The organism is Streptomyces sp. NPDC048606 (assembly GCF_040650855.1).
In the GTDB taxonomy this organism is placed as follows: Bacteria; Actinomycetota; Actinomycetes; order Streptomycetales; family Streptomycetaceae; genus Streptomyces.
On sequence record NZ_JBEZIB010000042.1, the window covers coordinates 1 to 56203 of the forward strand.

Sequence of the window (56203 nt, forward strand, 5' to 3'; positions counted from 1 at the left end):
CTTTGGCGTTCCGGGACGGGGCGGTCGGTCAAGGGTGGCCGAAGGCCATCGCGAAGCGACGCGAACGAAGTGAGCGCCCTTGAGGGACCGACCCGGCACGGAAGGACAGTGGACTGGCGGGAAACCCCCGACACCGTCTCGGTCCCGCCCCACGGCACACCGGCCCTACCCCCGCCGCACCGCACCCCGCCCGACTCGCCCCCGCCCCCGCCCCCGCCCCCGCGTGATCCGGAGCAGGGCCAGGGTCTGGAACAGGAGCAGGATCGCCGTCGCGGCCTGGGCGGGCCAGGCGTCCGGGGCGGCGCGGTCCTGCCAGGACGCCGCGCCGGCGAGACTCGCGCCCACCGCCACCGCCGCGATGAGGAAGCGGCCCCCGAGTTCGGCCGGGGTGCCGTGCGGGATGGCCGAGCCGAGGACGAACACCGCCAGCAGGACGGGGATCCAGGGCGCTTCGGCCTCGCCGAGCAGCAGGGCGGCCGCGCCCTCCACCGCGAGCAGCAGGCAGAGGCGCAGCAGGAATCCGGGCATGCACACATCATGCCGGGAAGGGGCCCCGGTGATCTAGGATCCCTCTCAAGGGGCGGGGTCGTGGTACAGAGGTCGTTGCACCCCTTGCTCAGGGGATGACGCCGGTTCGAATCCGGCCGCCCCGCCCCCCTCCCGCCTCAGACACCCCCGCCTCAGACACCCCGCCTCACGCACCCCGCCTCACGCACCCCTTCCCCCGGGCGTCGGCCGTACCGTCGTCAGCCAGGCCGCCGCCGCCGCGCGGGCCGCCCGGGCCGCCGGCAGGGGCAGGCCGAGGAAGCCGTGGAAGACCCCCGGGTGGAGCCGGACCTCGCAGTCCACGCCCGCCGCCGCCAGCCGGCGCCCGTAGGCCAGGCCCTCGTCGCGCAGCAGGTCGCAGTCCGCGAGGAGCATCAGGGTGCGCGGCAGGCCCGACAGGTCCGGGGCGCGGGCCGGCGATACGTGCGGGTGGGCGGGGTCGCCTCCGTACTGGTCCCAGTACCAGGCCATGTGCGCGGCGGTGTGGAAGTGGTCCCGCCCGTACGTGGTCACGGACTCGGAGCCCATCGACGCGTCCAGTGCCGGGTACGCCAGGAGCTGGGCGGCGATCAGGCCGGGGGCGCGCAGCGCCGTCACGGCGGCCAGGTTGCCTCCGCTGGAGTCCCCCGCCACCACGAGCCGGTCGGGGTCGCAGCCCAGCGCCTCCGCTTCGGCGCGGGCCCAGAGCAGGACGGCCAGGGCGTCGTCGGTCGCGGCGGGCCAGGGGTGTTCGGGGGCCAGGCGGTAGTCGACGGAGACGACCACCGCGCCCGAGCCGGCGGCGAGTTCGCGGCACAGGGCGTCGTGCGTGTCGAGCCCGCACATGACCCATCCGCCGCCGTGGAGGTAGACGACGAGGGGGCGCCCGCCGCCGGCTCCCGGGGCGGGGGCGGGGTCGTAGATCCGTACCGGTACGCCGTCCGCGCGGGCGTCGTGGACGCGGGCCACCTCGGGGCCCGGTGGACGGGGTCCGGCCGCGGCCGCGGCGCGCAGGGCGGCCACGTCTCCGGGGCCGGGGAAGCCGGCCGTCATCGCCTCGCACAGCGCGCGGGCGTCGGGCGAGAGCGCCCCGCCGTCGAGCGCCCGCCGGGTCCGACCCCCGCCCATCGGGTCACCACCCGCCGCGCCACCGTCCGCCACGTCGTCGCCCCTCATCCGATGTCCCCTCATCCGGCCGTCAGACCTCCGTCCACGGCGAATTCCGCGCCCGTCACGTACGAGGAGGCGTCCGAGCACAGGAACAGCACGAGGTTCCCGACCTCCCCGGGCCTGCCGATCCGCCCCAGGGGCACGTGGGACCAGTCGCGGCCCTCCACCGCCCCGGCGACCATCGGGGTGTCGATGGCTCCCGGGTGCACCGAGTTGACGCGGATCCCGTCTCCGGCCAGGTCCAACGCCGCCGACCGGGTCAGCCCGCGCAGGGCGAACTTGGTGGAGCCGTAGGCCGCGTGGCCCGGTATGCCGACCAGTCCGGCCGTGGAGGAGACGTTGACGACGGAGCCCCCGCCCGCGGCGCGCAGCACCGGGCTCACGGCCTGGATCCCGAGGAACGGTCCGAGGAGGTTGACGCGCAGCAGTTCCTCGAAGCCCTCCGCGCTCTGCCGCTCGACGTGGGCGGTGCGCCACAGGGCGGCGTTGTTGACGAGCGCGGAGACGGTGCCGAAGGCGGCGACGGCCTCGCGCACGACGCCGGCCCAGTCGGCCGCCTCCGTCACGTCGTGGCGTACGAAGAGGCCCTGGGCGCCCAGGGACGCGGCGACCGCGCGGCCCTCCTCCTCGCGGACGTCGGTGACGACGACCCGGGCGCCGGCCTCCGCGCACAGCCGGGCCTCGGCGGCGCCCTGGCCGCGTCCGGCGCCGGTGATGACGACGACCTTTCCGTCGAGGGAGATCACGTCCGCCTCCGTCCCACCCCTCCGGCACTACGCCGAACGGGAATATGTCTAGCAGTCATATCCGGGAGGGGGAAGGGCCCGACGGGGGCGGTCGTAGACTGCGCTGCGTGGCGGAACAGACTGGGCAAGAGACCGGGCAAGAGACCGGGCGGACCGCGGAAGCGACGGCGGGGGCGACGGCGGACGGGGTCGTGGAGGGGACGGACCGGCGCACGCTCCCGGCGACCAGCTGGGCCGTCCTCGGGCTGCTCTCCTTCGGGGAGGAACTCTCGGGCTACGACCTGAAGAAGTGGTCGGACCGGTCGTTGGGCTTCTTCTACTGGAGCCCTTCCTTCAGTCAGATCTACAGCGAGCTCAAGCGCCTGGAGAAGGCCGGCTACGCCACCTCGCGGATGATCGCCCAGGAGACCGGCACCCGCGACAAGCGCGTCTACCGCGTCACCGACGAGGGCATGGCCGCCGTGCGGGAGTGGGCGCGGAGCACGCCCGTCGACCCGCCGGTCCTCAAGCACGGGCCCATGCTGCGGCTGTGGCTGGGGCACCTGCTGGAGCCGGAGCAGATGCGGGAGATCGTCGACGGGCACCGCGAGTTCGCCGAGCGGATGCGCCGGTGCGCCGTCGCCGACGCGGAGGCCGCCGAGGAGCGGCCGGCCTGGGCGTATCCCGCGCTCACCCTCAAGTGGGCGGAGCGGTACTACGCCTCCGAGCGCGACCTCGCCACCGCCATGCTGGCCGACCTCGCGCGGCTGGAGTCCCGTACGGCCTCCGGGAACCCCGCCGCGCCCGCGCCGGGCACCGGGGCGCAGCCCGGCTGAGCGGTCGTGCGCGCCGGATCGGCCGCGGGGCGGCGGGCCGCGCTTTGATGGACGTATGACGACGAACAACTGGGCAGCGTTCGAGAAGGCGGAACCGGAGTTCGCCGGGGCCGTCCGGGCCCGCTTCGCGCGGTACCCGCACCACGTCCTGGCCACGCTCCGCAAGGACGGGTCCCCGCGGATCACCGGCCTCACCGTGGACATCCGGGGCGGGGAGCTGTGGCTCGGCATGATGCCGGGGTCGATGAAGGCCCGCGACCTCCAGCGCGACCCTCGTTTCGCCCTGCACGCCAACCCCGGCGCGGACGATTCCATGCCGGACGGGGACGTGCGGATCTCCGGGCGGGCGGTCGAGATCGTGGACCCGCCCGAGCTGCACCGGTACGCGGAGGAGACGGACTCCCCGCACCCCTTCCACCTCTTCCACGCCGAGGTGACGGAGGTGGTGCGGGTCGACGTGGACGGCGACGAGCTGGTCATCCGGTCGTGGACCCCGGCGCGGGGGCTGCACACCCTGCGCCGGGGCAACGACGACGAGCCGCCGCGCGAGGTCGTGCCGGACGCGGACCCGGCCCCTGACGCGGACGCGCCGGGCGACGGGCGGGCGTAGGGCCCGCGCCGGGCCGGGACCGCGTCGCCTAAGGGCGCGGAGCCGTGCCCGGGGCCTTGACCGGGGCCTTCCCCGGGGCCTTCCCTGGGGCCTTGCCAGGCGCCGCACCCGGGGCCTTGCCCGGGCCCGCACCCGGCGCCAAGAGCGGGGGCAGGGCCGTCGGGTCGACGTCGAGCCAGCTGCGGTCGATGTTGAGCGTGACGCCGCCGTACGTGGCGTCGTGGTCCCCCCGGAACTGGTGGGCGCGGCGCGGTCCGGCCCACAGGGCGCGGCGGGCGGGCAGGCCCATGTCGGTGTCGGTGACGGACGCCGCCCCGTTCCACTGGGCCACCCACAGCACCTCGGGCATCGCGTACGGGGCCTGGTGGTGGTGGGCGCTCAGGGCCTTGGCGCCGGAGCTCGACGAGACGTAGGCCGCCGATCGGTAGCCCAGCTCGTGGAGGCGTACCGTCCAGGCCGTGAGGTAGGCGACGACGGGCGCGTCCCAGGTGGCGCGGTCGCTGTAGCTCTCCAGGTCGTTGTAGAGCAGGGTGCCCGGGGCCAGGCCGAGGGAGCGGGCCGCGGCGGCGGCGCCGTCCGCGGCGACCCTGCCCTGGTAGTTGGCCCGGGAGGGGTCGGTGGACAGGCCGGTGACGGGGTGGCTCCAAGGTTGCGGGCCGACCCAGATCGGCATCAGGTGCCAGCCCGCCTCGGCCTGCCTGCGCACCCACGCGGCGGTGAGCCGGGATTGGGCGCAGGCGCGCGCGGGGCCGCCGATGTAGACGCCGACGGCGCCGAAGGGGGAGGCGGCCCGCCAGGTGTCCATGGTGCGCTGCGCGGGGGCGGTGCAGGCGTCGAAGCCCTCGCCCCTGAAGGGCTGTTGGGTGCTCCGCGGCTTGGGCGGCGCCTCGGGGAGCATCGGGGGCGCGGCCCGGTCCGGGGGCGCCGTGTCCGTGCCGGCGGCCCGGGCGAGGAGGGTGCGTACGGTGTCGGGCGCGGTCCCGTACGAGAGCGTGGCCATCACCCCGGGGCCGTGCAGGGCGTACCGCAGCTCGTTGCTGTCCGCCCCGGCGCGCGGCAGCGGGTCCCCGGCCCCGACGGGGAGGGTCGGGACGTCGGCGCGCGGTGGGGAGCCGGCGAGGGGTTCGAGGTGCAGGGTGTCGGCGCGGAGGGCGACGGCCCGGCGGCCGGAGCAGCGCTCCTGGGTGCCGGCGCGGCCGAGGTACAGGGTGGGCAGGTCCAGGCGGACGCAGGCGTCGGCGTCCTGGTCGAGGTCGACGACGCGCCAGTCCGCGGGGAGTTCCAGTCGCAGGCCCCGGTATTCGACGGTGTGCCCGGTGGACGCGGCCACGGGGGTGGGGCCGGCGGCCGCGACGGGGAGCAGCAGGGCGGCGGCGCCCCACAGGCACCGCAGGAGGGTTCGGGAGGGCATGGGGCCCATGGGTACCACCCGGGGCGGTCCGCGCCGGTGCTCCCGGGCGGCGCGGGTGGCCCGTACGGCCCAACCGGGGGCGGCGCGTCGTCCGTACGGCGGCGGCGGGTCCTCCGTACGGCGGCGGGCGGGGCGTGGTGGCGGGCCGGGGCGGTGCGCACCCCCACGGTGCACCGTCCCGGTCGCCCCTGCGCCCCGGTCCCGCTCGCCCGGCCCGCCCCCCGGCCCGGCGCCCCGGCCCTTCTCCCCAGGTCAGCAGCTGCGCGCGTCGGCCGGCGGTTTGAAGACGGCGTCCAGGGCCCCCTCGCGCTTCACCTCGACCAGCGTCCAGTCGAGGGTGGAGTCCTTGGCCGGCAGCCGCAGGTTCTCCGGCAGGTCGTCCTGGTCGAGGTCCTGCCCCTCGTAGATGACCGACAGGACGCCCGCGCAGTGTTCGGTGGCCGGGGGCGTGCTGTCGTCGACCTTGCCGTCCCGCGGGCCGACGGCGAGGGTCAGGGTGCGCAGGGCCTTGTACGTGAACGTGTAGCCGGACGAGTCCTTCGAGTGGGCCATGTCCACCCGGAAGTGGCTCAGTTTGACCGGGACGGACTCGCAGGGCGGGCGGGTGTCCTTCAGCCGGAAGAACACCCCGTCGTCGACCATGAACAGGGCCGGGGAGTCCTTGGTGTCGCTGCTCTTGAGGTTCTTGAAGTAGGAGGTCAGGCCCTGTGCGTCCAGGCCGCTGGTGGGCGTGCAGTCGGTGGCGGGCGTGCGCGCGCCGACCGGCCACGAGGGAAGGGGCGTGGGCGGCAGGACGAGCTGGGACTGCGTGGCGGAAGGCGACGGCGACGGCGACGGCGACGGCGACTGCGTCGGTGAGGGCGTGGCGGAGGGGAACGGGCCCGCCCCGATGTCGGCACCGGTCACTGCGTCCGAGCAGCCCGTGAGGAGGAGCACCGGCAGCGCCACCAGCGGGGCTGCGAGCAGGGGTAATCGACGCATCGGGCCTCCAGGGCGGGCGATGGCGGGCGGGGCGGGGTCTGCTTCGATGCTGGCAGCGCCTCGGCGCCGGCGGCATCCGTAGAACCGCCTACGTATCCGCCGCGCCGAATCCGGGTACCGCTCCTGCGGGGAGGCGCCATGGTGGACAGGACTCCGCTGGTCGGCCGGGGGGCCGAACTCGACCGGCTGGACGCGGTGATCGAAGCGGTGATCGAGGAGGCGGCCGGCGGGGGCGGGGGTGGGCCGGCGGTCGTGGACCTCACGGGGCCCGCGGGCATGGGCAAGAGCCGGCTGCTGACCGAAGCGTGCCGGCGGGCGCGTGCCCGGGGGGTGACGGTGCTGCGCGGCCGGGCCACCGAGTACGAACGGCACATCCCCTTCCGGTTGTTCACCGACGCCTTCGCCGACCTGGACCCGGACCTGCTGCGCGGCCCGCTCCCCGACCCGGCGGTGGCGCCGGTGCTGTACGGGACGGCGGCGGGTGCGGAGCCGGCCCCGTACGCCGGCGCGACCCCGCACCCCGGCGCGGCCCCGTACGCCGGGCAGGACGCGGCGGCGGACCGGTTCGCCGTCCACCGTGCGACCGCGCGCCTGCTCACGGCCCTCGCGGCGCCTCCCCCCGACCCCGGCCCCGGCCCCGGCTCCACCCCCGGCGGGGCCCGCCGTCGGCCCCGGGGCCTGCTCATCGCCCTCGACGACCTGCACTGGGCCGACCCGGCCTCCCTGGAGCTCCTCGACCACCTGGTCCGCCACCCCCCGCGCGGGGCCGTGGCGCTCGTCGTGGCCCGCCGGGACCGGCAGACCGCGCCGCGTCCGGCCGCCGCGCTCGCCCGGGGCGTGGACACCGGCGCCGTGCTGCGCCTGGACCTCGGCCCCCTGGACCGGCGCTCGTGCGTGGAGCACCTGGCCCCGGGGGAACCCCCCGAGCGGGCCGCGCGGCTGTACGCGTCCAGCGGGGGCAATCCGCTCTACTTCCTGGCCCTGCTCCAGGGTGCGGACACGGGCGCGGGTCCCGCCGCGCCCCCGACGGGCGGCCTGAGCGCGCTGCTGCTGGACGAGCTGACGCCGCTGACCGGCGGGCAGCGGCGTACGGCCGAGGCCGTCGCCGTCCTCGGGGACCAGGCCACCGCGCCGCTGCTGGCCCTCACCGCGCAGGCGCCCGACCCGCTCCTCCTGGACGCGGACCTCGGCGTCCTCGCGGACCGCGACCTGCTGCGGCCGGGGCCGGGCGGCAGTTGGCGGTTGCGCCACCCGGTGCTGCGGACGGTGATCTACGAGAACACCGAGCACCGGCGGCGTAGGGACATGCACCGGCGGGCCGCCGCCGCGCCGGCCGGCGCCGGGGTGTCCGCCGCCGTCCGCGCCCACCACGTGGAGCGGGCCCTGACCGGCTGGGACCCGACGGCCGCCGCGGCACTGCTGGAGGCGGCCGGCGAGGCGCGCACCACCGCCCCGGCGAGCTGCGCCCACTGGCTGGGCGTGGTCCTGGCCATCCTCCCCGGGACGGGCGAGTACACGGCCCGGCGGCGCGAGTTGACGCTGTGGCGGGCGAGGGCGTTGAGCGTCTGCGGCGAGCTGCGCGCGAGCCGCGACCTGCTCCTGGAGCTCCTCGCGCAGGTGGACGGGGCCGACGAGGACGGCGGGCTGCGAGCGAGCGCCGTCACCCTGTGCGCCTCGCTGGAGCGCCACCTCGGCCGGTACGGGGCGGCCGTCGCACTGCTGCGCCGCGAGCTGGCCCGGCGGCCCGCGCCGCGCCCGGCCGACGCCCTGTCCCTGGGGTTGGAGCTCGGCTCGTCCGCGCCGCACGCGCTGTCGTACGGGGAGGTGCGCGAGGACGTCCTGCGGACCTACGGGCTGGCGCTGCGGCTGCGCAACGGCCCGGCGGCGGCGGGCGCGGTGACCACGGCCGCCCTCGGGGAGACGTACGACGGCGATCCGGTGAAGGCGCGCGGGCTGGCCGACCGGGCCTCGGCCCGGCTCGACGCCCTGACGGACGCGGAACTTGCCGACCTGTGCGAGCCGTTGGCGCGGCTGGCGTGGACGGAGTTCTACCTGGACCGCTACCCGGAGGCGGAGCGGCACGCCGATCGCGGGCTGGCGCTGGTCCGCCGGGTCGGCCCGCTGCACCTGCTGCCGCACCTGCTGCTGTGCAAGGCAGTCGTCCACATGAACTCCTGCCGGCTGGGGTCGGCGCTGGAGCTGTGCGAGGAGGCGGAGGGCATCGCCCGGGGCATCGGCAGCGACGAACTGCTCGGGCTCGTCACGGGGAACAAGGCGCAGATCCTGATCGCGGCCATGCCGCCGGGTGACCCGTTGCCGCTGTCGGTCGCCGAGGAGGCGGTGGCGCTGGGCGGTTCGCGCAGCAGCTGGTGGACGTCGCTGGCGTGGTGCGTGCTGGGCTTCGCCGCCCTGTACTCCGGCGACCACCGGCGGGCCAGGGCGGCGATGCTGCGGGCGGGGCGCGGGCCGGAGCTGTCGGGGCTCCAGCCGACGCTGCGCCCGTTGTTCCTGGAGGCGTTGGTGGGCGCGGCGGTCGCGGCGGGCGATCACGTGGAGGCGGCGGCCTGGGTGGCGAGGGCCGAGGCGGACGCCGTCCGGCTGGGGCTGCCGTCCCAGCGGGCGTCGGCGCTGCGCAGCGCGGGCGCGTTGCTGGCGGCGCGGGGTGAGGCGGGGCCGGCGGCGGAGCGGTACGCGCGGGCCGCGCGGGAGGCGGCCCGCGCGGGCGCCACGCTGTGGGAGGCGCAGGCGCTGGTGATCGGTTCGACCCTGGCGGGGCGGGCGGGTGACCCGCGCGGGGCGGCGGACCGCTGGCGGCGCGGGCGCGCGCTGGCGCAGGCGGGCGGTTCCCTTCTCCTGACGGGGTTGGCGGACCTGTTCCCGCCGGGCCCGGCCCCCGTGCTGGCCCCCGGCTGACGCCGCGCGAGGCGCAGATCGCGGCCCTGGTCACGGAGGGTCTGACGACCCCGGCCATCGCGGCCCGCCTGTACCTGAGCCCGCGTACGGTCGACACCCACCTGTCGCACATCTTCCGCAAGACGGGCGTCACCACCCGGGCGGCCCTGGCGGCCCTGACGGCACGAGGAGACCTGTGAGCCCCGGGGCCCCTGCCGGTGGCGGCCGCCGTACGGCCCGCCGCCGGTTCGGCCGGATCCGGACGATGCGCCCGCCGCCGAGGCGGATAGCGTGGACGCACGTCGAGCGCTTCGGAGGCGGTCATGGGCGCCAGTGGGTGGACCAGTACGTCGATGCCCTATCTCACCCCCCGCGCCGGCGGCTCGGCGGACGCGTGGACGCAGGAGACCCGGGATGCGGGCAGGCGGGGTGGGCAGCGCGTCGTGTACGCCGGTGAGGCGGCGGCTCCGGCTGCCGTCGCCCTGATGCTCGACCTGGCGGAGGGTGACCTCGTGATCGTCCGGCGCAGGGTCATCGAGCTCGACGGGGAGCCGACCGAACTGACGGACACCTACTACCCGGTGGACGTCGCGGCGGGCACTGCACTGGCCCGTGCGGGGAAGATCCGGGGAGGCGCCGTGACCCTGCTCGCCGCGCTCGGGCACGTCGGCGCCCGGGTGGTCGAGGAGGTGACGGCCCGCGCGCCCTCGGAGGAGGAGCGCGGGCTGCTGCGCATGGACGCGGGCGAGCCGGTCCTGCGACTCGCCCGTGCCACGCGCGACGCCGCGGGCCGCGCGATCCAGGCGGAGGTGATGGTCATGCCCGCCGGGCGGGGGCGGCTGCGGTACGAGATCGAGGTCGGCTGAGTCCGGCCCCGGACGCCGACCCGGACACGCCCCGGGCTTCGCCGCCGGCGGGTGAGCCGCCGCGGACACCACCGCGCCCGCCATCCCTGGTCGGGGACATGGCGGGCGCGGTGTCGGGTGTTCCGCACGTCGTTGTGCGGGCCGTATGAGGGGTCCCGCCCTTCGCGTGGCGGGGGTGTCGCGCGGCGTGCCCCCGCCCGGGTGGGCGGGGGCCGCGAGCCGGTGGTGGTTACACCATCAGGGAGCGGTCCGTCGGCTTGACGGGGTACGGCAGGGCGCTGGTGCCGGTCAGGTAGCGGTCCACGCCGCGGGCGGCCGAGCGGCCCTCCGCGATGGCCCACACGATGAGCGACTGGCCGCGGCCCGCGTCGCCGGCGACGAAGACCCCGTCGACGTCGGTGGCGTACGAGGCGTCGCGGGCGATGTTGCCCCGCTCGTCCAGGCCGACGCCGAACTGCTCGACGAGGCCGTTGGCCTGGTCAGTGCCGGTGAAGCCCATGGCCAGGGTGACCAGCTGCGCGGGGAGGACGCGCTCGGTGCCGGGCTTCTGGGTGAGCTTGCCGTCGACGAACTCGACCTCGATCAGGTGCAGGGCCTGGACGTTGCCGTCCTCGTCGCCCTCGAAGTGGGTGGTGGAGACGGAGTAGATCCGCTCGCCGCCCTCCTCGTGGGCCGAGGTGACCTTGTAAAGCATGGGGAACGTCGGCCACGGCTGGCCGGCGGGCCGGTCCTCCGAGGGCTTCGGCATGATCTCCAGCTGGGTGACGGAGAGGGCGCCCTGGCGGTGGGCGGTGCCCACGCAGTCCGCGCCGGTGTCGCCGCCGCCGATGACGACGACGTGCTTGCCCTCGGCGGTGATGGGGGGAGCGACGTAGTCGCCCTCCTGCACCTTGTTGGCGAGCGGCAGGTACTCCATCGCGAAGTGGATGCCGTTCAGGTCGCGGCCCGGGACGGGCAGGTCGCGGGAGACGGTGGCGCCCGCCGCGACGACGACCGCGTCGAACCGCTTGCGCAGGTCGCCGGCGGTGATGTCGCGACCGACCTCGATGCCCGTGCGGAACTTGGTGCCCTCCGCGCGCATCTGCTCGATGCGGCGGTTGATGTGCACCTTCTCCATCTTGAACTCGGGGATGCCGTAGCGCAGGAGCCCGCCGATGCGGTCGGCGCGCTCGTAGACGACCACGGTGTGGCCGGCCCGGGTCAGCTGCTGGGCGGCGGCGAGGCCGGCGGGGCCGGAGCCGATGACGGCCACGGTCTTGCCGGACAGCCGGTCGGGGGCCTGCGGGGTGACGTCGCCGTTGTCCCAGGCCTTGTCGATGATCGAGACTTCGACGTTCTTGATGGTGACGGCAGGCTGGTTGATGCCGAGGACGCACGCCGACTCGCACGGAGCGGGGCACAGGCGGCCCGTGAACTCCGGGAAGTTGTTGGTGGCGTGCAGGCGCTCGCTGGCCGCCGTCCAGTCCTCGCGGTACGCGAAGTCGTTCCACTCGGGGATCAGGTTCCCGAGCGGGCAGCCGTTGTGGCAGAACGGGATGCCGCAGTCCATGCAGCGACCGGCCTGCTTGCTGATGATCGGGAGCAGGGAGCCCGGAACGTAGACCTCGTTCCAGTCCTTGAGGCGGTCGGCCACCGGACGGGAGCAGGCGGTCTCGCGGGGGGTGGTGAGGAAGCCCTTCGGGTCAGCCATGGGTCGCCGCCTCCATCATCTTCTCCGTGGTCTCGGATTCCGAGAGTCCGGCCAGCTCAGCGGCGTCCTTGGCGGCGAGCACTGCCTTGTACGTGGTCGGGATGATCTTGCTGAAGCGGGCCGCCGCGGCGTCCCAGTCAGCCAGGAGCTTCGCGGCCACGGTCGAGCCGGTCTCCTCCTCGTGGCGGCGCACCACATCGTGCAGCCACTGCTTGTCGGCGTCGGAGAGGGCGGTCTCGACCGCCTCGGCGTTGCCGGTGTTGACGTTGCGCGGGTCGAGGTCGATGACGTACGCGACGCCGCCCGACATGCCGGCCGCGAAGTTGCGGCCCGTCTCGCCGAGGACGACGGCCGTGCCGCCGGTCATGTACTCGCAGCCGTGGTCGCCCACGCCCTCCGAGACGACCAGGGCGCCGGAGTTGCGGACGCAGAAGCGTTCGCCGGTGCGGCCGCGCAGGAACATCTCGCCGCCGGTGGCTCCGTAGCCGATGGTGTTGCCGGCGATGGTGGAGTACTCGGCGAGGTGGTCGGCGGCGCGGTCCGGGCGGACCACGACGCGACCGCCGGACAGGCCCTTGCCGACGTAGTCGTTGGCGTCGCCCTCCAGGCGCAGGGTGATGCCCTTGGGGAGGAAGGCGCCGAAGGACTGGCCCGCGCTGCCGTTGAAGGTCAGGTCGATGGTGTCGTCGGGCAGGCCCGCGCCGCCGAACCTCTTGGTGACCTCGTGGCCGAGCATGGTGCCGACGGTGCGGTTGATGTTGCGGATCGCGACGCTCGCGCGGACCGGCAGGGCGGTCTCGGCGGAGTCGGCCTTCAGGGCCTCGGAGGCGAGCTCGATGAGCTCGTTGTCGAGGGCCTTCTCCAGGCCGTGGTCCTGGGCGACGAGGGCGTGGCGGACCGCGCCCTCGGGCAGGTCCGGCACGTGGAAGAGGGGCTCCAGGTCGAGGCCCTGCGCCTTCCAGTGCGTGACGGCCTTGCTGGTGTCGAGGAGTTCGGCGTGACCGACGGCCTCCTCGATGGTGCGGAAGCCCAGCTCGGCGAGGATCTCGCGCACCTCCTCCGCGATGAACTCGAAGAAGTTGACGACGAACTCGGGCTTGCCGGAGAAGCGGTCGCGCAGGACCGGGTTCTGGGTGGCGATGCCAACCGGGCAGGTGTCCAGGTGGCAGACGCGCATCATGACGCAGCCGGAGACGACGAGCGGCGCGGTCGCGAAACCGAACTCCTCGGCGCCGAGCAGCGCGGCGATGACGACGTCACGGCCGGTCTTGAGCTGGCCGTCGGTCTGGACGACGATGCGGTCGCGCAGCCCGTTGAGCAGCAGGGTCTGCTGGGTCTCGGCGAGGCCGAGCTCCCAGGGACCGCCCGCGTGCTTGAGCGAGGTGAGCGGGGAGGCGCCCGTTCCGCCGTCGTGGCCGGAGATGAGGACGACGTCCGCGTGGGCCTTGGAGACACCGGCGGCGACCGTGCCCACGCCGACCTCGGAGACCAGCTTCACGTGGATGCGGGCGACCGGGTTGGCGTTCTTGAGGTCGTGGATCAGCTGGGCGAGGTCTTCGATGGAGTAGATGTCGTGGTGCGGCGGCGGGGAGATCAGGCCGACGCCGGGCGTCGAGTGACGCGTCTTGGCGACCCACGGGTAGACCTTGTGGCCGGGCAGCTGGCCGCCCTCGCCGGGCTTGGCGCCCTGCGCCATCTTGATCTGGATGTCGTCGGCGTTGACCAGGTACTCGGAGGTGACGCCGAAGCGGCCGGAGGCGACCTGCTTGATCGACGAACGCCGCGCCGGGTCGTAGAGGCGCTCCGGGTCCTCGCCGCCCTCACCGGTGTTGGACTTGGCGCCCAACTGGTTCATGGCGATGGCGAGGGTCTCGTGCGCCTCCTTGGAGATGGAGCCGTACGACATGGCTCCGGTGGAGAAGCGCTTGACGATCTCGGAGATCGGCTCGACCTCGTCGACGGGGATCGACGGGCGGTCGCTGTTGAAGCCGAACAGGCCGCGGAGCGTCATGAGGCGCTCGGACTGCTCGTTGACCCGGTCCGTGTACTTCTTGAAGATGTCGTACCGGCGGTTGCGGGTGGCGTGCTGGAGGCGGAAGACCGTCTCGGGGTCGAACAGGTGCGGTTCGCCCTCGCGGCGCCACTGGTACTCGCCGCCGATCTCCAGCGCGCGGTGCGTGGCCGCGATGCCGGAGACGGGGTACGCCTTGGCGTGGCGGGCGGCCACCTCCTTGGCGATGACGTCGAGGCCGGCGCCGCCGATCTTGGTGGCGGTGCCGCTGAAGTAGGTGCCGACGAACTCCTCGTTCAGGCCGACGGCTTCGAAGACCTGGGCGCCGCGGTAGGAGGCGACGGTGGAGATGCCCATCTTCGACATGACCTTCAGGACGCCCTTGCCGAGCGCGTAGATCAGGTTCTTGATGGCCTGCTCCGGCTCCAGGCCGGACAGGAAGGTGCCGGCGCGCAGCAGGTCCTCGACGGACTCCATGGCCAGGTACGGGTTGACGGCGGCCGCGCCGTAGCCGATGAGCAGGGCGACGTGGTGGACCTCGCGGACGTCACCGGCCTCGACGAGCAGGCCCACCTGGGTGCGCTGCTTGGTGGCGATGAGGTGGTGGTGGACGGCGGAGGTGAGCAGCAGCGACGGGATCGGCGCGTGCTCGGCGTCCGAGTGGCGGTCCGACAGGACGATCAGGCGGGCGCCGGCCTCGATGGCCGCGTCGGCCTCGGCGCGGATCTCCTCGATGCGGGCGGCGAGGGCGTCGCCGCCGCCGGAGACCCGGTACAGGCCCGAGAGGGTGGCGGCCTTCATGCCGGCCATGTCGCCGTCGGCGTTGATGTGGATGAGCTTGGCGAGCTCGTCGTTGTCGATCACCGGGAAGGGCAGGGTGACGCTACGACAGGACGCGGCGGTCGGCTCCAGCAGGTTGGACTGGGGGCCGATCGAGGACAGCAGCGAGGTGACGAGCTCCTCGCGGATGGCGTCCAGCGGCGGGTTGGTGACCTGCGCGAAGAGCTGCGTGAAGTAGTCGAAGAGCAGCCGGGGGCGCTCGGAGAGGGCCGCGATCGGGGAGTCGGTGCCCATGGAGCCGAGGGGCTCGCCGGCCGTGCGGGCCATGGGCGCGAGGATGACGCGCAGCTCTTCCTCGGTGTAGCCGAAGGTCTGCTGGCGGCGGGTGACCGAGGCGTGGGTGTGCACGATGTGCTCGCGCTCGGGCAGGTCCGTCAGCTCGATCTCGCCGGTCTCCAGCCAGTCCGCGTACGGGGCGGCGGCGGCCAGCTCGTTCTTGATCTCGTCGTCCTCGATGATCCGCTTCTGGGCGGTGTCGACGAGGAACATGCGGCCCGGCTGGAGGCGGCCCTTGCGGACGACCTTGGCGGGGTCGATGTCGAGGACGCCGACCTCGGAGCCGAGGACGACGAGGCCGTCGTCGGTGACCCAGTAGCGGCCGGGGCGCAGGCCGTTGCGGTCGAGGACCGCGCCGACCTGGGTGCCGTCGGTGAAGGTGACGCAGGCGGGGCCGTCCCAGGGCTCCATCATCGTGGAGTGGTACTGGTAGAACGCGCGGCGGGCCGGCTCCATCGAGGCGTGGTTCTCCCAGGCCTCGGGGATCATCATCAGCACGCTGTGCGGCAGCGACCGGCCGCCGAGGTGGAGCAGCTCCAGGACCTCGTCGAAGGAGGCCGAGTCGGAGGCGTCCGGGGTGCAGATCGGGAAGATCCGGTCCAGCGCGCCGTCGCCGAAGGCGTCGGAGGCGAGCTGGGACTCGCGGGCCTTCATCCAGTTCCGGTTGCCCTTGACCGTGTTGATCTCGCCGTTGTGCGCGACGAAGCGGTACGGGTGGGCGAGCGGCCAGGACGGGAAGGTGTTCGTCGAGAACCGGGAGTGGACCAGGGCGAGCGCCGAGGCGAAGCGGCGGTCGGAGAGGTCCGGGAAGAAGGGCTCCAGCTGGCCGGTGGTCAGCATGCCCTTGTAGACGATGGTGCGGGCGGAGAGCGACGGGAAGTAGACGCCGGCCTCGCGCTCGGCGCGCTTGCGCAGCACGAAGGCCTTGCGGTCCAGCTCGATGCCCGTGCTGCCGTTGGAAACGAACAGCTGCGAGAAGGCGGGCATCGTGGTGCGGGCGCCGTTGCCGAGCAGGTCCGGGGTGACCGGGACCTCGCGCCAGCCGAGGACCGTGAGGTTCTCCTCGGCGGCGATGGCCTCGATGCGCTCCACGGCGACGGCCTGTGCGGTGCCGTCGGCGGGGAGGAAGGCGATGCCGACGGCGTACGCGCCGGCCTCGGGGAGCTCGAATCCCGCGACGTCGCGCAGGAAGGCGTCCGGAACCTGGGACAGGATGCCCGCGCCGTCGCCGGAGTCCGGTTCGGATCCGGTGGCGCCACGGTGCTCGAGGTTCCGCAGTACGGTCAGGGCCTGCTCGACGAGGGTGTGGGTGGCCTCGCCGGTGAGGTTCGCCACGAATCCGACGCCACAGGCGTCCTTCTCGTTGCGCGGGTCGTACATGCCCTGCTGGGCGGGGCGACCGTCCATGGGCGACCAGGCGGTGTTCAGGCCGGTCGCGGAGTGCGTGGATGCGGAACGCATCGGCTCTCCCGTCGTCGTCGTGGCATATGTGCATAGCCGAGGGACGACGTTGGCCCTCTGCGAAATTTCGTGCAGGTTACATGATGACGGCAATCCCGAGAAGCGGATATTGCGTTCCACCATGCGGACACCGCACGAAGCAGAAAGAAAAGGACCTTCAGCGGGCCGCAGGGGGATCCATGAGGTCTTCTGCGGGCACGACGCGGGGCGAAGGTCCCGGCGCGGAGCGGGCATCATTGCCCGGCGCCCTGGTCTGATGCCCCGCGGACACGGAATCGAAACCGCCGGGTAACGGACTACTTATGTTGCGTACTGCATAGTGTCTCACTCCCGCGCCGGTTAGCCTACGGCGCCACCGATCCAGGTTCCCAGGATGTACGTCACACCGGCGGCCGCGCCACCCAGGACGAGCTGGCGCAGCCCGCTGAACCACCACGAGCGCGCCGTGACCCGCGAGACGACCGCGCCGCACGCGAACAGTCCGACCAGCGCCAGCAGGACCGCCGGCCACAGAGCGGTCGCGCCGAGCAGGTACGGCAGCACCGGCAGCAGGGCGCCCAGCGCGAAGGAGCCGAACGAGGACACGGCCGCGACCAGCGGCGACGGCAGGTCGTCGGGGTCTATGCCCAGCTCCTCGCGGGCGTGGATCTCCAGCGCCCGCTCCGGGTCCCGGGACATCTGCATCGCGACCTCGCGGGCCAGCGCCGGCTCCACCCCGCGCGAGACGTAGAGGGCGGCGAGCTCCTCCATCTCGTCGACGGGGTGCTTGCTCAGCTGCCGGCGCTCCACGTCCAGCTCGGCGAGGACCAGCTCGCGCTGGGAGGCGACGGAGGTGTACTCGCCGGCGGCCATCGAGAAGGCACCGGCGGCCAGACCGGCCAGGCCGGTGATCGCGACGGTCTGCGGGGACACCGCGCCGCCCGCCACACCGGTCATCAGGGCGAGGTTCGAGACGAGGCCGTCCATGGCGCCGAAGACCGCCGGTCGCAGCCATCCGCCGTTGACGTCCCGGTGCGTGTGGTTGTCACGGTGGGCGGTGTGCAGCGGCGCTTCGATGTCGATGATGGACATGCCGTGGAATCTCCCCTTTTGTGCGAGTGGGTACGCGAAAGCAACGCGCAGCCTTGCCCGACGCGAGGCGCTCCCCCTGAACACCTCGAAACTACGCACGATTTCTGCCGCCCGCCAGCAAGGAAGGCCGTACTTACCTGGGCTTTCGTCGCTCGGCGACCGGGTGACGAGCTGCTCCGCGCCGCGTTTCGCAGCGGGCGACAAACCACATGCCGTGGCACAAATCCCCCAAGGGCTCATGATGGGTCCCCTTGACGTGGAGAGGCGCCCGATGGAGCTGATTGCATGCGATCCGCAGGTCCTCCTCGAACGGGCCAGGGGCGCGCTTCTCGGCCTCGCGGTGGGTGACGCGCTGGGCGCCCCCGCGGAGAACATGAAGCCCTCGGAGATCCGCGCCAAGTGGGGCCGGATCGAGGGCTTCGTCACCGAGGACCCGGCCGGCACCGACGACACCGAATACGCCATCTTCTCGGGCCTGTTGCTCGCCCGGCACGGCTCGGCGCTCACCGTCGCGCACGTCGAACGGGCCTGGCACCACTGGATCGCCGACCTGGACGAGGGCCCGTTCCGGGGCGCCGGGTTCTCCGAGCGCGGCACCCTGGAGAACCTGCGCCGGGGCCTGGCCGCGCCCATCTCCGCGCAGCACCGTCACGCCTGGTCCGACGGCCTGGCCATGCGGGCGGCCCCCTTCGGGGTGTTCGCGGCGGGCCGCCCGGCGGAGGCCGCCCGGCTCGTGGCCATCGACGGCACGGTCAGCCACGACGGGGAGGGCATCTACGGGGGCCAGGCGGTGGCCGCCGGGGTCGCCGCCGCGATGGCCGGGGGCTCCCCCGCCTCGGTGGTCTCGGCCGCCCTGTCCGTCATCCCCTGCGACTCCTGGACGGCGCGCTCGCTGCGGCGCGCGGTGACCGCGGCCCCGCGCGGGGAGCGGGCCGTGCGGTCGGCCGTGGTGATCGGCGGCTACCCCTGGACGGACCTGGCGCCGGAGGCCGTGGGCCTGGCGTTCGGGGCGTTCGCGGCCTGCCGGGGGGAGTTCGTCGACTCCGTCCTGACCGCCGTGAACATGGGCCGCGACGCCGACACCACCGCCGCCGTCGCGGGCGCCCTGTCCGGCGCGCTGTCCGGGGTCGACGCGATCCCGCGGCCCTGGGCCGAGGCCGTCGGGCCGGTCCGGGGCAGCTGCCTCCCCTCGATGCGGGGCTACCACGTCCTGGACATCGCGGACCTCCTCACCCCGGAAACCGAGCCCCGCCCATGACCCCGATCCCGTACCGGCCGGAACCCACGACGCTCACCCTCGGCGCCCCCGCCCCCGCCCCCTCCCCCTCCACCGCGCCCCCGGCCACCACCGCCGAACCGGTCGCCCCCGCCCCGTTGCCGGCCGCCCCGCCCGACCGGGAGGCGGCGCGCACGGGCGCCCGTACGCCCGAACCGGAACCCGCACCCGCACCCGCACCCGCACCCGCGGGACCCCGGCGCATCGAGGGGCTGCTGCTCGGGCTCGCCGCGGGCGACGCGGCCGGGTGGCCCGCCGCGCGGCACCGGGCCAGCCGGATGCCCGAATGGACCCGCCGCCTGACGCGCGAGCTCGACACCTTCGCGGAGCAGAACGCCACCACCACCCTGCCCGTGCCCATCGCCCTCAACCAGCCCCCCGAGCCGCTGCGCCTGGGCCCCTCCGACGACGCCGAGTGGGCCGCCTTCGCCGCCGAGTCGGTCCTCACCGCCGCCGGCGTCCTGCTCAGCGACCTCTCCCGGTCCCGCCGCATGCGCGCCGCCATCGACCTCGCCTGGAACGCCCTGGCCAGCGAGGTCGCCGCCGCCGCCGAGCGGGCCCCGGAGGTGGAGTCGGCCGTCCTGCCCCTGCGCGCCCGCATCTCCGTGCGCGCGGGCCTCGGCAACCTCGCCGCCGGTCTGCGCCCGCCCGCCACCGGCCACGACAACCCGCACTACTTCGACGACGCCGCCTGCGTACGCGCCTGCGTCTTGGCCGTCGTCCACCCCGGCGACCCGCACGCGGCGGCCGAACTCGCCGAGTTCGACGCCCGCTACACCCAGGACGGCGACGGGGTCCACGGCGCCCGCGCCATGGCCGCCGCCGTCGCCACCGCCCTCGGCGGCGGCGACACCGACGGCGCCGTCGACGCCGCCCTGGCCCAACTGCCCGCCGGCACCGAGATCGGCCGCAACGCCCGGCACGCCGTCGCCCTGGCCCGATCCGCCGCCGGCACCCCCGACGGCGGCGCCTTCGCCCTCGTCCCGCTCCTGGAACACCAGATCGTGGACCACGTCTACAGCTACGGGATCGCCGCCGCCGAGACCGTCCCCGTCGCCCTGGCCCTCGCCACCGCCGCCCGGGGCGCCGCGGCCGAGGCCGTACCGGCCGCCGCCTGCCTGTCGCGCGTCGCGGACTCCGCCCCCGCCCTCGCCGGCGCCCTGACCGGCGCGCTCGGCGGCGGCGACTGCCTTCCCACCGCCTGGCGGGAGGCCTGCCGCACCCTGTCCGGCTGCGCGCTCCCCCGCCTCGCCGGCACCGACCTCGTCGAACTCGCCGCACTGCTCAGCCGTACGGAACTCACCTCACCCAAGGGATGATTCGGACATGACGACGACGCTCACGCTGGAGGACCGGATCACCGGGTCGCTCGTCGGGGCCGCCGTGGGCGACGCCCTCGGCGGCCCCGTCGAGGGCTGGTCCCCGGACCGGATCGTCGAACGGCACGGCGGCCGGATCCGCGGGGTCGTCGGCCCCTGGTACACCGACTGGCGCACCGCCCGGCCCATCGCGCCGTACCACAAGGGCGACGGGCACATCACGGACGACACCCTCATGACGCACGCCCTGATCCGCGTGTACGACACCGTGCGCGACCACCTCGACGCCTACGCCGTCGCCGACCACCTCGTACCGGACCTCATGAACACTCCGCGCTGGATCCCCGAGTTGGAGGCCGAGGCGCTGCCCCTCCAGCGGGTGTTCCTCGCCGAGAAGTGGATCGTGACCCGGCTGCACTACGCGCACGTCGACCCCCGCGAGGCGGGCGCCGGCAACATCGTCAACTGCGGTGCCGCGATGTACATGGCGCCGGTCGGGCTGGTCAACGCCGGTCACCCCCGGGCCGCGTACGCCGAGGCGCTGGACGTCACCGGAGCGCACCAGTCCTCGTACGGACGGGAGGCGGCGGGGGTGTTCGCGGCGGCGGTCGCGGCCGCGTGCCTGCCGGGCGCGACGGCCGCCTCGGTCGTGGAGGCCGCCCTCGACCTGGCCAAGGACGGCACCCGCGCGGCCATCGCCGCCGTCGCCGAAGAGGCCCGCCGCCACCGGGACTTCGAATCGGCGCTGGGCCCGCTGCGCGCGGCGGTCGCCCCCTACGACTCGGTCGGGCCGGACTACCGCGCCCCCTCGCTGGGCGCCCGCAGGCCCTCGCGCCTGCACTCCATCGAGGAACTGCCCGTCGCGCTCGGCATGCTGCTGGTCGCCGACGGGGCCTACGAGCCCGCCGTGCTCGGCTCCGTCAACTACGGCCGCGACTGCGACTCCATCGCGGGCATGGCGGGCGCGCTCGCCGGCGCCCTCGGCGGCGCGGACGTCGTCCCGGACGCCTGGGCGAAGCAGGTCGCCGAGGCCAGCCGGACGGACCTGCACGCCCCGGCCGCGACCCTGGCCGCCGTGGCCCGGGAGGTCTTCGCCCTCGACGCGCGACGCCGCCGGGCCCACGAGCGGGCCTTCGCCGCCCTCGCCCCCGCCCCCGCCCGGTGAACGCGACCGCCGCCGGGGACCTCGTACGGCTGACCTGGGCCCAGCCGGAGGACCTGATCGGCCACGAGCTGCGCCAGGCGGCGGAGGACGGCCGCGACGCCGGGCCCCTGGCCCGGATCTGGCACGCGGCGGGCGGCCGACCGGCGCCCGAACGGGCCGGCACCTCCCCCGAGCCGGCCCCGCCGGCCCTGCGCGACCTGGCCACCCGACTGCTGGGCGAGCTCGCCGCCCTGCCGACGCCGACCCGGGCGACGGAACCCGCCGGCTGGCCGGCGATCCGCGCCTGCCTGACCGCCCCGCCGGCGCCGCCCGAGCCCCCCGCGGACGGCCTGCGGGCCCGGCTGGAGGCGGCGTGGCTGGGGCGGGCCGTGGGCTGCGTCCTCGGCAAACCGGTCGAGAAGCTCCCCCTCGACGGCATCCGGGCACTGGCCCGCGCCACCGGCAACTGGCCGCTGGACGACTGGTTCACCGCGCGCGGAGTACCGCCGGAGCTACTGGCCGCGTACCCGTGGAACCGCCGCTCCGCCCCGACCTGCCTCGCCGAGAACATCGACGGCGCCCCCGAGGACGACGACCTGAACTACCCCCTCCTCGGCCTGCTGCTGCTCCAGCGGCACGGCAAGGGCTTCACCACCGCCGACGTGGCCCGCCTGTGGCTGGACGAGCTCCCCGCCGGCCGGACCTTCACCGCCGAACGGATCGCCTACCGCAACCTGCTGCACGGCCTGGAGCCCCCCGACACGGCCACCCACCACAACCCGTTCCGCGAATGGATCGGCGCCCTCATCCGCGCCGACGTGCACGGCTGGACCCACCCCGGCGACCCGGAGGCGGCCGCCGCCCAGGCCCACCGGGACGCCGTCCTCACCCACACCGCCAACGGGGTCTACGCCGCCCTGTTCACCGCCGCCGCCCTCGCCTCGGCCGCCGGCGGCCGGGCCGACGTCCACGAGGCGCTCCGCGCCGGCCTGGCCGTCGTACCGCCCGGCTCCCGCCTCGCGGACGCCGTCCGCTTCGGGATCCGCGGCGCCCGGCGGGAGGCCGACTTCGACCGGGTCGTGGACCGGCTGCACGCCCGCTACGGGCACTACCACTGGGTGCACGCCCTGCCCAACACGGCACTGATCGCGGCGGCCCTCACCCACGCGGACGGCGACTTCACCCGCTCCGTGTGCCGTGTGGTCTCCGGCGGCTGGGACACCGATTCCAACGGGGCCACCGTCGGCTCCCTCGCCGGGCTCCTCGCCGGCTCCCCCGACCGGATCCCGCGCCGCTGGAGCGCCCCGCTGCGCAACCGCCTCTCCACCACCGTCGCCGGCTTCGACGGCATCGGCTTCGACACCCTCGCCCACCTCACCGCCCAGGAGGCAGCCCGCTCATGACGGCCATCGCCGTGCTCGGCAGTACCAACATGGACCTCGTCGCCTACGTGCCCAAGGCGCCCCGCCTCGGGGAGACCGTCACCGGACGGGAGTTCCGTACCCTCCCGGGCGGCAAGGGCGCCAACCAGGCCGTGGCCGCCGCCCGGCTCGGCGGGGAGGTGGTGATGATCGGCGCGGTCGGCGCCGACGCCTTCGGGTCCCGGCTGCGGGCGGCGCTCGGCGAGGCCGGGGTCGAGACGGCCGCCCTGCGCACCGTCGAGGGAGCCAGCGGCACCGCCCACATCACCGTCGACGACGAGGGCGCCAACAGCATCGTCGTCATCCCCGGCGCGAACGCCCGCGTCACCGGACTGGAGCCGGGCGACGACTCCCGGATCGGGGCCGCCGACAGCCTCCTCCTCCAGCTCGAACTGCCGCTGGAGGCCGTCGTCGCCGGAGCCCGCGCGGCCCGCGCGCACGGGGTCCGTACGATCCTGACCCCCGCCCCCGCGCGGCCGTTGCCCGCCGAACTGCTCGACCTCGTCGACCTCCTGGTGCCGAACGAGCACGAGGCCGCCGCCCTCACCGGACTCACCGAACCGGACCGGGCCGCCGAGGCGCTGCTGCACCGGGTCCCGGAGGTGGTGGTCACCCTGGGCGCGGCCGGGGTGCTGTACGCCGCCCGGGGCGCGGAGCCCGTCCGCGTTCCGGCGCACCGGGTGCGGGCGGTGGACACCACCGCCGCCGGGGACACCTTCGTCGGGGCGCTCGCGGTGGCGCTCGGCGAGGGCCGGTCGATGGAGGGGGCCCTCGCGTGGGCCTCGCGCGCCGCCGCGCTGTCGGTGCAGCGCCCGGGCGCCCAGGACTCGATGCCGACCCGCGCCGAGGTGGAGCGGGCCCTCGCGGCGGACGTAAGGGCCGGCGGGCCCGGGGCCGCCTCGTGACGCCGACGGCCGCGCGGTCGGACGCCCCCGCCGCCGGGAGCGCGCCGGGCCCGCTGGCGGGGCTGCGGGTGCTGGACCTGGCCACGCTGTTCGCGGGCCCCCTCGCCGCCACCCTGCTCGGGGACTTCGGCGCCGAGGTGGTCAAGGTCGAGCACCCCGAACGGCCCGACCCCTCGCGCGGTCACGGGCCCGCCAAGGACGGCGTCGGGCTGTGGTGGAAGCTGCTCGGCCGCAACAAGCGGACGATGACCCTCGACCTGTCCACCCCCGGGGGGCGGGATGTGCTGCTGCGTCTGGCGGCCGGCGCCGACGTGATCGTGGAGAACTTCCGCCCCGGCACCCTGGAGCGGTGGGGGCTGGGCTGGCCCGAGCTGTCCGCCGCCAACCCCCGGCTGGTCCTGGCCCGGGTCACCGCCTTCGGCCAGCACGGCCCGTACGCCCGCCGGCCGGGCTTCGGCACCCTGGCCGAGGCGATGAGCGGCTTCGCGGCGATCACCGGGGAGCCGGACGGCCCGCCGACCCTGCCGCCGTTCGGGTTGGCGGACTCGATCGCCGCGCTGACGACCGCGTACGCGGTGATGACGGCGCTCGCCGGCCGGGAGCGGACCGGGCGCGGGCAGGTCGTGGACCTGGCGATCGTCGAGCCGATCCTCACGGTGCTCGGCCCGCACCCCCTCTGGTACGACCAGCTGGGTTACGTCCAGCCCCGCACCGGCAACCGTTCCACGAACAACGCGCCCCGCAACACCTACCGCAGCGCGGACGGCCGCTGGCTGGCGGTCTCCACCTCGGCGCAGTCGGTCGCCGAACGCGTGCTGCGGCTGGTCGGCCGCCCGGAGCTGATCGAGGAGCCGTGGTTCGCGACCGGGGCGGGGCGCGCCGCCCACGCCCCCGTCCTGGACGAGGCGGTCGGCGGCTGGATCGCCCGGCACAAGGCGGAGGAGGTCACGGCCGCCTTCGAGGAGGCCGAGGCGGCCGTCGCCCCCGTCTACGACGTCCGGGACGTGATGGCGGACCCGCAGTTCGCGGCCCTGGACACCGTCACGGAGGTCGATGACCCGCAGCTGGGCCCGCTGCGGATGCAGAACGTCCTCTTCCGGCTGTCCGAGACCCCCGGCGGGATCCGCTGGGCGGGCCGCCCGCACGGCGCCGACACGGACGCCGTCCTGACCGAACTCGGCATGGGCGGGGCCGAGATCGCCGCGCTCCGCACGGAGGGAGCCCTGTGATCCTGACCTGGCTGTACGCGCCCGGGGACCGCCCGGAGGTGGTGGCGAAGGCCCTGCGACTGGGGGCCGACGCCGTCATCGTCGACCTGGAGGACTCGGTGTCGGCCTCGCGCAAGGAGTACGCCCGCGCGGCCACCGCCGAACTCCTCACCGAACGCCCGCCGGTCCCCGTCCACGTCCGCGTCAACGCCCTCGGCACGCCCTGGGCGGGCGCCGACCTGCGGGCCCTGTCCGGGCTGCACGGGCTCGGCGGGCTGCGGCTGCCCAAGGTGGACGCCCCGGAGCAGATCGCGCGGGTCGCCGACCGCACCGGCGGGGTGGCGCTGTACGCGCTGCTGGAGTCGGCGCTGGGCGTGGAGCGGGCCTTCGACATCGCCCGCGCCCATCCCGCCCTGCGGGGGTTGACCCTCGGGGAGGCCGACCTGCGGGCCGACCTCGGCGTCAGCGCGGAGGCCGGGCTGGACTGGCCGCGCTCGCGGGTGGTGGTGGCCGCGCGGGCCGCCGGTCTGGCGCCCCCGGCGCAGTCGGTGTTCCCGGACATCCGGGACCTGGAGGCGTTGGCGGCCTCCTGTGCCCGGGGGCGCGCGCTGGGCTTCCTGGGCCGGGCCGCGATCCATCCGCGGCAGCTCCCGGTGATCGAGCGGGCCTACCTGCCGGGGCCGCAGGAGGTCACCGCCGCCCAGGAGGTGGTCTCGGCGGCCCGGGCCACCCCGGGGGCGCTGGCCCTGCCCGACGGGCGGTTCGTCGACCCGGCCGTGGTGGCGGCGGCCCACCGCACGCTGGCCCTGTCCCGGCGCGGGATCGCGACCTGACCGGCCGCCGCCCGGGCCGGCCTCCGGCGGGCCCGGACGCGCCGGAGGCGCGCCGCGCGGTGCGCGGCACGCCTCCGGTGAAGCGGTTTCGACCTGCCCTGCGGGCTCCGGTCGCGGGGCGTCGTCCCTAGGCCTGGGCCGGGCCCTTGTCCGCCGGGGCCGCCTTGCGGAGGTCCGCCTTGGCGGGAGCCCGCTCGGCGTCGGGCTCGGCGTCGGGCTTGGCGTCCTCGACCTTCGCGGTCACGGGCGCGGCGCCCGCCGCGGCGACGGCCTTCGCGTCCGCGCCGCCCTTGCCGTCCTTCGGGTCCTTGCCGTCCTGCGCGCCCTTCGCGTCCTTGCCGTCCTTCGCGTCCGCGCCGCCCTTGGCGTCCTTCGCGGAAGCGTCGGCGGTCACGGCGGTCACGGCCGCGTCCTTCGGCTTCGCGCCGTCCTTGCCGGCGCCGTCACCGCGCTCCGGCTCCACGACCGCCTCGCGGCCCGGGCGCAGCTTCGCCGACAGGACGAAGTAGACCACCGCGAGCACGAAGACCACGATCGCGGTCCACACGTTCAGGCGCAGGCCCAGGATGTGGTGGGCCTCGTCCACGCGCATGTACTCGATCCAGCCGCGGCCGGCGCAGTACGCGGCCACGTAGAGGGCGAAGGCCCGCCCGTGACCGAGCTTGAAGCGGCGGTCGGCCCAGATGACGAGCGCGGCGACGCCGAGGCACCACAGCGATTCGTAGAGGAAGGTCGGGTGGTAGGTCCCGGCGACCCGGTTGGGGCCCTCGCTGATCTCCAGCGCCCACGGCAGGTCCGTGGCGCGGCCGTACAGCTCCTGGTTGAACCAGTTGCCCCAGCGTCCGCAGGCCTGGGCGATGGCGATGCCGGGTGCGAGGGCGTCGGCCCAGGCGGGCAGCGGGATGCCGCGCAGCCGGCAGCCGATCCAGGCACCGACCGCGCCGAGCGCGATCGCGCCCCAGATGCCGAGGCCGCCTTCCCAGATCTTGAAGGCGTCGACCCAGTTGCGGCCTTCGCCGAAGTACAGCTGGTAGTCGGTGATCACGTGGTAGAGGCGACCGCCGACAAGGCCGAACGGCACCGCCCACACGGCGATGTCCGCGACCGTGCCCGGCTTTCCGCCGCGCGCGATCCACCGCTTGTTGCCGAGCCAGACGGCGACGAAGACGCCGATGATGATGCAGAACGCGTAGCCGCGGAGCGGGATCGGTCCGAGATGGATCACGCCGGTCGACGGACTGGGGATATAGGCAAGGGTCATGGCAGACCTGACGCTACCCTGCCGGGCGGTACCGACCGCAACCCGCCCGGCAAGCTGAAACCAAAACCACACACGGCGCCGCCGCCGTTCAGCCTCCGGAGACCGCCCGGGACCCGGCCGCGGGGGCGGAGGCCGAGGAGGAAGCGGAACGGCCGGAGGAGGAGCTCTTCGACGTGGCGCCGGAGCCGTTCTTCGACCCGGAGGCGGAGGGCGAGGGCGAGGCCTTGCCCGTCCCGGTGTCCGCGCCGCCGCCGGCGGCCTTGGCCTCGACCTTGGCCTTGAGCTTCTGCGGGGTCAGCGGGTCGGACTGGTCGGCGAAGATGTCCTTGCCGTCGAGGAGGACCGTGGGCGTGCCGCGGAAGTTCCCGGCCTTGAAGGCGTCGTAGGACTTGGCGACCCAGCTGTTGTGGGTGCCGTCCTCCACGCAGGAGCGGAAGGCGGGGGTGTCGAGCCCGTCGACCTTGCCGGCCAGTTCCAGCAGCTTGGCGTTCTTGCCGTAGGCGTCGTCCGTCTCGGTCGGCTGGTTCTCGAAGAGGACGTCGTGGTAGGCGGCGAACTTGCCGGCGTCCTGCGCGCAGGCGGCGGCGTTCGCCGACTTCAGCGAGCCGGTGCCGCCCATGTTCCCGTCGATCAGGGTGACGATGTGGTACTCGGTCGTGAGCAGGCCCTTGGCCTCCAGCTCGTGGATGGTGTCCTTGTAGTTGGTCTCGAAGGACTTGCAGGCCGGGCAGCGGAAGTCCTCCCAGATCGTCAGTCGGGAGGGGGCGCCGGCCTTGCCGGTCTCGATGGCGAGCGCGTCCTTTCCGGTGGCGCCCGAGGGCGCGACCACGGGGCCCGCCTTGGCGTCCTTGGACCCGGAGCCCGCGTTGGCCGCGATCAGGCCGACGACGGCGGCCAGGCCCAGTACGCCGACCACCGCCGCCGAGACGACGAGGGTCCGCCGGCGCTTGTCGCGGGTCTTCTGCCGCTCGCGCTCCTCCTGGAGTCGCTCCCGGGCCGATCGTTTCGTCGCATCGCGGTTCGCACCGTCGTTCTTCTCGCTCACGTTCGGCCAAACGAAGCGGGGAGGCACTCGCGTGCCTCCCCGCCGTCATTTCCACCCGATCGGGCTACAGAACCCCGTCCGGGGCCCGTCCGGAGTCAGGACCTGCGTACGCCTTCCGCAAGCTCGCCCGCCAGGGCGCGCACGGCGGCCAGGCCGGCGGCCAGGTCGGGCGCGTCCAGCAGCAGCTTCACGAAGGCCGAGCCGACGATCACCCCGTCGGCGAATCCGGCGACCTGCTTGGCCTGGACGGCGTTGGAGACGCCGAGGCCGACGCAGACGGGCAGGTCGGTGGTGGCCCGGGTGCGGCGCACCAGGTCCTGGGCCTCGTTGCCGACGGACTCGCGGGTGCCGGTGACGCCCATGAGGGAGGCGGCGTAGACGAAACCGGAACCGGCGGCGGTGATGGTGGCGAGGCGGGCGTCCTGGCTGCTGGGGGCCACGACGAAGACGGTCGCCAGACCGTGCTTCGCCGCGTGCTCGCGCCACAGCGCGGACTCCTGGACGGGCAGGTCGGGCAGGATGCAGCCGGCGCCGCCGGCCGCGGCGAGTTCGGCGGTGAACCGCTCGACGCCGTAGCGGTCGATGGGGTTCCAGTAGGTCATGACCAGGATCGGGACCCCGGTGGCCTCGTAGGCCTCGCGCACGGTGCGCAGGACGTCGGCGATCTTGACGCCGCCGCGCAGGGCGATGTCGTCGGCGGTCTGGATGACGGCGCCGTCCAGGACCGGGTCGCTGTGGGGCAGGCCGATCTCGACGACGTCCGCGCCGCCGGCGATGACGGCCTTGGCGGCCTCGATGGCGCCGTCCACGGTCGGGAAGCCGGCCGGGAGGTAGGCGACCAGGGCGGCGCGGTCCTCGGACTTGGCCTTGGCGAGGGTCGCGCTCAGCAGTTCGACGTTTCCGGTGCTCACTTGGTCTCCCCCTCGGTGCCGTCGTACAGCCCGAAGTAGCGGGCCGCCGTGTCCATGTCCTTGTCGCCGCGGCCCGACAGGTTGACGACGATGAGGCCGTCCTTGCCCAGCTCCCTGCCGAGGTCGAGGGCGCCGGCGAGGGCGTGCGCCGACTCGATGGCCGGGATGATGCCCTCGGTGCGCGACAGCAGGCGCAGGGCCTGCATGGCGGCGTCGTCGGTGACGGCGCGGTACTCTCCGCGGCCGGTGTCCTTGAGGTAGGAGTGCTCGGGGCCGATGCCCGGGTAGTCCAGACCGGCGGAGATCGAGTAGGGCTCGGTGATCTGGCCCTCCTCGTCCTGGAGGACGTAGGAGCGGGAGCCGTGGAGGATGCCGGGCTCCCCGGCGGTCAGCGTGGCGGCGTGCTCGCCGGTCTCCACGCCGTGTCCGGCGGGCTCGAAGCCGACGAGGCGGACCGCGGTGTCGGGGATGAAGGCGTGGAAGAGGCCGATGGCGTTGGAGCCGCCGCCGACGCAGGCCGCGACGGCGTCGGGCAGCCGGCCCGCGCGCTCCAGGATCTGGCGGCGGGCCTCGACGCCGATGACGCGGTGGAAGTCGCGGACCATGGCGGGGAAGGGGTGGGGGCCGGCGACGGTGCCGAAGAGGTAGTGGGTCTCGTCGACGTTGGCGACCCAGTCGCGGAAGGCCTCGTTGATGGCGTCCTTGAGGGTCCGGGAGCCGGACTTCACGGCGATGACCTCGGCGCCGAGCATGCGCATGCGGGCCACGTTGAGGGCCTGGCGCTGGGTGTCGATCTCGCCCATGTAGATGGTGCAGTCGAGGCCGAAGAGGGCGCAGGCGGTGGCGGTGGCGACGCCGTGCTGGCCGGCGCCGGTCTCGGCGATGACGCGGGTCTTGCCCATGCGCTTGGTGAGGAGGGCCTGCCCCAGCACGTTGTTGATCTTGTGCGAGCCGGTGTGGTTGAGGTCCTCGCGCTTGAGGAAGACGCGGGCGCCGCCCGCGTGCTCGGCGAAGCGGGGCACCTCGGTGAGGGCGCTGGGGCGGCCGGTGTAGTTGACCATGAGCTCGTTGAGCTCGGCGGCGAAGGCCGGGTCCCCCTTGGCCTTCTCGTACTCGACGGCGACCTCGTCCACGGCGGCGACGAGCGCCTCGGGGATGAACTTGCCGCCGAAGTCACCGAAGTAGCCCTCGGTGTTGGGGACCTGACCCTCCGGGTCCGGAATGAAGAACGAGCTGGTGGACATGCCACGACTCCTACGGGTGCGGAAATGCGATGCCGACGGGTGGGTGCACCGTATTGCGCCGTCGGTCCGCGGCCCGCGCACCCCGCCGGCGGGCGGGTGGGGGCGTACGGAGGGACCGGCCCGCGGCGCGCGGGCACGGGGGCCCGGGGCGCGGGGCGGTACGAGGCCGCCGGCCGCCCGCGTCGCTGGGGACGCGGGCGGTCACGGACGGTCGTCGTCTACGGCGCGGCGGCGCCACGCCATCGCATGCCGTTGACCTGACCGGGCTCGGAGCCGATCACGTACCGCACCCGCCGTCCGTGGACGCGCCGGGCGGGGGCGCGGCAGCCGCGGGGGCGGCAACCGCGCGCCAGCGGCGCGTGCGCCGTCGGCACGCCGGCCGGGCCGTGGCCCGGTCGGGTGCGGACGGAGGGACGGGGGGTGGGCATCGGCTTCCTCAGCTCCGGCCGTGGCGCAGGGCGGGGTGGGCGCCGGCGGCGACGAGGTCGGCCACGGCCGCCTTCGGGTCGCGTCCGGTGACCAGGGACTCCCCGACGAGGACGGCGTCGGCGCCCTCGTTCGCGTAGGCGATCAGGTCGTGCGGTCCGCGGATGCCGGACTCGGCGACCTTCACGATGTGGGGCGGGATCTCTCCGACGATCCGCTCGAAGGTGGAGCGGTCGACCTTGAGGTCCTTCAGGTTGCGCGCGTTGACGCCGATGATCTTGGCGCCGGCCGCGACGGCCCGCTCGATCTCCTCCTCGTCGTGGACCTCGACGAGCGGGGTGAGACCGATGGACTCGGCCCGCTCGATGAGGGAGACGAGCGCCTCCTGCTCCAGCGCCGCGACGATGAGCAGCGCGAGGTCGGCGCCGTAGGCGCGGGCCTCCCACAGCTGGTACGCCGTGACGATGAAGTCCTTGCGCAGGATCGGGATGTCCACGCGGGCGCGGACGGCCTCCAGGTCGGCCAGCGAGCCACCGAAGCGACGCTGTTCGGTGAGGACGGAGATGACCGCGGCACCGCCTGCCTCGTAATCGGCGGCGAGCCCGGCCGGATCGGCGATGGCGGCCAGCGCGCCCTTGGAGGGGCTGGAGCGCTTGACCTCGCAGATCACCTTGACGCCGTCGCCGCGCAGGGCCGCGACGCCGTCCTTGGCCTGGGGCGCCTTGGCGGCACGCTCCTTGAGCTCGTCGAGGCTGACGCGAGCCTGCCGTTCGGCAAGGTCTTCGCGGACCCCTTCGATGATCTCGTCGAGCACACTCACGCGAGCGGCCCCCTTCCGGGTCGATGACGGTCGGCCGCCTTGCGGACAAGTACCACTGCAAGGTCGACACTCAAATGGTATCCGCAGGTCGCTGCGGCCTCCGCACGGAGCTCTGCGCGTCCCAGGGACTGGACAGTCGGAATATGTCCCTCCCGTAGCTCGCGTATGGACCCCGACCTGGGCTCATGGCGCGAGCGCGGCACCGATCGGGAGGTTGCGCACGACCGTGAAGGCGAGCAGCAGGGCGCCGATCCCCCACCAGGCGACGGGGGGCAGGACGAGCCGGGGCATCGGGCGCGCGCGCAGCGCCCGCAGCAGCCACAGGGACAGGAACGCGGCGAAGACGACGTAGCCGGCGACGGCCGCCGCGTTGGCGCCCAGCGCCGTGATCAGGTCCCCCCGGGCGACGGCGTGGGCGCTGCGCAGTCCGCCGCAGCCGGGGCACAGGATGCCGGTGAGGCGCAGCAGGGGGCAGACGGGGTAGTGGCCGGGTTCGTTGGGGTCGACGGCGCCGACGTAGGCGAACGCGGCGACGGCCCCGGCCAGCGTCAGCGCCGGGGCGGCGAGCCTGCGGGCGAGGGAGGCCGGGGAGGCCGGTACGGGCCCCCGCGGGGCGGGCGGCGGGGCGGGAGCCGGGGGGCCGGGAGGGGTGCGAGGGGCGTCCACCCGCCGATTCTCGCCGGTCATGACAAAAGGCGCAGCCCGACGGGGCCGCGCCTTTCGAACCTCGGGGATCGCGCTCAGACCTTGGCGGTGGCCCGGTTGGCGGCGATGACCTCGGCCAGGTCGCGGTGGGTCGCCTTCGGGGCACCCATGCCCGCGGCACGCATCGCGAGGCCGACGACTCCGCCGATCGCGACGACGACGAGACCCGCCCAGAACCCGAGCGGGTTCGCCAGCACCATGAAGGCGCCGGAGACGCAGAAACCGATGAAGGCGATGATGACACCGGTCCAGGCGGCCGGGGTGTGTCCGTGGCTCGTGCCCGCCATGAGTTGCTCCTCGTTGCTCTGTCGCGCGTGCGGTAGCGCACGCTCGGTCTCATTGTCCCGCACCGGCCCGCGGGATTCGCCGGCGGGTGGTCGCGGCGCGGGTGGAATCCTCAGCGGGTGGGGTCCTCGCCGCGGTCGAGCGCCTTCCACAGGTCCTCGGGCCGGTCCGGGTCCACCGCGGCGGGCCTGCGGGAGCGGGGGCTGCCGTCCCGCTCGTAGCGGCCGCCCATGGCCGGCCAGTCCCGGCCGAAGCGCAGGGCCAGCAGGCCCGCGCACAGGATCAGCAGGGCGCCGGAGGCGGCCACGTACGGCCACACCGTGTGGATCGGCTCCGCCACCCGGGCGGCGGTGTCGGCCGTGGCGGTGGCGGCCCGTTCGTCCAGGGCCCGGTGGTCGTCGGCGCCGGCCAGGGCCGCCAGGGCGGCGCCCAGGCCGCTCAGCGCGAGCAGCGCGGAGACCACCAGCCGGCCGGGGCCCCGTACGGCGAACACCGCGACGAGCGCGGCGAGCCCGACGATGGCCAGGGCCGCCGGGAGGCCGGTGACGGCCTGACCGTCGGCGGACACCGGGAGCGAGCCGCCTCCTACGGCGGCGCTGCCCCGGGCCCAGACCCGGCCGGAGGCCAGCAGGACGACGGTGGCGCCGAGCGCGCCGAGCAGCAGGGCGACGGCCACGCTGCGGCGGCTCCCGCGGGTCTCGGCGGCCTCGGCTTCGTTGGGGGGGTGGGGTGTGGCACTCACGTACCCCACTATCCCCTACGCCCTCAGCCGCGGTGGAGGCGGTTCGCCGCTGCCACGGCGCGGAGCACGGCGGAGGCCTTGTTGCGGCACTCGGCGTCCTCCAGCTCGGGCACCGAGTCGGCGACGACCCCGGCGCCGGCCTGCACGTACGCCGTCCCGTCGCGCAGCAGCGCGGTGCGGATGGCGATGGCGGTGTCGGAGTCCCCGGCGAAGTCGAGGTAGCCGACGCAGCCGCCGTACAGGCCGCGCCGGGAGGGCTCCAGCTCCTCGATGATCTGCATGGCGCGCGGCTTGGGGGCCCCGGAGAGGGTGCCGGCGGGGAAGCAGGCGGTGAGCACGTCGAAGGCGGTGCGCCCCTCGGCGACCCGGCCGGTGACGGTGGAGACGATGTGCATGACGTGCGAGTAGCGCTCGATGCTCATGAAGTCGACGACCTCGACGGAGCCCGGCTCGCAGACCCGACCGAGGTCGTTGCGGCCCAGGTCGACGAGCATGAGGTGCTCGGCCCGCTCCTTGGGGTCGGCCATCAGCTCCTCGGCGAGGTCGTGGTCCTCCTGCGGGGTCGCGCCGCGGTGGCGGGTGCCCGCGATCGGGTGGACCATCGCCCGCCCGTCCTCGACCTTGACCAGGGCCTCGGGGCTGGAGCCGACGACGTCGAAGCCGTTCTCGAAGCGGAAGAGGTACATGTACGGGGACGGGTTGGTGGCCCGCAGGACCCGGTAGACGTCCAGGGCCGAGGCCTCGCAGGGGGTCTCGAACCGCTGCGAGGGCACCACCTGGAAGGCCTCGCCGGCCCGGATGCGTTCCTTGATGTCCTCGACGGCGACGTGGTAGTCCTCGCCGCCCCACCGGGCGGTGAAGGGGGGCAGCTCGGAGTCGGGCAGCGCGGCGGGGACGTAGGGCGCGGGGCGGCCGAGGTCGGCCTCCATCGCGTCGAGCCGGGCCACGGCGTCGGCGTGGGCCTCGTCGACACCGGTGTCGAGGTCGTTGTGGTTGATCGCGTTGGCGATGAGCTGGACGGTGCCGTCCCAGTGGTCGAGGACCGCCAGGTCGGAGGTGAGGAGCATGGTCAGCTCGGGCAGGCGCAGGTCGTCCTCGGCGTGGTCGCCGATGCGCTCCAGGCGGCGGACGATGTCGTAGCCGAGGTAGCCGACCATGCCGCCGGTGAAGGGGGGCATGCCGCCCGCGAGGTCGCGGGGGGTGTGCAGGGCCTCGACGGTGGCGCGCAGGGCTTCGAGGGGGTCGCCGTCCGTGGGGACGCCGACGGGCGGGGTGCCGATCCAGTGGGCGGCGCCGTCCCGGACGGTGAGGGTGGCGGCGCTGCGGACTCCGACGAAGGAGTAGCGGGACCAGGACCGGCCGTTCTCCGCGGATTCCAGGAGGAAGGTGCCGGGGCGCTCGGCGGCCAGCTTCCGGTAGAGCCCGACGGGGGTGTCGCCGTCGGCCAGGAGCTTGCGGCTCACGGGGATGACACGGCGGTCGGCCGCGAGCTTGCGGAACGTATCGAGATCCATGGGGTGGGAACCCTACCTAGTCGGCGGCGCTGATCAGGACATCGGCATCGAAGCAGGTGCGGGCGCCGGTGTGGCAGGCGGCGCCGACCTGGTCGACCTTGACGAGCACGGTGTCGGCGTCGCAGTCGAGGGCGACGGACTTCACGTGCTGGTAGTGGCCGGAGGTGTCCCCCTTGACCCAGTACTCCTGGCGGCTGCGCGACCAGTAGGTGCAGCGGCCGGTGGTCAGGGTGCGGTGCAGGGCTTCGTCGTCCATCCAGCCGAGCATGAGCACCTCACCGGTGTCGTACTGCTGGGCGATGGCCGGAATCAGGCCGTCCGCGGAGCGCTTGAGGCGGGCCGCGACGGCGGGGTCGAGGGAGGACGTACTCATGGGGATCATTGTGCCGCGTGATGGGTGTGTCCACGGAGGGTTGTCCGCCTGATGGGCGGCGGATCGTGGCGGCCGGTCGTACGCTTGCGGCCATGTCTACCCATGCGAAGCGAGAACGCCTGCTGCTGGCGGACCTGTTGGAGGCGGCGGGCCCGGAGGCGCCGACGCTGTGCGAGGGCTGGAGCACGCGGGACCTGGCGGCGCACGTGGTCGTCCGCGAACGCCGGCCGGACGCGGCGGGCGGCCTGCTCCTGAACGTGCTGAAGGCCCGCCTGGACAAGGCGATGCGGGAGTACACGGCCAAGCCGTACGGGGAACTGGTCCGGCTGATCCGCACCGGCCCGCCCTCGATGTCGCTCTACGCGCTGAAGCAGATCGACGAGGCGGCCAACGCGGTGGAGTTCTTCGTGCACGCCGAGGACGTGCGGCGGGCGCAGCCCGACTGGTCCCCGCGCGAGCTGGACCCGGTGTTCTCGGACGCCCTGTGGTCCCGGCTGGAGAAGCTGGCCCGGCTGACGGGGCGACGTTCCCCCGTGGGGCTGGTGCTGCGCCGCCCCGACGGCCGGACGGCGGTGGCGCACAAGGGCGCCCCGGTGGTCACGGTGACCGGGGAGCCCGGTGAGCTGACCCTCTTCTGCTTCGGCCGGCAGGCCGCCGCCGCGGTGGAGCTGGACGGCGACAAGGACTCCATCGCCGCGCTGACGGCGGCCGCGCTCGGGATCTGAGCGGTCCGCGCGCCGGGCCCACCCCGCGCGGGGGTGGGCCCGGGAGAGCGCGGCCGGTGTCAGCGGACGGGGTGGCCGGCCTCGCGCAGGACCGACTTGACCTCGGAGATCCGCAGGTCGCCGAAGTGGAACACCGAGGCGGCCAGCACCGCGTCGGCGCCCGCGTCGATCGCCGGGGCGAAGTGCTCCAGCTTCCCGGCGCCGCCGGAGGCGATCACCGGGACCGTGACGTGCCGGCGCACCGCGGTGATCATCTCGGTGTCGTAGCCGTCCTTGGTGCCGTCGGCGTCCATCGAGTTGAGCAGGATCTCCCCCGCCCCCAGTTCGGCGGCGCGGTGCGCCCACTCGACGGCGTCGATGCCGGTGCCCCGGCGACCGCCGTGGGTGGTCACCTCGAAGGAGCCGGAGGCGGTGCGGCGGGCGTCGACCGACAGGACGAGCACCTGCCGGCCGAAGCGCTCGGCGATCTCCCGGATCAGCTCCGGGCGGGCGATGGCCGCGGTGTTGACGCCCACCTTGTCCGCGCCGGCCCGCAGCAGCTTGTCCACGTCCTCGGCGGTACGGACGCCGCCGCCCACCGTCAGCGGGATGAAGACCTGTTCGGCGGTGCGGCGCACCACGTCGTAGGTGGTCTCGCGATTGCCGGAGGAGGCGGTGATGTCGAGGAAGGTCAGCTCGTCGGCGCCCTCGGCGTCGTAGAGCTTGGCCATCTCCACCGGGTCACCGGCGTCGCGCAGGTTCTGGAAGTTGACGCCCTTGACCACGCGGCCGTTGTCCACGTCCAGGCAGGGGATCACGCGTACGGCGAGGCTCATGCGGACGGCTCCCGGTAGGCCTCGACCTCCACCTCGACGACCATGCTCGGGTCGACGAAGCCGGAGACGATCAGCATGGTCGCGGCGGGGCGGACGGCGTCGAAGAGCAGCTTGTGGGCGCGGCCCGCTTCGTCGACGTCACGGGCGTGCGTCAGGTACATGCGGGTGCGGACCACGTCCTCGGGGCCGAGACCGACCTGGGCGAGGGCCTTGAAGGCCACGCCGAAGGCGGCCACCGTCTGGTCGTACGGGCCGCCCGCGTCGCCGGCGGTGCAGCCGGAGACGAGGACGAGGCCGTTGCCGAGCCGCACGGCCCGGGAGTAGCCGATGACGTCCTCGTAGGGGCCGCCTGAGGAGATGCGACGTACGGAGCTCATGCGGAGCCTGCCTTCGTGACGTTCAGGGCTTCTTCCAGGGTGAAGGCCTTGGCGTACAGGGCCTTGCCGACGATGGCGCCCTCGACGCCCTGCGGGACCAGCTCGGACAGCGCGCGCAGGTCGTCGAGCGAGGAGATGCCGCCGGAGGCGACGACGGGCCGGTCGGTGGCGGCGCAGACGTTGCGCAGCAGCTCCAGGTTGGGGCCGGTCAGCGTGCCGTCCTTGCCGATGTCGGTGACGACGTAGCGGGCGCAGCCCTCGGAGTCCAGGCGGGCCAGGGTCTCGTAGAGGTCGCCGCCCTCGCTGGTCCAGCCGCGGCCTTTGAGGGTCGTGCCGCGCACGTCGAGGCCGATCGCGATCTTGTCGCCGTGTTCGGCGATGGCCTTGGCGGCCCACTCGGGGGTCTCCAGGGCGGCGGTGCCGAGGTTGACGCGGGTGCAGCCGGTGGCGAGGGCGGCGGCCAGCGAGGCGTCGTCGCGGATGCCGCCGGACAGCTCGACCTTGATGTCCATGGCGCGGGTGATCTCGGCGACCAGGGCGCGGTTGTCACCGGTGCCGAAGGCGGCGTCGAGGTCGACGAGGTGCAGCCACTCGGCGCCGGCGCGCTGCCAGGCGAGGGCGGCCTCCAGCGGGGAGCCGTAGGAGGTCTCGCTGCCGGAGACGCCGTGGACGAGGCGTACGGCCTGCCCGTCGCGGACGTCGACCGCGGGGAGGAGCTCAAGGGTGCGTGCGGTCATCACAGGGTCTCGATCCAGTTGGTGAGGAGCTGGGCGCCGGTGTCACCGGACTTCTCCGGGTGGAACTGGGTGGCCCACAGGGCCCCGTTCTCCACGGCGGCGACGAAGCGCTCGCCGTGCGTGGCCCAGGTGACCTTCGGGCCCTTGATCCTGGGGTTGGTGACCTCGAGGCTCCAGTCGTGCGCCGCGTAGGAGTGCACGAAGTAGAAGCGGGCGTCGGCGTCGAGACCGGCGAAGGCCTGGCTGTCGGCGGGCGCCTCGACGGTGTTCCATCCCATGTGGGGGACGACGGGGGCCTTGAGCGGGCCGACGGTGCCGGGCCACTCGTCGAGGCCCTCGGTCTCCACGCCGTGCTCGATGCCGCGCTCGAAGAGGATCTGCATGCCGACGCAGATGCCCATGACGGGCCGGCCGCCGGACAGCCGACGGCCGATGATCCATTCCCCGCGGGCGGCCTTGAGGCCCTCCATGCAGGCGGAGAAGGCGCCGACGCCGGGCACCAGCAGCCCGTCGGCGTCCATGGCCTTGTCGTAGTCGCGGGTGATCTCGACGTTCGCGCCGACGCGGGCGAGGGCGCGCTCGGCGGAGCGGACGTTGCCGAAGCCGTAGTCGAAGACGACGACGTTCTTGGTGGGGCGGGCTGCGCTCATTCCCAGATTCCTTGGATTCGCAGGACTCCGGCGGCGAGACACATCGCGGAGCCGAGGGCGAGCAGGATGATCACCGACTTGGGCATCTTCTGCTTCTGGAAGGAGTAGACGCCCCCGGCCAGGAACAGGCCGAGGACGATCAGGATGGTGTTGAGGCCGTTCACGGCTAGAGGGCGCCCTTCGTGGAGGGCAGGATCCCGGCGGCGCGCGGGTCGAACTCGGCGGCGTAGCGCAGGGCCCGGGCGAGGGCCTTGAACTGGCACTCCACGATGTGGTGGGCGTTGCGGCCGTACGGGACGTGGATGTGCAGGGCGATCTGGGCCTGCGCCACGAAGGACTCGAAGATGTGCCGGGTCATCGTGGTGTCGTACGAGCCGATCATCGGCGCCATGTTCTCGGGCTCGGTGTGCACGAGGTAGGGGCGGCCCGACAGGTCGACGGTGACCTGGGCGAGGGACTCGTCCAGGGGCACGGTGCAGTTGCCGAAGCGGTAGATGCCGACCTTGTCGCCGAGGGCCTGCTTGAAGGCGGCGCCGAGCGCGAGCGCGGTGTCCTCGATGGTGTGGTGGCTGTCGATGTGCAGGTCGCCGTCGGTCTTGACCGTGAGGTCGAAGAGGCCGTGGCGGCCGAGCTGGTCGAGCATGTGGTCGTAGAAGCCCACGCCCGTAGAGACGTCGACCTTGCCGGTGCCGTCGAGGTTTATCTCGACGAGGACCGAGGTCTCCTTCGTGGTCCGTTCGACCCGTCCGATGCGGCTCATGCGTGCTGCTCCTTCTTCAGTGCGCGAACCGCTTCCAGGAACGCGTCGTTCTCTGCGGGGGTTCCGGCGGTGACGCGCAGCCACCCCGGTACGCCGTTGTCCCGGACCAGGACGCCCCGGTCGAGGATCTTCTGCCATGCGGTGTGGGAATCGTCGAACTTCCCGAACTGGATGAAGTTCGCGTCGGAGGCGGTGACCTCGAAGCCGAGGGCGAGCAGCTCGGTGACGAGGCGGTCGCGTTCGGCCTTGAGCTGCTCGACGTAGCCCAGGAGGGTGTCGGTGTGCTCCAGGGCGGCCAGCGCGGTCGCCTGGGTGACGGCGGACAGGTGGTACGGCAGGCGCACCAGCTGGACGGCGTCGACCACGGCGGGGTGCGCGGCGAGGTAGCCCAGGCGCAGGCCGGCCGCGCCGAAGGCCTTGGACATGGTCCGGGAGACCACCAGGTGGGGGCGGCCCTCGATGAGGGGCAGGAGCGAGTCGCGGTGGCTGAACTCCACGTACGCCTCGTCGACGATCACCAGGGAGGGCTTGGCGCGCTGCGCGGCCTCGTAGAGGGCGAGGACCGTCTCGGCCTCGACCGCCGTGCCGGTGGGGTTGTTGGGCGAGGTGATGAAGACGACCTCGGGCGCGTGCTCGGCGATGGCCCGCTCGGCGGCGGCCACGTCGATGGTGAAGTCGTCGCGGCGCGGGCCGGAGATCCAGCCGGTGCCGGTGCCCCGGGCGATCAGCGCGTGCATCGAGTACGAGGGCTCGAAGCCGATCGCGGTGCGGCCGGGGCCGCCGAAGGTCTGGAGCAGCTGCTGGAGGACCTCGTTGGAGCCGTTGGCGGCCCAGACGTTCTCCCGGCCGACGGGGTGCCCGCCGGTGCGGGTGAGGTACTTCGCCAGCTCGGTGCGCAGCTCGACGGCGTCCCGGTCGGGGTAGCGGTTGAGGGTGCGGGCGGCCTCGGCGACGCGTTCGGCGATGCGCCGGACGAGGGGCTCGGGCAGCTCGTAGGGGTTCTCGTTGGTGTTGAGCTGTACGGGTACGTCGAGCTGCGGGGCGCCGTAGGGGCTCTTGCCGCGCAGTTCGTCGCGGATGGGGAGGTCGTCGATGCCGAAGCCGGCGGTCATGCGGTGGGCACCTTCCATCCGAAGCGGGCCTTCAGGGCGGCGCCGTGCGCGGGCAGGTCCTCGGCCTCGGCGAGGGTGACCACGTGGTGGGTGACCTCGGCGAGGGCGTCGCGGGTGTAGTCGACGATGTGGATGCCGCGCAGGAAGGACTGCACGGACAGGCCCGAGGAGTGGCAGGCGCAGCCGCCGGTGGGCAGGACGTGGTTGGAGCCGGCGCAGTAGTCGCCGAGGGAGACGGGGGCCCAGGGGCCGACGAAGATCGCGCCGGCGTTGCGGACGCGGGCGGCCCACGCGGCGGCGTCGGCGGTCTGGATCTCCAGGTGCTCGGCGCCGTACGCGTCGACGACCTTGAGGCCGTCCTCCAGGTCGTCGACGAGCACGATCGCGGACTGCCTGCCGGCGAGGGCGGGCCTGATCCGGTCCTCGACGTGCTTGGTCGCGGCGACCTGCGGCTCCAGCTCCTTCTCGACGGCCGCGGCCAGCTCCTCGGAGTCGGTGACGAGGACGGCGGCGGCCAGCGGGTCGTGCTCGGCCTGGCTGATCAGGTCGGCGGCGACGTGCACCGGGTCGGCGGTGGAGTCGGCGAGGACGGCGATCTCGGTCGGGCCGGCCTCGGTGTCGATGCCGATCCGGCCGGTGAAGTAGCGCTTGGCGGCGGCGACCCAGATGTTGCCGGGGCCGGTCACCATGTTCACCGGCGGGCAGCCGTCGGGGCCCGTGGTGCCGTACGCGAACATCGCGACGGCCACCGCGCCGCCGACCGCGTACACCTCGTCCACGCCCAGCAGCGCGCACGCCGCCAGGATGGTGGGGTGCGGCAGGCCGCCGAACTCCTTCTGCGGCGGGGACGCGAGCGCGATCGACTCGACGCCCGCCTCCTGCGCCGGGACGACGTTCATCACGACGGAGGACGGGTACACGGAGCGGCCGCCGGGGGCGTACAGGCCCACGCGCTCGACGGGGACCCACTTCTCCGTGACGGTGCCGCCGGGGACCACCTGGGTGGTGTGCTCGCCGCGGCGCTGGCCCCGGTGCACGATCCGGGCCCGCCGGATCGACTCCTCCAGGGCGGCGCGGACGGCCGGGTCCAGCTGCTCCAGGGCGGCCGCGATGGCCTCCGCGGGCACCCGGACCCGCGTGAGCTCGACCCCGTCGAACTTCCGCGCGTACTCGATCAGCGCCGCCGTGCCACGATGATGGACGTCCTCGCAGATGGGCCGCACCTTGTCCAGGGCGGCTTCCACGTCGAACTCGGCACGGGGCAGCAGATCGCGCAGGGCGCCACCCTCGGGGAGGGTGTCACCGCGCAGGTCGATACGAGAGATCACCTCCCAATTCTCTCAGACCGCCCACCGCCACCGTCCGCCCGTATCACTGGCTGATACACGTCCCGGATGTCACCGCCGCCCCTTAGCGTTCCCCTACGCGTGAATCGCAGCGGAGGGGGGCCGCCATGACCGATCCGTACGGGGACGGAAGACCGGGGGATCTGACCGATCCGGAGCACCGCCTGTGGCAGGCGTTCCGCACCGGCGGCGTCTGTGACCTCGGCGCGCACGTCGCGGGCCTGGACGACCCGCACGCGGGCCCGCAGTGGGGCCCCGAGCGCACCGTCCGGGCGGAGGTGGTGGCGCTCCTGCTGCTGGCCGGGCCGACGCCCGTACCCGGCCGGGTCGCGTCGCTGAAGCTGCGCGGGGCGCGGATCACGGGGCAGCTGAACCTGTCCGGGGGCACGGTGGAGCCGTACGTGGAGATACGGGCCTGTCGCTTCGACCGCGAGGTGCAGCTGTCCGAGACCCGCTTCAACACGCTGCGGCTGGACGACTGCGCGCTCCCCCGGTTGGACGCGGCCCGGCTGCACACCGAGGGGGACCTGCACCTGGCGCACTGCCGGGTGGCGCGCGGCATCCGGCTGACCGACGCGCAGATCGGCACCGACCTGCTGGTCAGCCATGCCGTGGTGCGGCGCGACAACCGGGGGCGGGCCATCGCGGCGGACGGGCTGTCGGTGGCGCAGGACTTCCAGGCGGACATGTTGGAGACCCACGGGGAGGTCAGTCTGCGCGGGGCGAAGGTCGGCGTGTCGATGAGCCTGCGCGGGGCCCGGCTGCGCAACCCGGACGGCCGGCGCGCCCTGAACGCCCCGACGCTGACCGTCGAGCGGACCCTGTACCTGACCTCGATCGCGTTGGCGCCCTCGACGGGCGATCCGGCCCGCCCGTACGACTGGGGGCGCACCCCGACCCGCGGCGGGCCGGCGCAGGCCTTCGAGTGCCGGGGCGGGCTGCGTCTGGACGACGGGCGTTTCGGTGACTCGGTGGACTTCTACGGGGCCCGCTTCGAGCTGCGGCCGGACCAGGAGGTCTCGCTGCGCCGGATGCAGACGCCCGAGTTCCGTTTCGTCGGGGAGGCGCCGGCGCAGGGCCGGGTGGTGGTCTCGGGGGCGAAGGTCGACAAGCTCGTCGACCGCTCCACGAGCTGGCCGGGCCCGGGCCGGGTGGCGATGGAGGGGTTCGTCTACGAGAACCTCGCGCCCCGGGGCCACTTCCCGCTCGCCCGCCGCCTGGAGTGGGTGGAGGCGGCCACGACCGAGTACTCGCCCGAGCCGTACGAGCGGCTGGCGGCGGTGTTGCGGGCCGGCGGCGAGGACTCCGACGCCCGCGAGGTGCTGCTCGCCAAGCAGCGGCGCCGCCGGGCCGGCCTGGCCCCGGCGGCGAGGGCCTGGGGGTACCTCCAGGACTGGACGGTGGCCTACGGGTACCGGCCGGGGCGGGCGGCGCTGTGGATGGCGGTGTTGTGGGCGGCGGGGGCGGTCCTCTTCCTGGGCCACCGGCCGGCCCCGATCAAGGCGGACGAGCACCCGCACTGGAACGCCGCTCTGTACGCGCTCGATCTGCTGCTGCCGGTGATCGATCTCGGGCAGGAGGGCCAGTGGAAGCCGGAGGGCGGTTGGCAGTGGGGCGCGGCGGCTCTGGTGATCCTGGGGTGGATCCTGGCCACGACGGTGGCGGCCGGGGCGTCGCGGCTGCTGAGGCGGGGGTGACGGCTCGGGCCGTCCGGCCACTACCCTGTGCCTCGTGACCACCGTTCGCCTGCCACTCTTCCCGCTGAACTCGGTGCTGTTCCCGGGCCTCGTGCTTCCGTTGAACGTCTTCGAGGAGCGCTATCGCGCCATGATGCGCGAGTTGCTGAAGTCGGCCGACGACGCACCGCGCCGCTTCGCCGTCGTCGCCATCCGCGACGGGCGGGAGGTCGCCCCGACCGCGCCGGGTCTGCCCGACCAGACGGCCCTGCCCGAGCGGGGCCCGACGGCGGGCTTCGGCGCGGACCCGATCCAGGCGTTCCACCGGGTGGGCTGCGTCGCGGACGCGGCGACGATCCGGGAGCGGGAGGACGGCAGCTTCGAGGTCCTGGCCACCGGGACGACCCGGGTGCGGCTGTTGTCGGTCGACGCCTCGGGGCCCTTCCTCGTGGCGGAGCTGGAGGAGCTGGCGGAGGACCCGGGCGACGGGGCGGGAGCCCTGTCGGAGGGGGTGCTGCGGGCCTTCCGCAGCTACCAGAAGCGGCTGGCGGGGGCCCGGGAGCGGACCCTGAGCGCGCCGCCGGAGCTGCCGGACGAGCCGTCGGTGGTGTCGTACCTGGTGGCGGCGGCGGCCGTGCTGGACATCCCGTCCAAGCAGCGCCTGCTCCAGGCCCCGGACACGGCGACGCGGCTGGCGGAGGAGCTGAAGCTGCTGCGCGCGGAGACCGCGGTGATCCGTCACCTGCCGTCCCTGCCGGCGGTGGACCTGACCCGCAGCCCGACGAGTCCGAACTGACCCGGCCGGACCCGAGCCGCACCCACCCCACCCACCGAACCGGCCGAACCGGCCGAACCGAGCGACGAACGGGCGAGATGGCGAAGAAGAAGCAGCAGACGGCGGGCACGCCGGCGATCGTGGCCCTGACCGCCGCCGGCGTCCCCTTCACCACGCACGCCTACGAGCACGACCCCGCCCACCCCTCGTACGGGGAGGAGGCCGCCGAGGCGCTCGGGGTCTCCCCCGCCCAGGTCTTCAAGACCCTGGTCGCCGAGGTCGACGGGGCGCTGACGGTGGCGGTGGTCCCGGTGTCGGGCTCCCTCGACCTGAAGGCCCTCGCGGTGGCCCTGGGCGGCAAGCGGGCCGTGATGGCCGACCCGGCGGCGGCGGAGCGCACCACGGGCTACGTCCGGGGCGGGATCTCCCCGCTGGGGCAGCGCAAGCGGCTGCGTACGGTCCTGGACGCGTCGGCGGACGCGCACGCGACCATCTGCGTGTCGGCGGGCCGCCGGGGCCTGGAGGTCGAGCTGTCCCCCGCGGACCTGGCCGGCCTCACCTCGGCCACGCTGGCCCCCATCGCCCGCGCCTGACGGGCCGCGCCGGCGGGGCGGCGTCATCGGGACTGCCGGGCTCCGGGGCTCCCGGACTGCCGGACTGCCGGAACTCAGGACGAGGAGGACGGGCGGTCCGCGTGGACGTGCGGCGGCGGGTACACGCCGTAGTGGTCGGCGCCCTTGACGGGTTCGCGCGGCGACCACAGGGCCGTCAGGGCGAGGTGGACGACGACGGCCGCCATCGGCCACACGAGCAGCACCCCGTGGGCGAGGAGCTGGAGCGGGGCGTCGAAGGGGACGCCCTTGCCGGCCTTGGCCGCCGCCGCGAGGAGGTCGCGGTCCGGGCCGAGCCACAGGCCGAGGCGCCAGCCCACCAGCGAGGCGAAGCACGCGCCGAGGGCCAGTCCGATCACCAGCGGCACTCCCCCGCGCCGCCGCCACAGGAAGACGCCGACCCCGCTCAGGACGCCGAAGCCGAGCGCCAGCAGGAAGAACGTGCCGTCGGCGCCGATCCGCGCCTCGCTCTCGGTGTTGCGCAGGAAGACGGCCTCGCCGTTGGAGACGTAGCCGACGCGGGGCGCGAGCCAGGCCCACAGCAGTCCGAGGAACACCCCGGTCACGCCCACCACGAGGGCCACGGCCGCCCCGTCACGGACGTCCGTCGCGGTGATGCCCGCGTCGGAGTCCGGCTCCGGCGGGAGCGGTGGCGCGTCGAAGGGGGACGGGGAGGGGGTCACGGCTTCGGTCACCCCCACATCGTGCCAGGTAACCCGCGGGGAGGCGTCAGCGGACCGCCGCCCGGCGGTACGCCCAGGTGGCGACCGCCAACGACAGGACGCCGACCCCGGCGCACACCCCGAGGTCGACCAGGACGGCCGCCCAGTCGGGGTGCGGGGCGAAGGTCTCCGCGAAGGCCTCCACCCCGTACGTGGACGGCAGCAGGTCCCGGGCCCAGACGACGACCTCGGGCATCCGCTCGGCGGGCAGCACCCCGAGCAGCAGCGCGGCGGACATGCCGAGCTGTCCGGCCAGGGTGGCCAGCTCCTGGCGCGGGGCGAGCAGCCCGAGCGCGGCGCCCAGCCCGGCGAGCGCGGCGCCGGCCAGCGGTACGACGGCGGCCAGGATCCACAGCCCGCCCATGGGCAGCCCGAACAGCACGCAGCCGAAGACGGCCGTGACCAGGGTCCCGGGGAGCGTGAAGGAGGCGTACGCGCCCGCCGCGCCCAGCACCACCGAGGCGGGCGGCACGGGCAGGGTGGCGTAGTGGTCGAGGCCGCCGCCGGCCCGGAGCTGGCCGAAGTACTGCGCGAGCAGGTTCAGGGCGACGAAGGCGACGACGAGGACCGAGGAGCCCGCGACGACGGCGCGGGCCTCGGAGCCGCCGTCCACGACGCCCCGCATGAGGATCATGATGCCGACGGACTGGAAGGTCGCCACGAACAGCAGCGGGATCCGCGCCACCCGGGCGCGGGACAGCTGGGCCCGGTAGACGGCCGCCAGGGCGGGCAGGAGCCGTGCCCTCGGGGCGAGGACACCGACAGCGGTGGTGGTCACGACTTGACCAGACCCTTCATCCGTCCACCCAGCGCGAGGTAGACGTCCTCCAGGCTCGGCGTGGCCAACGTGAAATCGTCGAGGGCGGCGAAGGCCGGCCCTCCGGTGACGGCGGCGACCGCGGCGCGGGCCTCGTCCGGTGTCAGCCGCAGCACCCACTTGCGTCCGGACTCGGCGGCCCGGGGGGCCAGGTCCGCGACCTCGGGCACGTCGAGCGGGGGCCCGGTGCGCCACACCAGCTCCAGGCGGACCTCTCCGGAGACCTTCGCCTTGAGTCCGGAGGGGGTGTCGCAGGCGATGACCTTGCCCTGGTCGACGACGGCGACCCGGTCGAGGACGGTCTCGGCCTCGATGACGTTGTGGGTGACGAGGAGGACGGTGGCCCCGTGCCGCGCGCGGCGCCGGTCCACGGCGTCCCACACGGCCCGGCGGGCCACCGGGTCCATGCCGGTGGTGGGTTCGTCGAGGACCAGGACGGGCCGTTCCCCCACGAGCGCGGCGGCGAAGCAGGCGAGGCGCCGCTGGCCGCCGGACAGCTTCTTCAGGGGACGTGCGGCGATCTCGGTCAGCCCGAGCTCCTCCAGGACCTCGTCCCGCGCGGTCCGCGCCTCGCGGGCGCCGAGCCCGCGCAGCCGGCCGGTGGTCTCGGCGGCCAGGGAGACGGTCAGCTCGTCGAGGGCGGTGGACTCCTGTCCGAGGTAGGCGAGGAGTCGGGCCGCCCGCTCGGGGTGGCGTACGAGGTCGTGCCCGAGCAGGGTCACGGTGCCGGAGTCGGGCCGCAGCAGTCCGGTCAGCTGGCGGACCAGGGTGGACTTGCCGGCGCCGTTGGGGCCGAGCAGGCCGAAGACCTCCCCGCGCCGGACCTCCAGGCAGATCCCGTCGGTGGCGCGGACCTCGGGCAGGGCGGGGGCCCCGCGCCTGCCCCGTACGGCGGGGTACGTCTTGACCAGGTCACGCACCGCGCACACCACGTCGGGGGCCGATCCGGCGCCCTCTGCCGTGGTGTTTCCCGCCTGTGCTGTGCCCGTACTCACGAGGGAGCAGCCTACGCGGCTTCCACCCCTACTCGGCCGCCGGGGTGGCCGGGCCGGCCGGAAGCGTCGTCCCCGGGGCGGCGGGGGCGGCCGGTGGGGCGGGGACGTGGTCGGCGGCGGCGCGGACGTCGATCTCCCGCCAGAACCCGGCGCGGATGGCGTAGCGGTCGTGTTCGTCGATCTGGTCGTCCTTGTGCGCGAGCAGGCCGAAGCGGGCGGCGTAGCGCAGCAGCTCCCCGTCGATGCGGTGCGGGACGCGCGGGTACATGGTGGCCAGCTTCTGGAGGTGGACGGTCTCGGGGAGGCGTTCCATCCAGCGCCGGGCGAACACCTGGCCGACCTCGAACGGGTCACCGCCGACGGTGGTGATGTCCTCCTCGCGGTCGGCCCAGCGCTGTTCGGCGCTGGTGAGCTGGGCGAGGGTGGGCAGGGAGGCCGTCTCGGCGGGTTCGCCGAGGGGGCCGGCGCGGTCGATCCAGCCCTTGTCGGAGGACCAGCGCAGGGCGCTGCCGGCCGGGCTGTTCCCGTTGGCGCCCTGGTGGCCGCCGGGCGCGGCCGGCGCGGCCTGGCCGGGGGCGCGCAGGACGGCGAGGTCCTTGGGGGTGGGGACGGGTTTGGCGGCCTCGGTGGCGGGCGCCGGTACGGGCGCTCCGTTCGGCGGGGTGCGGGGGGTGGTGGGGGCGCCGTTGCGGGCGGCCTCGGCGAGGGCGGCCTCGGGCAGCGGCGCGGAGAGGATCGCGGCGATCTCGGGGCGCGGGGCGGGCGGCGGGGAGCAGAGTCCGGCGAGGTCGCGGGCGCGGACGGCGCGGGTGATCCAGGCGCGGTCCAGGACGCTGCGCTCGTCGGCCTCGGCGACGAGGTCCTCGGACTGGTTGTAGTCCCCGTCGGCGGCCTGGACGGCCCACAGGTGGACGGCGACCCCGTGTTCCTTCGCGGACATCAGGCCGGGGAGCAGGTCGCCGTCGCCGGTGACGAGGACCACGTCGGAGCAGGCCCGGTTGCGGGCCAGTTCGGTCAGCTCGGCGTGCATGGCGGCGTCGACGCCCTTCTGCGCCCAGCGGCCGTCGCTTCGGGTCAGGGCGCCGAGGCGGACGGTGACGCGGGACATGACCCGCAGCCGCCGGTGCTCGGGTTGCGGCACCCGGTCGGGTGCCCCGTCGAACCAGTAGATGCGCAGGAGCGGCTGGGCGGTGTCGGCCTCGGCGCGTTCGCGCAGGCCCTGGATGAGGGCGGCGTGGTCGACGGTGATGCGGGAGCGGGAGGGCTCTCCGGCGAGGAGGCTGGCGGCGGCGCCGAGCAGGTATCCGGCGTCCACCAGGACGACGCAACGGTCCACGCGTTCCACCCTCTTCCCCGGGGGTCCTCATGCTGTTCTTGCGGCGGATGCCCCGAGTCTGCCCGACCGCAAGGGTGTTGACGGCCGGAACTCGATCATCGGCGTGGCGGATCTCGCGCGGGCGGGGTGAAGAGGCCTTCACCCCGGCCGGCAATGATCCAAAATGCGGGCTTTGTGGGGGTGTGTGAGTGTGAAGGCGGCCCTGGTCCCTACACACCCCACGGAGGCATTCCATGGCCAAGAACAAGAACCAGAAGCAGCCCGCGAAGCAGCAGCCGCGCTCCGGGCAGGATACGGGCAAGGGCACTTCGGAGACCGAGTCGATGCCCGCGTCGTCGGCGCCGAGTCCGATGGACATGGCCCACAAGCGCAAGGAAAAGAAGTTCGGCCACAACTGAGGTCCGTCGACGCGGAAGGGCTCGCCCGGCAGTGCCGGGCGAGCCCTCGCGCGTGGGTGGGGCCCCTGGGGGCCGAAGGTCTAGCCGGCCAGGCAGGACGGACCGAGCAGCACCTTGAGGTCGCCGAAGAGGGCGGGGTCGGGCTGGACCCGGTGGCGGTCGAGGCGCAGCACGGTGGTGGTGCGCGGGCCCTGGAGCTTGATGCGGACCTCGGTGTTGCCCTTGTGGTGGCGCAGGATCTCGCCCAGTCGGGTCACCATGGGCGGGGTGACCTTGACCGTGGGGATGGTGAGGACGACGGGGGCGTTGGTGCCGGCCGAGGAGAGGTCGGGGACCATCATCTCCATCGCGACCAGGCGGGGCACGTCCTCGCGCTTGTCCAGGCGGCCCTTGACGAAGACGACCGTGTCCTCGACCAGCTGGGTGGAGACGAGCTGGTAGGTCGCGGGGAAGAACATGCACTCGATGGAGCCGGCCAGGTCCTCGACGGTGGCGATGGCCCAGGCGTTGCCCTGCTTGGTCATCTTGCGCTGGAGGCCGGAGATGATGCCGCCGATGGTGACGACGGCGCCGTCGGAGTGCTCGCCGCCCGTCAGCTGGGAGATGCCGGCGTCGGTCTTGTCGGACAGCACGTGTTCGAGGCCGAACAGCGGGTGGTCGGAGACGTAGAGGCCGAGCATCTCGCGCTCCTGGGCGAGCAGGTAGGACTTCTCCCACTCGACGTCGGAGAACTCCACGTCGAGTCCGAAGCCGGGCTCGTCGCCGGCCGTCTCGTCACCCATTCCGCCGAAGAGGTCGAACTGTCCCTCGGCCTCCTTGCGCTTGACGGCGACCACGTTGTCGATCATCGATTCGTGGTGGGCGACCAGGCCCTTGCGGGTGTGTCCCATCTCGTCGTAGGCGCCGGCCTTGATCAGCGACTCGACGGTGCGCTTGTTGCAGACGACGGCCTCGACCTTGTCGAGGAAGTCGGGGAAGGAGGAGTACTTCCCCTTGGCCTTCCTGGTCTTGATGATCGACTCGACGACGTTCTGACCGACGTTGCGCACGGCGGTGAGGCCGAAGAGGATCACGTCGTCGCCCTGGGCGGCGAAGTTGGACTCCGACTCGTTCACGTTCGGCGGGAGCACCTTGATGCCCATGCGGCGGCACTCGTTCAGGTAGATCGCGGACTTGTCCTTGTCGTCCTTGACCGAGGTGAGGAGGCCGGCCATGTACTCGGCGGGGTAGTTCGCCTTGAGGTAGGCCGTCCAGTAGGAGACCAGGCCGTACGCGGCCGAGTGGGCCTTGTTGAACGCGTAGCCGGCGAAGGGCACCAGGACGTCCCAGAGCGCCTGGATGGCCTGGTCGGTGTAGCCGTTCTTGCGGGCGCCCGCCTGGAAGATGGTGAAGTTCTTCGCCAGCTCCTCGGGCTTCTTCTTGCCCATCACGCGGCGCAGGATGTCGGCCTCGCCCAGCGAGTACCCGGCGATGATCTGGGCGGCCTTCTGCACCTGCTCCTGGTAGACGATCAGGCCGTAGGTGACCGCGAGCACCTCTTCGAGGGGCTTCTCCAGGTCGGGGTGGATCGGGGTGATGTCCTGCTGCTTGTTCTTGCGCAGGGCGTAGTTCGTGTGCGAGTTCATGCCCATCGGGCCCGGCCGGTAGAGGGCCGAGACGGCGGAGATGTCCTCGAAGTTGTCGGGCTTCATCAGGCGCAGCAGGGAGCGCATGGGGCCGCCGTCGAACTGGAAGACGCCGAGGGTGTCGCCGCGGCCGAGCAGTTCGAAGGTCTTGGGGTCGTCGAGCGGCAGGGCCAGGAGGTCGATGTCGATCCCCTTGTTGGCCTTCACCATCTTGACGGCGTCGTCCATGATCGTGAGGTTGCGCAGGCCGAGGAAGTCCATCTTCAGCAGGCCGAGCGACTCGCAGCTCGGGTAGTCCCACTGGGTGATGGTCACCTGGTCGGAGTGGCGCACCCAGACGGGCACGTGGTCGGTGATCGTCTCGCTGGACATGATCACGCCGGCGGCGTGCACGCCCATCTGGCGGACCAGGCCCTCCACGCCGCGGGCGGTGTCGATGACCTTCTTCACGTCCGGCTCGTTCTCGTACATCCCGCGGATCTCGCCGGCCTCGCCGTAGCGGGGGTGCGCGGGGTCGAGGATGCCGGAGAGCGGGATGCCCTTGCCGAGGACGTCGGCGGGCATGGCCTTGGTGAGGCGGTCGCCCATGGCGTACGGGTAGCCGAGGACGCGCGCGGAGTCCTTGATCGCGTTCTTGGCCTTGATGGTGCCGTAGGTGCCGATCATGGCGACCTTGTCGGCGCCGTACTTCTCGGTCACGTACCGGATCACCTCGACGCGCCGACGCTCGTCGAAGTCGATGTCGACGTCGGGCATGGAGACGCGCTCGGGGTTGAGGAAGCGCTCGAAGATCAGGCCGTGGGTGAGCGGGTCGAGGTCGGTGATGCCCATGGCGTAGGCGACGATCGAGCCGGCCGCGGAGCCTCGGCCGGGGCCGACCGCGATGCCCTGGTTCTTGGCCCACATGATGAAGTCGGCGACCACGAGGAAGTAGCCGGGGAAGCCCATCGAGATGATGGTGTCCATCTCGTACTCGGCCTGCTTCATCCGGTCGTCCGGAATGCCTCCGGGGTAGCGGCGGTGCATGCCGCGCATGGTCTCCTCGCGGAACCACGTCACCTCGGTGTAGCCGTCCGGGATGTCGAACTTCGGCATCAGGTTCCGGAACTTGAACATGCCCTCGGTGTCGATCTGGTCCGCGACCAGCTTCGTGTTGGCGCAGCCCTCCTGCCAGGCGTCCGAGGAGTCGATCGCGTACATCTCGTCGGTCGACTTCAGGTAGTAGCCGGAGCCGTCGAAGCGGAAGCGGTCGGGGTCCGAGAGGTTCTTGCCGGTCTGGATGCACAGCAGGGCGTCGTGGGCGCCGGCCTCGCTGGCGTACGTGTAGTGGGAGTCGTTCGTGACCAGCGGCGGGATGCCGAGCTTCTTGCCGATCTCCAGCAGGCCGTCGCGGACCCGGCGCTCGATCTCGATGCCGTGGTCCATCAGCTCCAGGAAGTAGCGGTCCTTGCCGAAGATGTCCTGGTATTCGGAGGCGGACTTCAGGGCCTCGTCGAACTGTCCCAGGCGCAGTCGGGTCTGGAGCTCGCCGGAGGGGCAGCCGGTGGAGGCGATCAGCCCCTCGGACCACTGGCTGATCGTCTCCTTGTCCATGCGGGGCCACTTCGTGAGCCAGCCCTCCGCGTAGGCGTCGGAGGACAGCCGGAAGAGGTTGTGCAGGCCGGTGGCGTTCGCCGCCCAGATCGTCTTGTGGGTGTAGCCGCCGGAGCCGGACACGTCGTCGCGCTTCTGGTGGGGCTGGCCCCACTGGATGCGGCGCTTGTTGCGGCGGGACTCGGGGGCGACGTACGCCTCGATGCCGATGATCGGGGTGATCCCGGCCTTCTGGGCGGAATGGAAGAAGTCGTACGCCCCGTGCAGGTTGCCGTGGTCGGACATCGCGATGTGCGTCATGCCCATCTCGTTGCACGCGTTGAACATGTCCTTCAGCCGCGCGGCACCGTCCAGCAGCGAGTACTGGGTGTGGACGTGCAGGTGCGTGAACGGCGTCTTGGTCACGACGGCAGACCTCCGGGGGGAGAGAGGGGGGCAGCCTCGAAGTCTACGTCGGCGCGGTGACAGATCGCGGGCACGCGGGGGTACCGTCAGCCGTTGCAGAACCGGGGGCGCCCCTGCGGCGTCCCCCGGACAGAACCTGTACAGCCCGTGCACCAGGAGGCCTCCGCCATGGCGGTACCCGAGACGACCGACGAGCAGCGCGCCGAGCAGATACTCGACGTGTTCGACACCGCGTTCGGTGAGCTGCTGGCGGCTGACCCCGCCGCCTTCCAGGTGAAGTTCCGCAAGATGGCGGCCTCGGCCTTCGCCTTCTACCGGGGCACCGCCTGCCTCTTCTACGCCGACCTCGAACACGACCGGCACGGCGGCCCCTACCTGGACGAGCGGACCGGCCGGGTGTGGATCCACGGCGACCTGCACGCCGAGAACTTCGGCACGTACATGGATGCGAACGGACGCCTCGTCTTCAACGTCAACGACTTCGACGAGGCCTACGTCGGCCCCTTCACCTGGGACCTGAAGCGCTTCGCCGCCTCCGTCGCCCTGATCGGCTACACCAAGGCGCTCAGTGACGAACAGATCACCGAGCTGGTACGGATCTACGCGGCGGCCTACCGGGAGCGCATCCACCACCTGGCCGCCGGCGCCAAGCACGAGGAGGTCCCCTCCTTCACCCTGGACACCGCGGACGGGGCGCTCCTGGCCGCCCTGCGCGACGCCCGCTCCCGCACCCGCTTCTCCCTGCTGGACTCGATGACGGAGATCCGCGACCACGAGCGCCGCTTCGCTCCCGGCGGCGGGGCGATCGAGTTGGACGCGGCGACCCGCTACAAGGTGCTGGCCGCCTTCGACGGGTACCTGGAGACCCTGCCCGAGGAGTCGCTGGTGCGCCCGGACTCCTACCGGGTCAAGGACGTGGTGGGCCGGCGGGGCGTGGGCATCGGCTCGGCCGGCCTGCCCTCGTACAACATCCTGCTGGAGGGCCACAGCGACGCCCTGGAGAACGACGTCGTGATCTACCTCAAGCAGGCGCAGACGCCGGCGGTGTCGCGGCACATCACCGACCGCGCGGTGCGCGAGTACTTCCGGCACGAGGGCCACCGCACGGTGATCTCCCAGCGGGCCCTCCAGGCGCACGCCGACCCGTGGCTGGGCTGGACGGAGCTGGACGGCGCCGGGCAGCTGGTGGCCGAGGTCTCGCCGTACGCGGTGGACCTGGACTGGTCCGATCTGGACGACCCGGAGGAGATCGCGGCGGTCGTCGCGGACCTCGGCCGGGCGACGGCGACCATGCACGCGTCGGCCGACGAGGCGGAGAGCGGCCAGTCCCTGGTCCCCTTCTCCACCGAGCGGGCCATCGACGCGGCCATCGCCGCCGACGAGGAGGGCTTCGCCGAGCTGCTCGTGGACTTCGCGCACGCCTACGGGGCGCGGGCGCGCACCGACCACCAGATCTTCGTGGACCTCTTCCGCAACGGTCGGATCACGCCGTAGGCCCCCGCGGATCCGGCCGAGGGTCCCGCCCGGTGCGGGGCCCGGGCCCCGGATCCACAGGTTCACATGGCAGACTCGCGGCGATGGACATATCAGGGATCGGACCGAGGGGGCTACGGGCCGCGCTGTTCAGCGCGCTCGTCGTGCTGCTCTCCGCCGGCTCCCACGTGCTCATGTCGCGGGTCCCGTTGCCGCCCGCCCTGATCGGCGGGGCCTTCGCCTCCGTCTTCGTGATCGCCTTCGCCCTGGGCGGCGGGCGGCGCGGCTTCGGCCGGACCGCCGGTCTGCTGGTGCCGCTGGAGCTGGCGGCCGACACGGTCTTCACCGCCGGACAGCACGTCTGCTACGGGCCCGCCGGCGGGCCGGTGTCCGGCCCGCTGCGCGCCATGGGCCTGGAGGAGCTGTGCGGGGGCGTTCCGCTGGGGCGGTCCCTGGCCGAGGTCGCCGGGCCCGCCGGCGATCCGGCCGCGTTGCTGGCCGCTCCCGGACCGTGGACCCCCTGGCTGCTGCTGGGGGCGCACGTCACGGTCGGGCTGCTGGGCGCGGCGTGGCTGTGGCACGGCGAGCGGGCGCTGACGCGGCTGCTGCGCGCGGTGGCCGCGAGCGCGTTCCGGCCGCTGCGGCTCGCGGTGGCCTCGGTGGCGGTGCCCGTCGGTCGGGCCGGGCGCGCGTTGCGGCCGTTCCTGCCGGGCGCGGTGGCCCGTACCCGCTTCCCGGCCCATTCCGTGGGACGGCGGGGACCTCCCGTACGCGCGGCGCTCGTAGGCGTCTGAACCCCGTACGGCAGTACCCCTCCCCTTTGTCCCACCTCCCACGGAGACCACCATGAGTGCACGCAACAGCCAGGCCAACAAGCAGGCGGCCCGCGAGAAGCTGCGCGTCGAGCGCGAGAAGCAGGCCAAGAAGGACCGCGCCCGGCGGCAGCTGGTCGTGGCCGGCGCGGTCGTCGGCGTCCTGGCCCTGGCGGGCGGCGTCGGCTACGCCGTCGTGCAGGCCAACCAGCCGTCGTACTGGGAGAAGGCCGCCGAGGCCACCCTGGTCAAGCCGAAGAACACCGAGGGCGACCAGGGCACGACGGTCGTCATAGGCAAGGCCGAGGCGAAGAAGACCCTGGAGCTCTACGAGGACTCGCGCTGCCCGGCGTGCGCGCAGTTCGAGCAGGCGGTGGGCGAGCAGGTCGAGAAGGACGTGGAGGCGGGCAAGTACAAGCTCCGCTACTACGGCGCGACCTTCATCGACAACATGGCCAAGGGCGAGGGTTCGAAGAACGCCCTGAGCGCGCTGGGCGCGGCGCTGAACGTGAGCCCGCAGGCGTTCCTGGAGTACAAGGGGGCCCTGTACTCCAAGGAGCTGCACCCCGAGGAGACCGTGGACAGCTTCGGCAAGGACGAGTACCTGCTGAAGGTGGCGGACACGGTTCCGGCGCTCAAGGGCAACGCCGAGTTCAAGAAGGCCGTCGAGGACGGCACGTACGACCGGTGGGCGATGGAGATGTCGAAGGCCTTCAACGCCTCGGACGTGAAGGGCACCCCGACGCTGAAGATGGACGGCAAGAAGATCGAGACGCCGCAGACGGCGGAGGCCTTCACGGCGGCGATCGACAAGGCTCTCGCCGGCTGACGGCTCCTCGGTCCGACCGGCGCCTCCCCGCCGGCGGGCGACTTCCGGCGGGGCCCGCGGGGACCGGCCGTGAACGGGCGGGTGAACTCTTCGAGTTCGCCCGCCCGTTCGCTTTACGACCCTGTCCGAAAACAGTACCGATCAGTAATATGATCGGCCGTGACCAGTCATCTCTCCTCTTCTCCGCGCCGTCGTACGGTCGTTCTGGCCGCGGCGGCCACGGCCGCGCTCGCGCCGCTCACCACCCTGGGCGCTCCGGCCGCCCACGCGGCGGGGGCCGCGCCCGCGTTCCTGCACGGCGTCGCCTCCGGCGACCCGCTGCCCGACGGGGTCCTGCTGTGGACCCGCGTCACCCCGACGCCCGAGGCCGTACCCGGCTCCGGGCTCGGAGCCGCCACCACCGTGGGCTGGGAGGTGGCCGAGGACAAGGCCTTCTCCCGCCCCGTCGCGAGCGGTTCCGTCACCACGAGCGCCGCCGCGGACCACACCGTCAAGGTGGACGTCCGCGGGCTGCGCCCGCAGACCCCGTACTGGTACCGGTTCACCGCCGGCTCCGGCGTCTCCCCGGTCGGGCGCACCCTGACGGCCCCGGCCGCCGAGACGACGACGCCCGGGCTCCGCTTCGGCGTGGTCTCCTGCGCCAACTGGGAGTCCGGCTGGTTCTCGGCGTACCGCCACCTGGCGGCCCGCGCCGACCTCCAGGCGGTCCTGCACCTGGGCGACTACATCTACGAGTACCAGAGCGGGGGTTACCCCGAGGCGAAGTACGTCGTCCGCCCGCACGAGCCCCGGCACGAGATCGTCTCGCTCGCCGACT

Annotated in this window: 53 protein-coding genes and 1 tRNA gene (1 of these 54 cut by a window edge); 22 read left to right on the forward strand and 32 right to left on the reverse strand. The window is 73.7% G+C overall.

Features of this window, described 5'->3' with window-relative positions:
- Positions 1–165 precede the first annotated feature (165 nt).
- A complete protein-coding gene (locus tag AB0D01_RS33570; RefSeq protein WP_363062018.1) occupies positions 166–528 on the reverse strand; it encodes a hypothetical protein in 363 nt (120 codons plus the stop codon).
- A gap of 52 nt (positions 529–580) precedes the next feature.
- Between AB0D01_RS33570 and AB0D01_RS33575 the strand changes: the two genes are divergently transcribed.
- Positions 581–654 (forward strand) — tRNA-Ser (locus tag AB0D01_RS33575).
- Positions 655–708: 54 nt separating this feature from the next.
- On the opposite strand, the gene AB0D01_RS33580 is transcribed toward AB0D01_RS33575, so the two are convergent.
- On the reverse strand, positions 709–1701 hold the full coding sequence (locus tag AB0D01_RS33580; protein WP_363062020.1) for an alpha/beta hydrolase: 993 nt from the start codon (positions 1699–1701) through the stop codon (positions 709–711).
- An 11-nt stretch (positions 1702–1712) separates the two neighbouring features.
- Positions 1713–2441 carry a glucose 1-dehydrogenase gene (locus tag AB0D01_RS33585; protein ID WP_363062022.1) on the reverse strand — a complete coding sequence of 243 codons (729 nt, stop codon included), beginning with the start codon at positions 2439–2441 and terminating at the stop codon, positions 1713–1715.
- A gap of 191 nt (positions 2442–2632) precedes the next feature.
- Between AB0D01_RS33585 and AB0D01_RS33590 the strand changes: the two genes are divergently transcribed.
- Together AB0D01_RS33590 and AB0D01_RS33595 are read left to right on the forward strand one after the other, a co-directional pair.
- A complete protein-coding gene (locus AB0D01_RS33590) occupies positions 2633–3256 on the forward strand; it encodes a PadR family transcriptional regulator (RefSeq protein WP_363062130.1) in 624 nt (207 codons plus the stop codon).
- A 55-nt stretch (positions 3257–3311) separates the two neighbouring features.
- On the forward strand, positions 3312–3866 hold the full coding sequence (locus AB0D01_RS33595; protein ID WP_363062024.1) for a pyridoxamine 5'-phosphate oxidase family protein: 555 nt from the start codon (positions 3312–3314) through the stop codon (positions 3864–3866).
- A gap of 28 nt (positions 3867–3894) precedes the next feature.
- On the opposite strand, the gene AB0D01_RS33600 is transcribed toward AB0D01_RS33595, so the two are convergent.
- The gene (locus AB0D01_RS33600) at positions 3895–5277 is read right to left on the reverse strand and encodes a DUF1906 domain-containing protein (RefSeq protein WP_363062026.1); all 1383 of its coding nucleotides are present in this window, start codon (positions 5275–5277) and stop codon (positions 3895–3897) included.
- A 252-nt stretch (positions 5278–5529) separates the two neighbouring features.
- Positions 5530–6258, reverse strand: coding sequence for a hypothetical protein (locus AB0D01_RS33605; protein WP_363062028.1), 729 nt, complete (start codon positions 6256–6258; stop codon positions 5530–5532).
- Positions 6259–6396: 138 nt separating this feature from the next.
- On the opposite strand from AB0D01_RS33605, the gene AB0D01_RS33610 reads away from it, so the two are divergent.
- The 3 genes from AB0D01_RS33610 (at position 6397) to AB0D01_RS33620 (ending at position 10016) form a co-directional block, all read left to right on the forward strand.
- Positions 6397–9171: an AAA family ATPase gene (locus AB0D01_RS33610; RefSeq protein WP_363062030.1), complete on the forward strand. Its 2775-nt coding sequence runs from the start codon at positions 6397–6399 to the stop codon at positions 9169–9171.
- Positions 9172–9227: 56 nt separating this feature from the next.
- Positions 9228–9350, forward strand: coding sequence for a LuxR C-terminal-related transcriptional regulator (locus tag AB0D01_RS33615; protein ID WP_363062132.1), 123 nt, complete (start codon positions 9228–9230; stop codon positions 9348–9350).
- 123 nt (positions 9351–9473) lie between these two features.
- Positions 9474–10016, forward strand: coding sequence for a UTRA domain-containing protein (locus AB0D01_RS33620; protein WP_363062032.1), 543 nt, complete (start codon positions 9474–9476; stop codon positions 10014–10016).
- Between the two features lie 229 nt (positions 10017–10245).
- Here the strand turns inward: AB0D01_RS33620 and AB0D01_RS33625 are convergent, their stop codons facing one another.
- From AB0D01_RS33625 to AB0D01_RS33635, 3 genes are all read right to left on the reverse strand, one after another.
- Positions 10246–11706 carry a glutamate synthase subunit beta gene (locus AB0D01_RS33625; protein ID WP_363062034.1) on the reverse strand — a complete coding sequence of 487 codons (1461 nt, stop codon included), beginning with the start codon at positions 11704–11706 and terminating at the stop codon, positions 10246–10248.
- The gene (gltB, locus tag AB0D01_RS33630; RefSeq protein WP_363062036.1) at positions 11699–16294 is read right to left on the reverse strand and encodes a glutamate synthase large subunit; all 4596 of its coding nucleotides are present in this window, start codon (positions 16292–16294) and stop codon (positions 11699–11701) included. The genes AB0D01_RS33625 and gltB overlap by 8 nt, the downstream gene beginning before the upstream one ends.
- 339 nt (positions 16295–16633) lie before the next feature.
- Positions 16634–17365, reverse strand: coding sequence for a VIT1/CCC1 transporter family protein (locus AB0D01_RS33635; RefSeq protein WP_363062038.1), 732 nt, complete (start codon positions 17363–17365; stop codon positions 16634–16636).
- 271 nt (positions 17366–17636) lie between these two features.
- On the opposite strand from AB0D01_RS33635, the gene AB0D01_RS33640 reads away from it, so the two are divergent.
- The 7 genes from AB0D01_RS33640 to AB0D01_RS33670 are packed head-to-tail and all read left to right on the forward strand — an operon-like array spanning position 17637 to position 25471.
- Positions 17637–18623 (forward strand): ADP-ribosylglycohydrolase family protein, encoded by a 987-nt coding sequence (locus tag AB0D01_RS33640; protein WP_363062040.1) that lies wholly within the window; start codon positions 17637–17639, stop codon positions 18621–18623.
- The gene (locus AB0D01_RS33645; protein ID WP_363062042.1) at positions 18620–19960 is read left to right on the forward strand and encodes an ADP-ribosylglycohydrolase family protein; all 1341 of its coding nucleotides are present in this window, start codon (positions 18620–18622) and stop codon (positions 19958–19960) included. Before AB0D01_RS33640 ends, AB0D01_RS33645 begins: the two co-directional genes overlap by 4 nt.
- A 7-nt stretch (positions 19961–19967) precedes the next feature.
- On the forward strand, positions 19968–21125 hold the full coding sequence (locus AB0D01_RS33650; RefSeq protein WP_363062044.1) for an ADP-ribosylglycohydrolase family protein: 1158 nt from the start codon (positions 19968–19970) through the stop codon (positions 21123–21125).
- A complete protein-coding gene (locus tag AB0D01_RS33655; RefSeq protein ID WP_363062046.1) occupies positions 21122–22507 on the forward strand; it encodes an ADP-ribosylglycohydrolase family protein in 1386 nt (461 codons plus the stop codon). The genes AB0D01_RS33650 and AB0D01_RS33655 overlap by 4 nt, the downstream gene beginning before the upstream one ends.
- Positions 22504–23430, forward strand: coding sequence for a ribokinase (gene rbsK / locus AB0D01_RS33660; RefSeq protein ID WP_363062048.1), 927 nt, complete (start codon positions 22504–22506; stop codon positions 23428–23430). Before AB0D01_RS33655 ends, rbsK begins: the two co-directional genes overlap by 4 nt.
- Positions 23427–24659, forward strand: coding sequence for a CoA transferase (locus AB0D01_RS33665; RefSeq protein WP_363062050.1), 1233 nt, complete (start codon positions 23427–23429; stop codon positions 24657–24659). The genes rbsK and AB0D01_RS33665 overlap by 4 nt, the downstream gene beginning before the upstream one ends.
- Positions 24656–25471 (forward strand): CoA ester lyase, encoded by an 816-nt coding sequence (locus tag AB0D01_RS33670; RefSeq protein ID WP_363062052.1) that lies wholly within the window; start codon positions 24656–24658, stop codon positions 25469–25471. The genes AB0D01_RS33665 and AB0D01_RS33670 overlap by 4 nt, the downstream gene beginning before the upstream one ends.
- Positions 25472–25598: 127 nt before the next feature.
- On the opposite strand, the gene lgt is transcribed toward AB0D01_RS33670, so the two are convergent.
- The 11 genes from lgt to hisI form a co-directional block, all read right to left on the reverse strand.
- Entirely contained in the window at positions 25599–26732 is a 1134-nt protein-coding gene (lgt, locus tag AB0D01_RS33675) for a prolipoprotein diacylglyceryl transferase (protein ID WP_363062054.1), read from the reverse strand.
- An 88-nt stretch (positions 26733–26820) separates the two neighbouring features.
- The gene (locus tag AB0D01_RS33680; protein ID WP_363062056.1) at positions 26821–27777 is read right to left on the reverse strand and encodes a thioredoxin domain-containing protein; all 957 of its coding nucleotides are present in this window, start codon (positions 27775–27777) and stop codon (positions 26821–26823) included.
- A gap of 95 nt (positions 27778–27872) precedes the next feature.
- The gene (gene trpA, locus AB0D01_RS33685) at positions 27873–28688 is read right to left on the reverse strand and encodes a tryptophan synthase subunit alpha (protein ID WP_363062058.1); all 816 of its coding nucleotides are present in this window, start codon (positions 28686–28688) and stop codon (positions 27873–27875) included.
- The gene (gene trpB / locus AB0D01_RS33690) at positions 28685–29932 is read right to left on the reverse strand and encodes a tryptophan synthase subunit beta (protein WP_363062060.1); all 1248 of its coding nucleotides are present in this window, start codon (positions 29930–29932) and stop codon (positions 28685–28687) included. The genes trpA and trpB overlap by 4 nt, the downstream gene beginning before the upstream one ends.
- Before the next feature lie 218 nt (positions 29933–30150).
- Entirely contained in the window at positions 30151–30360 is a 210-nt protein-coding gene (locus tag AB0D01_RS33695) for a tryptophan synthase subunit(beta) (RefSeq protein WP_363062062.1), read from the reverse strand.
- Positions 30361–30368: 8 nt separating this feature from the next.
- Positions 30369–31178 (reverse strand): indole-3-glycerol phosphate synthase TrpC, encoded by an 810-nt coding sequence (gene trpC / locus AB0D01_RS33700; RefSeq protein WP_363062064.1) that lies wholly within the window; start codon positions 31176–31178, stop codon positions 30369–30371.
- A 183-nt stretch (positions 31179–31361) separates the two neighbouring features.
- Positions 31362–31844 (reverse strand): DUF2752 domain-containing protein, encoded by a 483-nt coding sequence (locus AB0D01_RS33705; RefSeq protein ID WP_363062066.1) that lies wholly within the window; start codon positions 31842–31844, stop codon positions 31362–31364.
- Between the two features lie 74 nt (positions 31845–31918).
- Positions 31919–32170, reverse strand: coding sequence for an HGxxPAAW family protein (locus AB0D01_RS33710; protein WP_363062068.1), 252 nt, complete (start codon positions 32168–32170; stop codon positions 31919–31921).
- 110 nt (positions 32171–32280) lie between these two features.
- A complete protein-coding gene (locus tag AB0D01_RS33715) occupies positions 32281–32919 on the reverse strand; it encodes a TIGR02234 family membrane protein (RefSeq protein WP_363062070.1) in 639 nt (212 codons plus the stop codon).
- A 14-nt stretch (positions 32920–32933) separates the two neighbouring features.
- Complete coding sequence (locus tag AB0D01_RS33720) at positions 32934–34424, reverse strand: anthranilate synthase component I (protein ID WP_363062072.1); 1491 nt, start codon at positions 34422–34424, stop codon at positions 32934–32936.
- A gap of 16 nt (positions 34425–34440) precedes the next feature.
- A complete protein-coding gene (hisI, locus tag AB0D01_RS33725; RefSeq protein WP_363062073.1) occupies positions 34441–34806 on the reverse strand; it encodes a phosphoribosyl-AMP cyclohydrolase in 366 nt (121 codons plus the stop codon).
- Positions 34807–34889: 83 nt separating this feature from the next.
- On the opposite strand from hisI, the gene AB0D01_RS33730 reads away from it, so the two are divergent.
- Complete coding sequence (locus tag AB0D01_RS33730; protein WP_363062075.1) at positions 34890–35522, forward strand: TIGR03085 family metal-binding protein; 633 nt, start codon at positions 34890–34892, stop codon at positions 35520–35522.
- Positions 35523–35581: 59 nt separating this feature from the next.
- On the opposite strand, the gene hisF is transcribed toward AB0D01_RS33730, so the two are convergent.
- From hisF to hisD, 8 genes are read right to left on the reverse strand one after another with little or no spacing between them, the layout of a single operon-like run.
- Positions 35582–36337: an imidazole glycerol phosphate synthase subunit HisF gene (gene hisF / locus AB0D01_RS33735; protein WP_363062077.1), complete on the reverse strand. Its 756-nt coding sequence runs from the start codon at positions 36335–36337 to the stop codon at positions 35582–35584.
- Positions 36334–36714 carry a RidA family protein gene (locus AB0D01_RS33740; RefSeq protein ID WP_363062079.1) on the reverse strand — a complete coding sequence of 127 codons (381 nt, stop codon included), beginning with the start codon at positions 36712–36714 and terminating at the stop codon, positions 36334–36336. Before AB0D01_RS33740 ends, hisF begins: the two co-directional genes overlap by 4 nt.
- Positions 36711–37451: a bifunctional 1-(5-phosphoribosyl)-5-((5-phosphoribosylamino)methylideneamino)imidazole-4-carboxamide isomerase/phosphoribosylanthranilate isomerase PriA gene (gene priA / locus AB0D01_RS33745; protein ID WP_363062081.1), complete on the reverse strand. Its 741-nt coding sequence runs from the start codon at positions 37449–37451 to the stop codon at positions 36711–36713. The genes AB0D01_RS33740 and priA overlap by 4 nt, the downstream gene beginning before the upstream one ends.
- Positions 37451–38101: an imidazole glycerol phosphate synthase subunit HisH gene (hisH, locus tag AB0D01_RS33750; protein WP_363062083.1), complete on the reverse strand. Its 651-nt coding sequence runs from the start codon at positions 38099–38101 to the stop codon at positions 37451–37453. Before hisH ends, priA begins: the two co-directional genes overlap by 1 nt.
- A complete protein-coding gene (locus AB0D01_RS33755) occupies positions 38098–38265 on the reverse strand; it encodes a hypothetical protein (RefSeq protein WP_363062085.1) in 168 nt (55 codons plus the stop codon). Before AB0D01_RS33755 ends, hisH begins: the two co-directional genes overlap by 4 nt.
- A 2-nt stretch (positions 38266–38267) precedes the next feature.
- Positions 38268–38861 carry an imidazoleglycerol-phosphate dehydratase HisB gene (gene hisB / locus AB0D01_RS33760; RefSeq protein ID WP_266577736.1) on the reverse strand — a complete coding sequence of 198 codons (594 nt, stop codon included), beginning with the start codon at positions 38859–38861 and terminating at the stop codon, positions 38268–38270.
- On the reverse strand, positions 38858–39973 hold the full coding sequence (locus AB0D01_RS33765; RefSeq protein WP_363062087.1) for a histidinol-phosphate transaminase: 1116 nt from the start codon (positions 39971–39973) through the stop codon (positions 38858–38860). Before AB0D01_RS33765 ends, hisB begins: the two co-directional genes overlap by 4 nt.
- The gene (gene hisD, locus AB0D01_RS33770) at positions 39970–41301 is read right to left on the reverse strand and encodes a histidinol dehydrogenase (RefSeq protein ID WP_363062089.1); all 1332 of its coding nucleotides are present in this window, start codon (positions 41299–41301) and stop codon (positions 39970–39972) included. Before hisD ends, AB0D01_RS33765 begins: the two co-directional genes overlap by 4 nt.
- A 125-nt stretch (positions 41302–41426) precedes the next feature.
- Here hisD and AB0D01_RS33775 point away from each other — a divergent pair, with 125 nt between their 5' ends.
- The 3 genes from AB0D01_RS33775 to ybaK all read left to right on the forward strand — a co-directional run bounded on the left by AB0D01_RS33775 (position 41427) and on the right by ybaK (position 44363).
- Positions 41427–43016 (forward strand): oxidoreductase, encoded by a 1590-nt coding sequence (locus AB0D01_RS33775; protein WP_363062091.1) that lies wholly within the window; start codon positions 41427–41429, stop codon positions 43014–43016.
- A 34-nt stretch (positions 43017–43050) separates the two neighbouring features.
- On the forward strand, positions 43051–43791 hold the full coding sequence (locus AB0D01_RS33780; protein WP_363062093.1) for an LON peptidase substrate-binding domain-containing protein: 741 nt from the start codon (positions 43051–43053) through the stop codon (positions 43789–43791).
- 77 nt (positions 43792–43868) lie between these two features.
- Positions 43869–44363, forward strand: a complete 495-nt coding sequence (gene ybaK, locus AB0D01_RS33785) for a Cys-tRNA(Pro) deacylase (RefSeq protein ID WP_363062095.1) — start codon at positions 43869–43871, stop codon at positions 44361–44363.
- 74 nt (positions 44364–44437) lie between these two features.
- Here ybaK and AB0D01_RS33790 read toward each other — a convergent pair whose 3' ends face one another.
- The 4 genes from AB0D01_RS33790 to AB0D01_RS33805 form a co-directional block, all read right to left on the reverse strand.
- A complete protein-coding gene (locus tag AB0D01_RS33790; protein WP_363062097.1) occupies positions 44438–45076 on the reverse strand; it encodes a hypothetical protein in 639 nt (212 codons plus the stop codon).
- Positions 45077–45110: 34 nt separating this feature from the next.
- The gene (locus AB0D01_RS33795; protein ID WP_363062099.1) at positions 45111–45881 is read right to left on the reverse strand and encodes an ABC transporter permease; all 771 of its coding nucleotides are present in this window, start codon (positions 45879–45881) and stop codon (positions 45111–45113) included.
- Positions 45878–46849, reverse strand: a complete 972-nt coding sequence (locus AB0D01_RS33800; RefSeq protein ID WP_363062134.1) for an ABC transporter ATP-binding protein — start codon at positions 46847–46849, stop codon at positions 45878–45880. Before AB0D01_RS33800 ends, AB0D01_RS33795 begins: the two co-directional genes overlap by 4 nt.
- A 94-nt stretch (positions 46850–46943) precedes the next feature.
- Positions 46944–48260: an NYN domain-containing protein gene (locus tag AB0D01_RS33805; RefSeq protein ID WP_363062101.1), complete on the reverse strand. Its 1317-nt coding sequence runs from the start codon at positions 48258–48260 to the stop codon at positions 46944–46946.
- A gap of 224 nt (positions 48261–48484) precedes the next feature.
- Between AB0D01_RS33805 and AB0D01_RS33810 the strand changes: the two genes are divergently transcribed.
- Positions 48485–48649, forward strand: a complete 165-nt coding sequence (locus AB0D01_RS33810; protein WP_363062103.1) for a hypothetical protein — start codon at positions 48485–48487, stop codon at positions 48647–48649.
- A gap of 80 nt (positions 48650–48729) precedes the next feature.
- On the opposite strand, the gene dnaE is transcribed toward AB0D01_RS33810, so the two are convergent.
- Positions 48730–52272, reverse strand: coding sequence for a DNA polymerase III subunit alpha (gene dnaE / locus AB0D01_RS33815; RefSeq protein WP_363062105.1), 3543 nt, complete (start codon positions 52270–52272; stop codon positions 48730–48732).
- 168 nt (positions 52273–52440) lie between these two features.
- On the opposite strand from dnaE, the gene AB0D01_RS33820 reads away from it, so the two are divergent.
- From AB0D01_RS33820 to AB0D01_RS33835, 4 genes are all read left to right on the forward strand, one after another.
- Positions 52441–53766, forward strand: coding sequence for a DUF2252 domain-containing protein (locus tag AB0D01_RS33820; protein ID WP_363062107.1), 1326 nt, complete (start codon positions 52441–52443; stop codon positions 53764–53766).
- A gap of 83 nt (positions 53767–53849) precedes the next feature.
- Complete coding sequence (locus tag AB0D01_RS33825; RefSeq protein WP_363062109.1) at positions 53850–54539, forward strand: hypothetical protein; 690 nt, start codon at positions 53850–53852, stop codon at positions 54537–54539.
- Between the two features lie 52 nt (positions 54540–54591).
- Entirely contained in the window at positions 54592–55386 is a 795-nt protein-coding gene (locus AB0D01_RS33830; protein WP_363062111.1) for a DsbA family protein, read from the forward strand.
- A 159-nt stretch (positions 55387–55545) separates the two neighbouring features.
- Positions 55546–56203, forward strand: the 5' portion of a protein-coding gene (locus tag AB0D01_RS33835) for an alkaline phosphatase D family protein (RefSeq protein ID WP_363062113.1). 989 nt of this gene lie beyond the right edge of the window; the window shows 658 of its 1647 coding nt (coding positions 1–658); the start codon lies at positions 55546–55548; its stop codon lies beyond the right edge, outside the window.

Bases quoted from the DNA above. Each gene is read 5' to 3' on its own strand.
- AB0D01_RS33570 (WP_363062018.1), bottom strand. From the start codon at position 528: ATGCCCGGATTCCTGCTGCGCCTCTGCCTGCTGCTCGCGGTGGAGGGC.
- AB0D01_RS33580 (WP_363062020.1), bottom strand. From the start codon at position 1,701: ATGAGGGGCGACGACGTGGCGGACGGTGGCGCGGCGGGTGGTGACCCG.
- AB0D01_RS33595 (WP_363062024.1), top strand. From the start codon at position 3,312: ATGACGACGAACAACTGGGCAGCGTTCGAGAAGGCGGAACCGGAGTTC.
- AB0D01_RS33600 (WP_363062026.1), bottom strand. From the start codon at position 5,277: ATGCCCTCCCGAACCCTCCTGCGGTGCCTGTGGGGCGCCGCCGCCCTG.
- AB0D01_RS33605 (WP_363062028.1), bottom strand. From the start codon at position 6,258: ATGCGTCGATTACCCCTGCTCGCAGCCCCGCTGGTGGCGCTGCCGGTG.
- AB0D01_RS33610 (WP_363062030.1), top strand. From the start codon at position 6,397: ATGGTGGACAGGACTCCGCTGGTCGGCCGGGGGGCCGAACTCGACCGG.
- AB0D01_RS33620 (WP_363062032.1), top strand. From the start codon at position 9,474: ATGGGCGCCAGTGGGTGGACCAGTACGTCGATGCCCTATCTCACCCCC.
- AB0D01_RS33625 (WP_363062034.1), bottom strand. From the start codon at position 11,706: ATGGCTGACCCGAAGGGCTTCCTCACCACCCCCCGCGAGACCGCCTGC.
- gltB (WP_363062036.1), bottom strand. From the start codon at position 16,294: ATGCGTTCCGCATCCACGCACTCCGCGACCGGCCTGAACACCGCCTGG.
- AB0D01_RS33635 (WP_363062038.1), bottom strand. From the start codon at position 17,365: ATGTCCATCATCGACATCGAAGCGCCGCTGCACACCGCCCACCGTGAC.
- AB0D01_RS33640 (WP_363062040.1), top strand. From the start codon at position 17,637: ATGGAGCTGATTGCATGCGATCCGCAGGTCCTCCTCGAACGGGCCAGG.
- AB0D01_RS33645 (WP_363062042.1), top strand. From the start codon at position 18,620: ATGACCCCGATCCCGTACCGGCCGGAACCCACGACGCTCACCCTCGGC.
- AB0D01_RS33650 (WP_363062044.1), top strand. From the start codon at position 19,968: ATGACGACGACGCTCACGCTGGAGGACCGGATCACCGGGTCGCTCGTC.
- rbsK (WP_363062048.1), top strand. From the start codon at position 22,504: ATGACGGCCATCGCCGTGCTCGGCAGTACCAACATGGACCTCGTCGCC.
- lgt (WP_363062054.1), bottom strand. From the start codon at position 26,732: ATGACCCTTGCCTATATCCCCAGTCCGTCGACCGGCGTGATCCATCTC.
- trpB (WP_363062060.1), bottom strand. From the start codon at position 29,932: ATGTCCACCAGCTCGTTCTTCATTCCGGACCCGGAGGGTCAGGTCCCC.
- AB0D01_RS33695 (WP_363062062.1), bottom strand. From the start codon at position 30,360: ATGCCCACCCCCCGTCCCTCCGTCCGCACCCGACCGGGCCACGGCCCG.
- AB0D01_RS33710 (WP_363062068.1), bottom strand. From the start codon at position 32,170: ATGGCGGGCACGAGCCACGGACACACCCCGGCCGCCTGGACCGGTGTC.
- AB0D01_RS33720 (WP_363062072.1), bottom strand. From the start codon at position 34,424: ATGGATCTCGATACGTTCCGCAAGCTCGCGGCCGACCGCCGTGTCATC.
- hisI (WP_363062073.1), bottom strand. From the start codon at position 34,806: ATGATCCCCATGAGTACGTCCTCCCTCGACCCCGCCGTCGCGGCCCGC.
- AB0D01_RS33730 (WP_363062075.1), top strand. From the start codon at position 34,890: ATGTCTACCCATGCGAAGCGAGAACGCCTGCTGCTGGCGGACCTGTTG.
- hisF (WP_363062077.1), bottom strand. From the start codon at position 36,337: ATGAGCCTCGCCGTACGCGTGATCCCCTGCCTGGACGTGGACAACGGC.
- AB0D01_RS33740 (WP_363062079.1), bottom strand. From the start codon at position 36,714: ATGAGCTCCGTACGTCGCATCTCCTCAGGCGGCCCCTACGAGGACGTC.
- priA (WP_363062081.1), bottom strand. From the start codon at position 37,451: ATGACCGCACGCACCCTTGAGCTCCTCCCCGCGGTCGACGTCCGCGAC.
- hisH (WP_363062083.1), bottom strand. From the start codon at position 38,101: ATGAGCGCAGCCCGCCCCACCAAGAACGTCGTCGTCTTCGACTACGGC.
- hisB (WP_266577736.1), bottom strand. From the start codon at position 38,861: ATGAGCCGCATCGGACGGGTCGAACGGACCACGAAGGAGACCTCGGTC.
- AB0D01_RS33765 (WP_363062087.1), bottom strand. From the start codon at position 39,973: ATGACCGCCGGCTTCGGCATCGACGACCTCCCCATCCGCGACGAACTG.
- AB0D01_RS33775 (WP_363062091.1), top strand. From the start codon at position 41,427: ATGACCGATCCGTACGGGGACGGAAGACCGGGGGATCTGACCGATCCG.
- ybaK (WP_363062095.1), top strand. From the start codon at position 43,869: ATGGCGAAGAAGAAGCAGCAGACGGCGGGCACGCCGGCGATCGTGGCC.
- AB0D01_RS33810 (WP_363062103.1), top strand. From the start codon at position 48,485: ATGGCCAAGAACAAGAACCAGAAGCAGCCCGCGAAGCAGCAGCCGCGC.
- AB0D01_RS33820 (WP_363062107.1), top strand. From the start codon at position 52,441: ATGGCGGTACCCGAGACGACCGACGAGCAGCGCGCCGAGCAGATACTC.
- AB0D01_RS33825 (WP_363062109.1), top strand. From the start codon at position 53,850: ATGGACATATCAGGGATCGGACCGAGGGGGCTACGGGCCGCGCTGTTC.
- AB0D01_RS33830 (WP_363062111.1), top strand. From the start codon at position 54,592: ATGAGTGCACGCAACAGCCAGGCCAACAAGCAGGCGGCCCGCGAGAAG.